Annotated in this window: 58 protein-coding genes (1 of these 58 only partly in view); 19 read left to right on the forward strand and 39 right to left on the reverse strand. The window is 71.3% G+C overall.

What is annotated here, in order from left to right:
• Positions 1-217 precede the first annotated feature (217 nt).
• The gene (locus ACNAVT_RS26790) at positions 218-535 is read right to left on the reverse strand and encodes a hypothetical protein (protein WP_200208933.1); all 318 of its coding nucleotides are present in this window, start codon (positions 533-535) and stop codon (positions 218-220) included.
• Positions 536-698: 163 nt separating this feature from the next.
• On the opposite strand from ACNAVT_RS26790, the gene ACNAVT_RS26795 reads away from it, so the two are divergent.
• Both ACNAVT_RS26795 and ACNAVT_RS26800 read left to right on the forward strand, forming a co-directional pair.
• On the forward strand, positions 699-1,442 hold the full coding sequence (locus ACNAVT_RS26795; RefSeq protein ID WP_416300166.1) for a DUF5919 domain-containing protein: 744 nt from the start codon (positions 699-701) through the stop codon (positions 1,440-1,442).
• Positions 1,443-1,445: 3 nt separating this feature from the next.
• A complete protein-coding gene (locus ACNAVT_RS26800) occupies positions 1,446-1,913 on the forward strand; it encodes an NUDIX hydrolase (RefSeq protein WP_416300167.1) in 468 nt (155 codons plus the stop codon).
• Here the strand turns inward: ACNAVT_RS26800 and ACNAVT_RS26805 are convergent.
• On the reverse strand, positions 1,910-2,458 hold the full coding sequence (locus ACNAVT_RS26805; protein WP_416300168.1) for an HD domain-containing protein: 549 nt from the start codon (positions 2,456-2,458) through the stop codon (positions 1,910-1,912). The two genes, ACNAVT_RS26800 and ACNAVT_RS26805, sit on opposite strands and share 4 nt — an antisense overlap.
• A 318-nt stretch (positions 2,459-2,776) precedes the next feature.
• On the opposite strand from ACNAVT_RS26805, the gene ACNAVT_RS26810 reads away from it, so the two are divergent.
• Positions 2,777-3,139: a hypothetical protein gene (locus ACNAVT_RS26810; RefSeq protein ID WP_416300169.1), complete on the forward strand. Its 363-nt coding sequence runs from the start codon at positions 2,777-2,779 to the stop codon at positions 3,137-3,139.
• 30 nt (positions 3,140-3,169) lie between these two features.
• Here the strand turns inward: ACNAVT_RS26810 and ACNAVT_RS26815 are convergent, their stop codons facing one another.
• From ACNAVT_RS26815 to ACNAVT_RS26860, 10 genes are all read right to left on the reverse strand, one after another.
• Positions 3,170-3,352 (reverse strand): hypothetical protein, encoded by a 183-nt coding sequence (locus ACNAVT_RS26815; protein ID WP_416300170.1) that lies wholly within the window; start codon positions 3,350-3,352, stop codon positions 3,170-3,172.
• Between the two features lie 286 nt (positions 3,353-3,638).
• Positions 3,639-3,854 carry a hypothetical protein gene (locus tag ACNAVT_RS26820; protein ID WP_416300172.1) on the reverse strand — a complete coding sequence of 72 codons (216 nt, stop codon included), beginning with the start codon at positions 3,852-3,854 and terminating at the stop codon, positions 3,639-3,641.
• Positions 3,855-4,524: 670 nt separating this feature from the next.
• Positions 4,525-4,878: an STAS domain-containing protein gene (locus ACNAVT_RS26825; protein WP_416300174.1), complete on the reverse strand. Its 354-nt coding sequence runs from the start codon at positions 4,876-4,878 to the stop codon at positions 4,525-4,527.
• A gap of 236 nt (positions 4,879-5,114) precedes the next feature.
• Positions 5,115-5,414: a DUF6313 family protein gene (locus tag ACNAVT_RS26830; RefSeq protein ID WP_416300175.1), complete on the reverse strand. Its 300-nt coding sequence runs from the start codon at positions 5,412-5,414 to the stop codon at positions 5,115-5,117.
• Positions 5,407-5,889, reverse strand: a complete 483-nt coding sequence (locus ACNAVT_RS26835; RefSeq protein ID WP_416300177.1) for a DUF6313 family protein — start codon at positions 5,887-5,889, stop codon at positions 5,407-5,409. Before ACNAVT_RS26835 ends, ACNAVT_RS26830 begins: the two co-directional genes overlap by 8 nt.
• A gap of 946 nt (positions 5,890-6,835) precedes the next feature.
• The gene (locus ACNAVT_RS26840) at positions 6,836-7,954 is read right to left on the reverse strand and encodes a DUF262 domain-containing protein (RefSeq protein ID WP_416300179.1); all 1,119 of its coding nucleotides are present in this window, start codon (positions 7,952-7,954) and stop codon (positions 6,836-6,838) included.
• 70 nt (positions 7,955-8,024) lie between these two features.
• Positions 8,025-8,753, reverse strand: a complete 729-nt coding sequence (locus tag ACNAVT_RS26845) for a hypothetical protein (RefSeq protein ID WP_416300272.1) — start codon at positions 8,751-8,753, stop codon at positions 8,025-8,027.
• A complete protein-coding gene (locus ACNAVT_RS26850) occupies positions 8,666-8,869 on the reverse strand; it encodes an LPXTG cell wall anchor domain-containing protein (RefSeq protein ID WP_416300180.1) in 204 nt (67 codons plus the stop codon). Before ACNAVT_RS26850 ends, ACNAVT_RS26845 begins: the two co-directional genes overlap by 88 nt.
• A 52-nt stretch (positions 8,870-8,921) precedes the next feature.
• Positions 8,922-10,115, reverse strand: coding sequence for a DNA cytosine methyltransferase (locus ACNAVT_RS26855; protein WP_416300182.1), 1,194 nt, complete (start codon positions 10,113-10,115; stop codon positions 8,922-8,924).
• A 490-nt stretch (positions 10,116-10,605) separates the two neighbouring features.
• A complete protein-coding gene (locus ACNAVT_RS26860; protein ID WP_416300184.1) occupies positions 10,606-10,938 on the reverse strand; it encodes a hypothetical protein in 333 nt (110 codons plus the stop codon).
• A 501-nt stretch (positions 10,939-11,439) separates the two neighbouring features.
• On the opposite strand from ACNAVT_RS26860, the gene ACNAVT_RS26865 reads away from it, so the two are divergent.
• Positions 11,440-11,811, forward strand: coding sequence for a hypothetical protein (locus ACNAVT_RS26865; RefSeq protein WP_416300186.1), 372 nt, complete (start codon positions 11,440-11,442; stop codon positions 11,809-11,811).
• A 230-nt stretch (positions 11,812-12,041) separates the two neighbouring features.
• On the opposite strand, the gene ACNAVT_RS26870 is transcribed toward ACNAVT_RS26865, so the two are convergent.
• The 3 genes from ACNAVT_RS26870 to ACNAVT_RS26880 form a co-directional block, all read right to left on the reverse strand.
• Complete coding sequence (locus ACNAVT_RS26870) at positions 12,042-12,296, reverse strand: Smr/MutS family protein (protein ID WP_013736060.1); 255 nt, start codon at positions 12,294-12,296, stop codon at positions 12,042-12,044.
• A gap of 91 nt (positions 12,297-12,387) precedes the next feature.
• On the reverse strand, positions 12,388-12,756 hold the full coding sequence (locus ACNAVT_RS26875; RefSeq protein WP_416300188.1) for a tetratricopeptide repeat protein: 369 nt from the start codon (positions 12,754-12,756) through the stop codon (positions 12,388-12,390).
• Between the two features lie 91 nt (positions 12,757-12,847).
• Positions 12,848-13,618 carry an ROK family protein gene (locus ACNAVT_RS26880; protein WP_416300190.1) on the reverse strand — a complete coding sequence of 257 codons (771 nt, stop codon included), beginning with the start codon at positions 13,616-13,618 and terminating at the stop codon, positions 12,848-12,850.
• Between the two features lie 72 nt (positions 13,619-13,690).
• Between ACNAVT_RS26880 and ACNAVT_RS26885 the strand changes: the two genes are divergently transcribed.
• From ACNAVT_RS26885 to ACNAVT_RS26895, 3 genes are all read left to right on the forward strand, one after another.
• Entirely contained in the window at positions 13,691-15,328 is a 1,638-nt protein-coding gene (locus tag ACNAVT_RS26885; RefSeq protein ID WP_416300191.1) for an ABC-F family ATP-binding cassette domain-containing protein, read from the forward strand.
• Between the two features lie 38 nt (positions 15,329-15,366).
• On the forward strand, positions 15,367-15,687 hold the full coding sequence (locus ACNAVT_RS26890) for a hypothetical protein (RefSeq protein ID WP_416300192.1): 321 nt from the start codon (positions 15,367-15,369) through the stop codon (positions 15,685-15,687).
• Positions 15,688-15,797: 110 nt separating this feature from the next.
• Positions 15,798-16,523 carry a methyltransferase domain-containing protein gene (locus ACNAVT_RS26895; protein WP_416300193.1) on the forward strand — a complete coding sequence of 242 codons (726 nt, stop codon included), beginning with the start codon at positions 15,798-15,800 and terminating at the stop codon, positions 16,521-16,523.
• 63 nt (positions 16,524-16,586) lie between these two features.
• Here the strand turns inward: ACNAVT_RS26895 and ACNAVT_RS26900 are convergent, their stop codons facing one another.
• A complete protein-coding gene (locus tag ACNAVT_RS26900) occupies positions 16,587-16,730 on the reverse strand; it encodes a LacI family DNA-binding transcriptional regulator (RefSeq protein ID WP_416300194.1) in 144 nt (47 codons plus the stop codon).
• A gap of 227 nt (positions 16,731-16,957) precedes the next feature.
• On the opposite strand from ACNAVT_RS26900, the gene ACNAVT_RS26905 reads away from it, so the two are divergent.
• Complete coding sequence (locus ACNAVT_RS26905) at positions 16,958-18,604, forward strand: glycoside hydrolase family 10 protein (protein WP_416300195.1); 1,647 nt, start codon at positions 16,958-16,960, stop codon at positions 18,602-18,604.
• A 174-nt stretch (positions 18,605-18,778) separates the two neighbouring features.
• Positions 18,779-19,321 (forward strand): phospholipase, encoded by a 543-nt coding sequence (locus tag ACNAVT_RS26910; RefSeq protein ID WP_416300196.1) that lies wholly within the window; start codon positions 18,779-18,781, stop codon positions 19,319-19,321.
• A gap of 63 nt (positions 19,322-19,384) precedes the next feature.
• Here the strand turns inward: ACNAVT_RS26910 and ACNAVT_RS26915 are convergent, their stop codons facing one another.
• Together ACNAVT_RS26915 and ACNAVT_RS26920 are read right to left on the reverse strand one after the other, a co-directional pair.
• Positions 19,385-22,180 carry an ATP-binding protein gene (locus ACNAVT_RS26915; protein ID WP_416300197.1) on the reverse strand — a complete coding sequence of 932 codons (2,796 nt, stop codon included), beginning with the start codon at positions 22,178-22,180 and terminating at the stop codon, positions 19,385-19,387.
• A gap of 154 nt (positions 22,181-22,334) precedes the next feature.
• Entirely contained in the window at positions 22,335-22,550 is a 216-nt protein-coding gene (locus ACNAVT_RS26920; RefSeq protein WP_416300198.1) for an FmdB family zinc ribbon protein, read from the reverse strand.
• A gap of 40 nt (positions 22,551-22,590) precedes the next feature.
• On the opposite strand from ACNAVT_RS26920, the gene ACNAVT_RS26925 reads away from it, so the two are divergent.
• The 3 genes from ACNAVT_RS26925 (at position 22,591) to ACNAVT_RS26935 (ending at position 28,264) form a co-directional block, all read left to right on the forward strand.
• Positions 22,591-23,811, forward strand: coding sequence for a lytic murein transglycosylase (locus ACNAVT_RS26925; RefSeq protein WP_416300199.1), 1,221 nt, complete (start codon positions 22,591-22,593; stop codon positions 23,809-23,811).
• A 73-nt stretch (positions 23,812-23,884) separates the two neighbouring features.
• The gene (locus ACNAVT_RS26930) at positions 23,885-24,901 is read left to right on the forward strand and encodes a GNAT family N-acetyltransferase (protein WP_416300263.1); all 1,017 of its coding nucleotides are present in this window, start codon (positions 23,885-23,887) and stop codon (positions 24,899-24,901) included.
• 93 nt (positions 24,902-24,994) lie between these two features.
• On the forward strand, positions 24,995-28,264 hold the full coding sequence (locus ACNAVT_RS26935) for a lamin tail domain-containing protein (protein WP_416300200.1): 3,270 nt from the start codon (positions 24,995-24,997) through the stop codon (positions 28,262-28,264).
• Positions 28,265-28,298: 34 nt separating this feature from the next.
• Here ACNAVT_RS26935 and ACNAVT_RS26940 read toward each other — a convergent pair whose 3' ends face one another.
• The 6 genes from ACNAVT_RS26940 to ACNAVT_RS26965 all read right to left on the reverse strand — a co-directional run bounded on the left by ACNAVT_RS26940 (position 28,299) and on the right by ACNAVT_RS26965 (position 35,054).
• Positions 28,299-28,850, reverse strand: coding sequence for a helix-turn-helix transcriptional regulator (locus ACNAVT_RS26940; protein ID WP_416300201.1), 552 nt, complete (start codon positions 28,848-28,850; stop codon positions 28,299-28,301).
• A gap of 499 nt (positions 28,851-29,349) precedes the next feature.
• Entirely contained in the window at positions 29,350-30,333 is a 984-nt protein-coding gene (gene hemB, locus ACNAVT_RS26945) for a porphobilinogen synthase (protein WP_416300202.1), read from the reverse strand.
• A 17-nt stretch (positions 30,334-30,350) separates the two neighbouring features.
• Positions 30,351-31,931, reverse strand: a complete 1,581-nt coding sequence (locus ACNAVT_RS26950; protein ID WP_416300203.1) for a uroporphyrinogen-III synthase — start codon at positions 31,929-31,931, stop codon at positions 30,351-30,353.
• Positions 31,928-32,896 (reverse strand): hydroxymethylbilane synthase, encoded by a 969-nt coding sequence (gene hemC / locus ACNAVT_RS26955; RefSeq protein WP_416300204.1) that lies wholly within the window; start codon positions 32,894-32,896, stop codon positions 31,928-31,930. The genes ACNAVT_RS26950 and hemC overlap by 4 nt, the downstream gene beginning before the upstream one ends.
• Positions 32,893-34,287: a glutamyl-tRNA reductase gene (locus tag ACNAVT_RS26960; RefSeq protein WP_416300205.1), complete on the reverse strand. Its 1,395-nt coding sequence runs from the start codon at positions 34,285-34,287 to the stop codon at positions 32,893-32,895. The genes hemC and ACNAVT_RS26960 overlap by 4 nt, the downstream gene beginning before the upstream one ends.
• Positions 34,284-35,054, reverse strand: a complete 771-nt coding sequence (locus ACNAVT_RS26965) for a redox-sensing transcriptional repressor Rex (protein ID WP_416300207.1) — start codon at positions 35,052-35,054, stop codon at positions 34,284-34,286. The genes ACNAVT_RS26960 and ACNAVT_RS26965 overlap by 4 nt, the downstream gene beginning before the upstream one ends.
• Positions 35,055-35,442: 388 nt before the next feature.
• Here ACNAVT_RS26965 and ACNAVT_RS26970 point away from each other — a divergent pair, with 388 nt between their 5' ends.
• Together ACNAVT_RS26970 and ACNAVT_RS26975 are read left to right on the forward strand one after the other, a co-directional pair.
• Positions 35,443-36,747, forward strand: coding sequence for a sensor histidine kinase (locus tag ACNAVT_RS26970; RefSeq protein WP_416300209.1), 1,305 nt, complete (start codon positions 35,443-35,445; stop codon positions 36,745-36,747).
• A 95-nt stretch (positions 36,748-36,842) separates the two neighbouring features.
• The gene (locus tag ACNAVT_RS26975) at positions 36,843-37,502 is read left to right on the forward strand and encodes a LuxR C-terminal-related transcriptional regulator (RefSeq protein ID WP_416300265.1); all 660 of its coding nucleotides are present in this window, start codon (positions 36,843-36,845) and stop codon (positions 37,500-37,502) included.
• A 13-nt stretch (positions 37,503-37,515) separates the two neighbouring features.
• Here the strand turns inward: ACNAVT_RS26975 and ACNAVT_RS26980 are convergent, their stop codons facing one another.
• The 3 genes from ACNAVT_RS26980 to ACNAVT_RS26990 are packed head-to-tail and all read right to left on the reverse strand — an operon-like array spanning position 37,516 to position 40,060.
• Positions 37,516-38,166, reverse strand: coding sequence for an HAD family hydrolase (locus ACNAVT_RS26980; protein WP_416300211.1), 651 nt, complete (start codon positions 38,164-38,166; stop codon positions 37,516-37,518).
• A 21-nt stretch (positions 38,167-38,187) separates the two neighbouring features.
• On the reverse strand, positions 38,188-38,442 hold the full coding sequence (locus ACNAVT_RS26985; RefSeq protein ID WP_416300213.1) for a glutaredoxin family protein: 255 nt from the start codon (positions 38,440-38,442) through the stop codon (positions 38,188-38,190).
• Positions 38,432-40,060, reverse strand: a complete 1,629-nt coding sequence (locus ACNAVT_RS26990) for an AMP-binding protein (RefSeq protein WP_416300215.1) — start codon at positions 40,058-40,060, stop codon at positions 38,432-38,434. The genes ACNAVT_RS26985 and ACNAVT_RS26990 overlap by 11 nt, the downstream gene beginning before the upstream one ends.
• Positions 40,061-40,549: 489 nt before the next feature.
• On the opposite strand from ACNAVT_RS26990, the gene ACNAVT_RS26995 reads away from it, so the two are divergent.
• The 3 genes from ACNAVT_RS26995 to ACNAVT_RS27005 all read left to right on the forward strand — a co-directional run bounded on the left by ACNAVT_RS26995 (position 40,550) and on the right by ACNAVT_RS27005 (position 43,685).
• Complete coding sequence (locus ACNAVT_RS26995; protein ID WP_416300216.1) at positions 40,550-41,530, forward strand: ECF subfamily RNA polymerase sigma factor, BldN family; 981 nt, start codon at positions 40,550-40,552, stop codon at positions 41,528-41,530.
• A 278-nt stretch (positions 41,531-41,808) separates the two neighbouring features.
• Positions 41,809-42,675: a DUF5667 domain-containing protein gene (locus ACNAVT_RS27000; protein ID WP_416300218.1), complete on the forward strand. Its 867-nt coding sequence runs from the start codon at positions 41,809-41,811 to the stop codon at positions 42,673-42,675.
• 92 nt (positions 42,676-42,767) lie between these two features.
• Positions 42,768-43,685 (forward strand): HAD family hydrolase, encoded by a 918-nt coding sequence (locus tag ACNAVT_RS27005; protein WP_416300220.1) that lies wholly within the window; start codon positions 42,768-42,770, stop codon positions 43,683-43,685.
• A gap of 25 nt (positions 43,686-43,710) precedes the next feature.
• Here ACNAVT_RS27005 and ACNAVT_RS27010 read toward each other — a convergent pair whose 3' ends face one another.
• The 12 genes from ACNAVT_RS27010 to ACNAVT_RS27065 form a co-directional block, all read right to left on the reverse strand.
• On the reverse strand, positions 43,711-44,592 hold the full coding sequence (locus tag ACNAVT_RS27010) for a lysophospholipid acyltransferase family protein (protein ID WP_416300267.1): 882 nt from the start codon (positions 44,590-44,592) through the stop codon (positions 43,711-43,713).
• Positions 44,593-44,777: 185 nt separating this feature from the next.
• A complete protein-coding gene (locus ACNAVT_RS27015; RefSeq protein ID WP_416300222.1) occupies positions 44,778-45,851 on the reverse strand; it encodes an NAD-dependent epimerase/dehydratase family protein in 1,074 nt (357 codons plus the stop codon).
• A gap of 120 nt (positions 45,852-45,971) precedes the next feature.
• Positions 45,972-46,073, reverse strand: a complete 102-nt coding sequence (locus ACNAVT_RS27020) for a 30S ribosomal protein bS22 (protein WP_007465623.1) — start codon at positions 46,071-46,073, stop codon at positions 45,972-45,974.
• A 220-nt stretch (positions 46,074-46,293) separates the two neighbouring features.
• Entirely contained in the window at positions 46,294-46,503 is a 210-nt protein-coding gene (locus tag ACNAVT_RS27025; RefSeq protein WP_416300223.1) for a helix-turn-helix domain-containing protein, read from the reverse strand.
• 239 nt (positions 46,504-46,742) lie between these two features.
• Positions 46,743-47,927: an ABC transporter permease gene (locus ACNAVT_RS27030; RefSeq protein WP_416300224.1), complete on the reverse strand. Its 1,185-nt coding sequence runs from the start codon at positions 47,925-47,927 to the stop codon at positions 46,743-46,745.
• Positions 47,924-48,769 carry an ABC transporter ATP-binding protein gene (locus ACNAVT_RS27035; RefSeq protein ID WP_416300268.1) on the reverse strand — a complete coding sequence of 282 codons (846 nt, stop codon included), beginning with the start codon at positions 48,767-48,769 and terminating at the stop codon, positions 47,924-47,926. The genes ACNAVT_RS27030 and ACNAVT_RS27035 overlap by 4 nt, the downstream gene beginning before the upstream one ends.
• 50 nt (positions 48,770-48,819) lie before the next feature.
• Positions 48,820-50,205, reverse strand: a complete 1,386-nt coding sequence (locus ACNAVT_RS27040; protein ID WP_416300228.1) for an efflux RND transporter periplasmic adaptor subunit — start codon at positions 50,203-50,205, stop codon at positions 48,820-48,822.
• Between the two features lie 52 nt (positions 50,206-50,257).
• Positions 50,258-51,676, reverse strand: coding sequence for a hypothetical protein (locus tag ACNAVT_RS27045; RefSeq protein ID WP_416300230.1), 1,419 nt, complete (start codon positions 51,674-51,676; stop codon positions 50,258-50,260).
• Positions 51,677-51,908: 232 nt separating this feature from the next.
• Positions 51,909-52,244 (reverse strand): YrdB family protein, encoded by a 336-nt coding sequence (locus ACNAVT_RS27050; protein ID WP_416300270.1) that lies wholly within the window; start codon positions 52,242-52,244, stop codon positions 51,909-51,911.
• Complete coding sequence (locus ACNAVT_RS27055) at positions 52,244-52,810, reverse strand: TetR/AcrR family transcriptional regulator (RefSeq protein WP_416300232.1); 567 nt, start codon at positions 52,808-52,810, stop codon at positions 52,244-52,246. Before ACNAVT_RS27055 ends, ACNAVT_RS27050 begins: the two co-directional genes overlap by 1 nt.
• The gene (locus tag ACNAVT_RS27060; protein ID WP_416300233.1) at positions 52,803-53,597 is read right to left on the reverse strand and encodes an alpha/beta fold hydrolase; all 795 of its coding nucleotides are present in this window, start codon (positions 53,595-53,597) and stop codon (positions 52,803-52,805) included. The genes ACNAVT_RS27055 and ACNAVT_RS27060 overlap by 8 nt, the downstream gene beginning before the upstream one ends.
• A 50-nt stretch (positions 53,598-53,647) precedes the next feature.
• Complete coding sequence (locus tag ACNAVT_RS27065; protein WP_416300235.1) at positions 53,648-54,568, reverse strand: proline dehydrogenase family protein; 921 nt, start codon at positions 54,566-54,568, stop codon at positions 53,648-53,650.
• Positions 54,569-54,675: 107 nt separating this feature from the next.
• Between ACNAVT_RS27065 and ACNAVT_RS27070 the strand changes: the two genes are divergently transcribed.
• Together ACNAVT_RS27070 and ACNAVT_RS27075 are read left to right on the forward strand one after the other, a co-directional pair.
• Positions 54,676-54,933 (forward strand): hypothetical protein, encoded by a 258-nt coding sequence (locus ACNAVT_RS27070; RefSeq protein ID WP_416300237.1) that lies wholly within the window; start codon positions 54,676-54,678, stop codon positions 54,931-54,933.
• Position 54,934: 1 nt separating this feature from the next.
• Positions 54,935-55,350, forward strand: the 5' end (the start) of a protein-coding gene (locus ACNAVT_RS27075) for a glutathionylspermidine synthase family protein (RefSeq protein WP_416300239.1). The gene runs 751 nt beyond the window's last position; the window shows 416 of its 1,167 coding nt (coding positions 1-416); its start codon is at positions 54,935-54,937; its stop codon lies beyond the right edge, outside the window.

Raw genomic sequence — 55,350 nt, forward strand, 5'->3', positions numbered from 1 at the left:
CGGATGAGTTGGAGGGCACGGGGTCGGCAGGTTTGGACGCCAGTACCGACCCCGCGCCAGCTCTTACGGGGTGTGACCACCGGTCGTGGTCACCAGGCCGAGAACGTTGGACGCCAGAGCCATCCTCGGACTGCTTCTTCACTTGGATCGATCAGCGGACCTCAGGCCGCTACAGGTGAGACACCACGAGGCTTCACACAGCACGCTGTGCGAAGGACTACTTAGCCGCCGAACCAGCCTTCGGCTTCAGCGAGATCGCACGGAACGCGACGCCGTTACGCCCGTTGGTCGCCCACGGAATGGCCTCCAACTGCTCGACCTCGATGAGCTGCCCCACCATCACGCCCGGCTTCTCACCCGCCGTGGTGATGGTGATGACCTCACCGCCCGTCTCGTCGAGAACGAAGACCTGAGTCGACCACATGAGCCGGCCCGTTCCCTTCTCCGACCGCTGATTGCCGTTCTGGTCGTTCTTCGGCTCCGGGTCCTTCGACACCGTCACCTGCTTCGCCTTGGTGTCCACGTACAGCTTCACAACAGACCTCCTGTGTCTGAGCGCGTCCCCTGTGGACGACTGCTCTTATGCGGCTTGTCGCTCGCACTTCAAGGAGACATCGGCACGGGTGACGTCGGAACGCCTTTGCACGGACGCTTGGGACGTTTATAGTGATAAAAACGTCCCCTCGGGAGGAGCGACGATGGCAAACGATCGCTTGCGAGATGCGCTTGAGCGGTCCCGGGTCTCGCCAGCTGAACTTGCGCTTCTTACGGAATGCGACGTCAAGACCGTGAGCCGTTGGCTAGCTGGCAGGGTTCCGCATCCCCGGACTCGCTTTAAGATCGCGAAGCGGCTAAAGGAGGATGAAGACTACCTGTGGCCCGGAGCCCATCGAGCTGTAGCTGAGGCATCAGACTCCGCCGGGATGGTGCACCTCTATCCGACGCGAGGAGCAGTGCCACCAAACCTCTGGGATCGCCTGCTCGACGGAGCGACAGCAGAAGTCGGCATCCTCGTGTACGTCGGGATGTTCCTTACTGAGAAGCCAGACCTCCTGGACCGCTTGCGCAGAAAGTCGGCCTCTGGTGCGAGGATTCGCATACTGCTCGGCGACCGTGAGAGCAGCGCGGTCAAGCAGCGGAGTGCCGAGGAGGGAATCGGTCGAGAGACGATCTCGGCGAAGATCGATCAGGCCAATGCCTTCTTCGGCCTGCTAAGCGGTGTGCCGAACATCGAGGTGCGCAGCCACTCGACGGTGCTCTACAACTCGATCTATCGCTTCGACAACGACATGATCGTGAACCCGCATGTCTATGGCAAGACAGCACCTATGGCGCCCGCCATGCATCTTCGCAAGACCGCGACGTACGGCCTCTTCGACACGTACTCGGACAGCTTTGAAGCAGTCTGGGGATCGACAACACCAGGTGAAAGTAGGAGCTAGTAGATGCCCAAGACTGACTACCTGAACGATCCATGTGCACCTCAGGCCAACTCTCTCGTCGTGGCTGTCACGGTCTTCGTCCAGGACGAAGGAGGGCGCGTCCTGCTCATCAGGCGATCCGACAACAGTCTGTGGGCCTTGCCCGGAGGTGCCCAGGATGTTGGGGAGTCCACCGTCCAAGCGGCCGTGCGAGAGGTCGAGGAGGAGACAGGGCTTCACGTCGAAGTAACCGGGATCTCTGGTATCTACTCGGATCCTGCTCACGTGATTGCCTACGACAACGGCGAGGTACGACAGGAGTTCTCGATCTGTCTGCGCGCCCGCGTGGTCGACGGCATGGTGCGAACTAGCAGCGAATCGTCAGAGGTGAAGTGGGTCGAACCAGAGAGCATCCAGGCCCTTCCGATCCACCCATCCATGCGTCTACGAATCAAGCACGGCTTCGAGCATGACGCGCCTTACCTGGGTTAGCCGGCGAGCTCACGAAGTCGGCTTGTGGTCCGGGCTATGGCATCGGCCAGATCCTGCTGAGCACTGTCAATGAAGATGGTAACCAAGTCATTCGGGCCGTACCGTTCCTTGATCTCGGCAACCCTGCTCGCAAATTCCGTAGGCTCTCCGTCAGGCGTTGTGGTGAGGTCACACATCCACAAGGCGTCTCTCACCGGCCCCTCTTCGTCGCGAAAGTCGGCCAGCTGCCCTTCTAGACCTCGGAGACGGGCCTCTCTGACCGCACATGAGTGATGCGCGACGAGATGGACGAGACGATCGGGTGCATCTACACCCTTCAGATAGAGAGCACCATCAAGCGGATGGAATCCTGTCTTGACCAGGTGAGGCGCGTAGCCGACATCATGGAGGATCGCGGCGGCTTCTAGCAGAGAAGCATCATCACCAACAGCCGTGGCGAGGGTGCGCGCTTTCGCGGCAACGCCCTGCACGTGAGCCCAGCGGCGAGGCAGGGTGCCCGACAGGTTTTGGCGGGAGACCTCGTAGGCCCACGAAACCAGCGACATGCATCGACCATAACGCTGCTACTCGCCTGCCAGTATTAACCGTCCGGACGGCTGACCGACACGGCTGCCAGCTGCTGGCGCTAGCTGGGAAAGCCATGTGAGGCATATGTTGCCCTGATGGGACCAGGGGAGGGACCAGCTCTGCCGGGCCGCCGGACCGCGCCCGGAAGGCCGCTGGTGCGGTCACCGCGCCACTGGCCGTGGGTTGTGCTCTCGGTTGTCGCTGTGCTGTGCGCCGGGGTTGTTGCTGTGCCCGTGTCGTGGGCTGTTCGGAAGCAGGCGGAGGCAGACCGAGGCGAGGCGACTCCAGACGCTGCGGTGAACGTGTACGTGCTCAAGATGAGCAGCGGCGAGGAGATCGGCCTGTCGCGGGTGCTGGCCGGCAGGCGTCATGATGAGCTGCGGCGGCAGTGGCGTGAGTACCGCGGCGAGATGGAACGCGGCAATGTTCCGTCGAAGCTTGAAGTGGTCGGACCGATCGAGGTCGAGGACCAGGCCGACGACCGGGCGACGGTGACCGCCCAGGTCCATGCGGTCTGGTGGAACGAACAGGTCAACCTCAGCGGCACAGCTCACCCGTGGCGGTTCGAGACTCGGCGAGACGCCGGCGGTTGGCGGGTGTGGGCAGCCGACCTGCCGCCGTGGTGCGGTGTGCACGTCCGGGCAGACGCCTGCCACTGAGCGCTGTCGGGCGCGTCCAGTGGCAGATCGCTAGAGAGGCTCGCCGCAACTCTGGCAGGTGTCCTCGCCGTCCTCGTACATCATTCCGCAGCAGTACGACGGCCCACCGCTGACCTCGAAGCAGGCTTCGTGCCAGTCCTCCCCATTGAAGTCGATGTGACTGCCGTCGTCCTCGATCGGGTCATCGCAACCCTCGCATGTGAGCGTTGTCATGTTCTCGCTCTCCCCTCACACCGGCTCCGCAGCGTCCCAGCCCCAACAATCGGGGTACGTGAACGGCGAGCAATAGTCGCTGTCGTGGCGCTCGGAGTAGTCGTTCATGTTGGCTGTGGGCCTGCCGCAGTTGGGACAAGTAGGGTGCTCGCCCGGACAGGTGCGGCTGTTGTGCCCGCCGAGCCCACAAACTGTGCATGCCACGCGGCGGATCCTAGCCCGAGTTTCCGGGATAAGTTGACCTTCAGGGTTGGGTGTCTTGGGCCGACGGGGGCAACCCATCCAGCTAGTGAGTCGGCCAGCGGTTGGACTCCTGCCGGATAGCCTCCGTGAGATCCCGCCAGGTGCCGGCCGAGGTCTTCATCATCCGTTCGACCATCGCGCAGGCGGATGCCTCGTCGGTGAAGTCGTACGACACCTCCTGCCCTCCGTCACCGCCGAGACGGCCACGAACCCGCCAGAGCTCGCCGTCGGAGACCAGCCAGATGTCGCGCCTGGCCATGCGGCCCCAGCTTCCGTTCCACCAGCGTCCGCGTACCTCCACCCGCAGCAGCCTAGTCGAACGTACGTACGAACCGGCCGGCTGCCGGGCGATGTTGTTCAAAGTTTCTGTACGTCTTCAAGGCGGCCCTGAACGGGCCGCACGCGCCGCCGCCTGGGCGCGCGCCGGCCGCTGCCGCTGTCGCTCTGCGGCCGTCACGCCGGATGCCCGGCGGCTGGCGCGGAGAGCGGGAAGCCCGGTGGGCCGCCGCAGAACGACAGGGGCTTTGACCGGGGTGTGGTGGGCCGTCAGCCGGCCGGGCCGCGCGGCCACGAGCCCGCGCGGCGTAGGGAGCGCACGCCGGGCCGCGTCGGCGAGCTGGCGTCGGTCGCGGGGTTGCGGCTACTGCGCCTCCGGCGGGGGCGCTCCGGCTCCAGGATGGCCGGGGCACCGTCGGCGGGTCACGGTCGTGGGTGGTTGCGGTAGGCCATCCCGCCTGCCACCGACCCGGGCGAGCCGAGCAGACCACCGCCCGACCCGCCAGCGTCCGTACGAGCCGTCAAGGACCGCTTGACATGGCGGGCCGGGCGGCGGCCCGCTCCCCAGGAGGGCGGGTCGACGGCGACGGGATGGCAGCTCGGCGTGACGTCTAGACGATGAAGCATGGCCCTCCACACCTCGCCGATGACGTCTACCCCGGCGGCGAGGGCTTGTTCAGCCGCGTTACCGGACCGAAATAGGGCTCAGGCGCCCCGAACAGGCCGAGCACTCCTGCATCCCACAGCTCGTGGTGCACGAAGCGACTCGGCTCGGTGACCACAAGACGGGTACCGACAGCCTCGGCAACCTGGAACGCAGCGACCAGTGCCGAGATGCCAGCGGCATCAACGAAACTGACAGCCCGCATATTCACCTCGATTCGCCTTGGCCTCCCCTTCGTCAGGATCTCCGCGATCCCTTCCCGTACTAGGTATGCGCCATCGCTGTCGAGTTCGCCGTGCAGCGCCAACTCCACGCTGCCGCCAGGCACCGCCTGAATCTTCATCTTCAGATTGGGGACGGAAGTAGCGCTCGAACCGCTGTCCGTGGTGTCCCGCCTACGCCCAGCGTCAGGCGGCTCCGACTTCCTTAGGTTGACGTTGAGTGCTGCGCTGACCTCGCTTACGGCGTGCAACGCTTGGGAGTTGATCCAATCTTCGTCGGCGTCGGGGTAGGCCGCAGCCAGCAGGCTCCGGCTCAGAGCATGGAAACTTATGCGCCCGCTCTGCCCGTCCGTCCGTGTCATACCTTTGCCCCCTTCCGCGCGCTCTTGATACACAACGGGCAGCGGTTCCTCAGGTCGGTTCGGTCCAACAGGAGTGCCGCCGCAGTCACCGCCTGCCGGATCGCGCGTGCTCCAGACGACTCCGGGTCTACGGCGTCGGTGTCAAGGACCAGCTCCACAATCTGCTCCCAGTGGCGCTGCGCGGCGCGCCAATCTTCTCCGTGAAGCTTCACAAACGCGTGTGCGAAGCCCTCGGGAACCTGGTGGCCGTTGCGGCTGAAGCACAAATCGCGCAGATGCGGGATCAACTCACCCATCGGCATGTTCCCGGAACAAGTTGTCGATCCGCTTCCTCCGTCGAGATCGGATCGAGGAGCTAACCACGTAGCCGGCGACCGCCCCGGCGATGCCCGGAGCGACAAGCCACCCGGCTATGGATAGTGGCCACGCGAGGGCTGGCGAGGCCGTTGCCGCCGGCGACGTGATGCCGATGTTGACGTCGTACGCAGACCGCCAGCCAATGATCAAGCCGTTCAGGACGAAGAGTAGGCCGTAAGCGACGAGTGCGGGAGCGCCGCGGAACAAAAGCCAGTAACGGAGCCCTTCACGCTGGCCCCGTGAGCGCCACCAACGCCGCAGCCGTTCAGAGGGTCGGTCCGGCGGAGCCGGAGGGAGATCGAGGCTCACACGCGAGAGGGAGGATTCGACGTCGGATCTGCTCACCAAGCGGCCTCCTAACCCCGCAACGTTGCCACCAGTATGGATCCTCGGCAGTAGACGGTCGAGGGCCACACGAACGATGCACCGCCAACTAGTCGCCGGTTACCAAGGCGCGCTTCGGGCCGCCGGCTACCACCGACCAGCAGCAACGCGCGTCGCGGCGGGATGGCCCTGCGGGCCGCCTGTACCCTGAGTCTCTGCTACCCCTCGGGCCGCGTTGCCGACCGGCCAGGGGCCTGCTCTGGGGTACACGCGCCGCATCCCCACCACGGCCTCGTCGCGCCTTCCCGCGTTTCTCATCGAGAGCCCGTCAAGCCGTTATTGACGGAGCAACGCCTAGTTGCAGGTGAGAGGGAGGACTATCTAGCCCCGACTCATGGAGACATATCTGCTGCCCAAGACATTAGAAGCTCGAATATGTGTTCCAGCCAAGTGCCGGTGCCCGAACTTGGCCTTGCAGCGAGGAATTCCCCTATCGTGTTGTAGACCCTGAGTGGCTCGTAGGAGAGCATGGCTGCCTTGGCCTGTAACGTGGCATGCTGTGTACCGTGAGCAACACCGTGCCGAAGGTGAAGCACCCGCTCAATATCTTGCGCATGCCCTGCAAAGACCCTAGCGACGGGGCTGTTCTCAAGCCAATAGTCAGCGACCGCTGCCACCATTAGTGGTCGATGAAGTAACAAGTAGTTGGCGGGCGAATTCTTAAGAGTGACCCTGGCTTGGGCAGCGTTGTAACTCGTCCTGAGTAGCTCTCGTCGAGCCGTTTGTCGATTGGCGATGGAGTTGCGGCAGATGACCCCTGAACCGTTTCTATGTGCGGTCTCAGCGCCTGCCATCAAGTCGACCAAGACTTCCTTGATGAACCACTCCCAGCGGCGCATTGCACCGGCAAATGCACCCTCAACCGCTATATGGCAGCCAAAGCAGTTCCTATCAATCCGCCCAGCGTGATGACAGACCGCCACCTCAAACGCATCAGCTAATGCCGGCCCGAAGGCGGCAGTCGCCGAAGTGGCCTTCACCGCTCAGACAAGGCCGCAAGGTTCCAGACGTTATGGAACCTTGTTAGGCGGGGACGAATGTTATCCGTCTGCTGGCTGCAGGCCGCAAAGAAGTCGGCGAGGGCTCCATCTGAGTCGGGGTTCTCAAGCAGAGACGACAGGATCTCAATCGTGTTCCGAAGATTGTCTGCCTTTCTCTCCGTCAAGGCGGTTCGAGGGGAGAGAGGGAGGGGTTCCACTCTTTCCGGCACGCGCTGGCTATCGATTCCGAACAGGCGGTGATAGACAACCGCATACAGCGTGTAGAAAAGAGGAACGCGGCGGAACTTCGTTTGCTTCAGAACCTCGCCAACGCATCCCCTGATGCTGTCCATCGTTGCTCGAAATCGCTCCTCATGCTCAAGGCGGTCCGACCAAGTCGTGTCAAACTTTGTGTAAAACGAGTCGATGGTCTTCTTCTTGTCCTGCATGCCCGCGAGCTGCAGGACCAATGCTTCCGATACGAACTGTGCGTCAAGCATGCGAGCGATCGCCTGCTCGGAGAACAAGCTCGTCGCCTTCCAGAATGCGGAGTACTCCCGTGACAGCAAATAGACCGACTGCTTGAACTCGCCAAAGAACTTGCCGTTGCGGAGCTCCTGGTCACTTAGGGGGATGCTGTGAATGTTGATCCTGGAAAAGATCTCATGCACCAGCGCGTCGGCGATGTTCCCCTTGTAGACCTCGCAGCGGAACGAGTAGTTGTGGATCCTCTGTTGGTAGGCCTCGTCCAAGTCCTCGAACTTCAGCCCCGCCCAGGGGGCGAGGGAGCCGAAAGCGGTTGGTCGAGCGGGTAAGGTGAAGTCACCGCGAACGTACTGCAAGACCGCATTGAGCCGCTGCTGGCCGTCAATTACTTCCCTGACCATCCCCTTCCCTGGCCGAGACACAAGGCGGATATGGAGCGGCGGAATTGGAAAGTTTCTCAAGATTGTATCGATAAGAAACGCCTTGGCTGGTGTCCGCCATACCTCGCCTCGTTGAAATGCAGGGCTAAGCTCCAGCTTGCCAGCTTCGTCCCACTCAACGAACTCGACCACCGCGTAGCTACTACGTTCGATGTCCAGATTCTCTGGCGCCCACTCGTCGTCAATCATGACCATACCTCTGTCAAGGGAAGTCCTGCGGAATCGAAGGCTGGCGGAGGTGCAAGTAAATGAGGAGTCATCATATGCGAGAGAAGACCGTGTCGTATTCGTTGGCCATGCGGACGATCATGTTCGAGTAGTGGAACTGCTCTCCTGGCTGAGGTGCCGGAGGTGCCTCGACGATCTCAACATATCCGCCGTCATTCTTGAAGTCCATAACCGTCACGCCAATGCCGTCAAATCCCACCTCAGACGATGCTGAGCGACGCGGAATCTCTGCCACTTTCTGGATGACCCGGAGCGTGTCCCGTGGTTGGTTGTGGGTACTCACGACCGGGCCCGACGGGGGGATTGGGCCATTATTTATCACGGGTGACACGAAGCTCTCGGAGGCATTCACTTGAACATAGCCAATTGCTAACGCCTGCTTCGATGCCCCGTGTACGCAGAGATGGGACGAGTTCAGCTCGTCGTAGAGTCTGGGTAACGCCTTGACGTGCGACGTCATCGCCGCCTTCGCCTCAAGCGCTACCAGCACTGCGCCAACCGGGGCAATTGGAAAGACAGGGAAGGCGTCCAGAACGCCCTGTTCCTCGTTTGTCAGGCCAATGTCGTACTTACGGGCCAGGCTTTCGAAGGTCTGAAGCTTTCCCATGGGCTGCCCCGCTGGACGGGCAATCACCAGGTCCAGCACCTTCTTGCGCCCAGTCGCAAAGTCCGTCATCTTGTGGTTGACGCCGAGGACGACCTTCCCTTGCGCCACATGCCCGCGCAGGAGCGACGACGTTGCAAGGAGATCAAGAGCCACGCCCCAGCAACCAACCTTGGAATGCCGATCAGAGCGAGAGTGGTACTGCCATGGGTTCCCGTACTTGTCGAGCTCGGAGGAGCCCTGCAGGTACCTGACGAGGATGTGGGGTCCATACATAATGCCGCTGACCCTAGCTGTCTAGAGCGATCGTCGCGGTGTCGTAGATCAGACAGCGACGAGTGCGGGGGGTGCTGTCAGCTCAACGTGCTCCGCGATGTCCGCCCGAAAGCCGGGGTGCCTACCGAGGTTGCCTTCCTGGAGGCGACGCCAGAAGCCACTTGCTGCGCGGTGTGATAGAGGGACTGCCTGTTGAATGGTCAGCAGCTCCCGTAGGTGCGTGTACGGCTTGAGCTGCGGGAACTCCGATGCCTCTACCTTCCACACCTTGTCACCCTCGCCCCACGCAGCGAGGGGCCAGGCTCCCTTGCCAGACCACTCCGCGAACGGTGCGACGATCTCGCCCGGGGACAGGATCCGCTCCCCGGCCCATTGAGCCACTCCAACAGTCACGGCGTTGCCTACTAGCTTCCACCGCGGGCCGTTTCGGCGGCCGAGGTCTGCTGGTGCGGTCCAGCCCCTGTCAAAACCTTGTAGGGCTTCACCGTCCTCTACCGACGGTACGAGGATCTTCCGCCCCGGTTCCTCGGTCGGAAGCCACACTGCAGGCGGGGAGGGGATCCCGAGCGCCGAGCCTCCTTTGAAGGTAGGCGTGGCGTCCTGGGCCCAGCCTAGGCCACCCCTGCCCTCGGTCCAGTAGAAGCCAAACGCGTCATCGCGTAGCTCGCCCTCATCTAGAGAGCCTGCATCGTCGGCGAAGAGCACTGCTCGTGGATCCTCAGCTTGAGAAGCAAGGAGTAGGACTCGGCGTCTCCGCTGTGGCACTCCAGTGAATCGCGAATCAACTACCCTGTACGCCCACCGATAGCCCAGGTTGCCGAGCTCCTTGACCAAGTAGGCCATGGCAAGGCCTCGATCGAGCACGAGCATATTGGGGACGTTCTCGATGAGAAGCCAAGGCAGTCGGCGGCCACGTTCGGACGCGAGTCGAAGGACCTCGAAGACGTGGGCAACGAGACCTGACTCTCTTCCCCGAATCCCGGCAGTCCTGCCGGCCTGTGACAAGTCAGTGCACGGGAAGCCTGCTGCAACGAGATCAAGTCTCGCTGGCAGTGACCTCAAGGTCGCGACATCGTCGTGTAGATCGACATCGGGGAAGTGGGCAGCCAACACCTGCTGGGCAGGCGACCATGACTCGCACAGGAGCGACGTCTCTAGCTTCTCGCCGGCGGCACGCTTGAGCCCGAGCTCGATACCACCAATTCCGGCAAACAGGCCAGCCACCCTGAACGAGCCCTGCACTTGCCCTCCTCCCGCCAAAGATCTACTCGACACTACAAGGGTTGGCCGCAAAACTCGAGCACCGCCCGCACGCGATCGTCTCCCTTGACAGCCTGCTGGGGCTGATGGGTCGGGCAGGACCGCCAGCAGCCCGTGCCGAGGCGATGGCCACGGGCAACGGGGTCGCCGGCCGGAGCTATCGACAGCAGCGCTGACAGCAACCGCGCCGGACGGTGGCACCTTGGCGAGAGCCGGCACGGACGAGGCTCCGAGCGTGCAGCCGTTCACGGACGTTTGCGGACAGGCTGCACAGAGCTTGTAAGCGAGACATCACGGGGCGGTCCGGGGTTGCCTGTTGCGGCTCCGGCCGGAGAGCGTCAGCGGCGTCAAGACTGAGGTCGGGGCTAGCAACAGGGCACGGGTAGTGCCCCAGGCGACGGAGTAGCGGGGGCCACGACGGAAAAGCCGGCGTCCATCGTGCGATGAACGCCGGCCGTCGCGCGGTGCCCCCTCAGAAGAGGTGAATCTCCCGCTCTTTGCCGTCGGGACCAACCAGCTTGAGGACATGTCCGCTTTGGACCGATTTTTGGAAAAATGCGTAGAGCTGGAGCGCGCGGTTGACTGCGTCCGTCTTACTCTCGCCAGTAAGCCGACAAGAATCCTCCAGGGCAGCCCAGGCGCGGGCGATCAAGTTGACCGTAAGCTTGATCGGCTTGCCGCGACCACCGCGACCGCCTGATTCAGGCAGTGTCGGCGAATCATCCGCAACACCAGTTGACACATCTTGCTGGGACAGTTCCTCGTCGGCTGACCCAGCCCTCGGAATTGTCGCTGCGCGTGTCACACCTGCTCCTTCCACCAGAGGACCCTGCCCGCCTCCCCTACGGACAAGAGCTGGTCATCGCACGGTCAGTCTCCAAAATGATCATGCTGCAACCAGGCCCTTACTATGTCTCTTGCTGTCCACACTGACAACCCCACGTACTAACAGAGTCCGGTCTTTGGGCCTAGATCACAACCCAGCGTGAGCTAAAAATAGCCGAAAGTGGCCGCTTTGCCGCCCTGGAATCGGCCTGACGCCGCATCTGGTTACGGGTGTCGGACATTTTGTGATGTGCGTCACACTCGGCCCGTATGGCGGGAAGCTGGCGCTGGTACGGGGATAGACCGGCGCTTGGATGGGTCGGACGGGCACGGGGTATGCTACGCCGACTGGTACTTCCTCCGGGCACGAGCGGCAAAACCGCGATTGTCCGCAACCTCCTGGGAGGTCACCCCTCCGCCGGATCATCCGGTACCAGCCCTGGGCCTTGGTGCCCAACGGATGGATCTAGAAAGGCGCACGATGGAAGCACCGGACCGCAACGATCCGGCGTCAACCGAGATCGACCTGACCAAGACAGAGGGGTACCCCACGGGCAAGGCCGAGCTCCAGATCACCCTCCCGGTGGTCGGGCTCAAGCTGTCGGGGAACGCCCGGCTGTCGAACCCGGTCATGGCGTTGGCGATCGGAGTTGTTGCAGCGGTGGTGATCACGCTGGTGGCGGTTATCGTCGCCAGCTCCTCCCCTTACGCGCTGGGGATGGTCATCGTCGCGGGGGTGATGGCGGTCATCTGCCTGGGGATCTCCGGCTGGCTGGCGTTCCAGCTGAACAAGTCGGGAGCCCGCTCGGCGGGCACCAGCGCCGGGGGGGCGCCCCCGGAGGACCGCAACTAGGGCGGGCTGCCGGACACGCGACAAGTGTGCGGCAGCCCCCGGTCCCTGGTCGCTGTTCCTCGACATCGACGGCTGCGGGTAGCTGGGTAGTTCGTCATGAGCATGGGGGGCACAGATCCGGCACAACGGAGCGCGAGTAACGGCGGAAGGTGCCGGAAATCGCCGGAAGGCGTTTCGGCAGGTCAGGAGCCACGACGGAGGTCGCGTGCGAGGCCGGGGGGCCGGGGCTCTTACTTCCAGCGGAAGTGGACGAAGAGGCGGCCGAAGTTCTTCGAGTCCTTCTCGACCCGGTGGTAGAGCTGCTTGACGTCCTTCTGGTCGAGGAAGCGCAGCACCCGCTTCTTGAGCTGGCCGGAGCCCTTGCCAGGGATGATCTCCACCAGGGTGGCCTTCTTCGCGACCGCCTCGTCCATGATCCCGCGCAGCGCGCGGTCGATGTCGTGGCCCTTGTTGAAGATGTCGTGGAGATCGAGCTTGAGCTTCACCAGTCCATGGTAGGCGGGCCGGGTTGCCGGATCCGGAGACGGCGGAGGGCAGCCCGCTGGGCTGCCCTCCGCGTTTCCTGCTGTTAGCCGGTCACCGACCGCCGCTGACCCGGCTCTCCACCCGGCGCAGCGCCGCGGCGTAGTCGGCGTTGGTCGAGTGCATGGCCGCCGCGATGCGCAGGTGCCGCAGCGCGTCGGCGGGCCGGTTCAGCCGCTCCAGGGTCCGACCCAGCACGTGGTGCGCGTAGTGGTCGCTCGGGTCCCGGTCGACCAGCTCCCGGAGCTGCTCCTCGGCCCGGGCGAGCTGGGCCGACTGGAAGTACGCCCGGGCCAGCAGCTGCCGTACCGAGGAGTTGCCGGGCTCCGCCTCGACGATCGGCTCGAGCAGTCGGGCCGCTCCGGTCGGGTCACCCGCTTCGAAGAACATGGTCGCCCGCCGGTACTCCGCCAGAAGATCCATTCGACCCACCTCCTCGTCTCGCCCCGCCCTTTGTTCGACGCTGGCACAACAACAGTCGTGCCGCGAGTGTTCCTGAGGCGGAAGTTGCGCCTCAGGTGGTCGGGTCGTACCGGTCGCCCACCAGGTCCCAGGCCCGGACACCGCCCACGATCCCGGCCGTGTTCGGGACGACCACGACGTCGTCACCCATCCGGGCCAGTTGTTCCGGCCGGATCAGCCGAGAGTTGCCCCCGCCCAGATAGAGCCGGTCCCAGCGGAAGACCGGGCGCAGCCCGTCCACCACCTGCCGGATCCGCCGGGACCAGAACGCGTCGCCGAGGCGCCGCCGCTCCGGCTCGCCGACATAGGTGTCGTAGGTGGTGCTCCAGCGCAACGGCGCGTGCGACAGCTCCAGGTGCGGGGCCAGCACCCCGCCGTCGAAGAGCGCGCTGCCCAGCCCGGTGCCGAGGGTCAGCACCAGCTCGCAGCCGGTCCCGGCGACCACGCCCGCGCCGTGCACCTCGGCGTCGTTGAGCACCAGCGCCGGGATCCCGAACGCCTCGCCCAGCGCGCTGCGCGCGTCGTACCCGGACCATTCGGCCACCAGCGCGGGATCGACCTTGCTGCGTGGGCCGGAGCGGGTGACGTAGTGCGGGGTGGCCACCACCACGCCGTGCCGGATCATGCCGGGCATCCCGACCGTGAGCCGGTCCGCCGCCGGCAGCCGCGCCCCCAACTCCAGCAGCGTCTTGACGAAGAGCGCGGGCGACAACGGGTACGGCGTGGGGACGCGCAGCGGGCGGGCCCGCATCGTCCCCGCGGCATCCAGCACGGAGGCCTTGATCCCGCCGCCGCCACAGTCGATCGCCAGAGTGGTCACCACGGCAGTGAGTCTCCCTCAGTTCGATCACGCCCGCGCACCGGTTCAGCCGCCCGACGGTAGGCTCGGTCCCTCATGAGCGCCACGTTGATCGCCAAGGACCTCGCCACCGGGCACGCCGATCGGCTGCTCTTCGCCGATCTCGACCTGGTCGTCGCCCCCGGCGACGTGGTCGGGCTGGTCGGAGTCAACGGCGCCGGCAAGTCGACGCTGCTGCGTACGCTCGCCGGGCTCCAGCCGCTGGAGCAGGGCTCGGTGGCGCTGAACCCGCCCACCGCCACCGTCGGCTACCTGCCCCAGGAGCCGGAGCGCCGACCGGGCGAGACGGTCCGCGACTTCCTGGCCCGGCGCACCGGGGTGGCGGGGGCGCAGACGGCGCTGGACGCGGCCACCGAGGCGCTCACCGCCGGGGCCGCAGGCGCCGACGACGCGTACGCGGTGGCGCTGGAACGCTGGCTCGACCTCGGTGGCGCGGACCTGGACGAGCGCGCCGAGCAGGTGGCCGCCGAGCTGGGGCTGACCGTCGACCTGGACCACCCGATGACCGGTCTGTCCGGCGGTCAGGCGGCCCGGGCCGGGCTGGCCTCGCTGCTGCTCAGCCGGTACGACATCTTCCTGCTCGACGAGCCCACCAACGACCTGGACCTGGCCGGGCTGGACCGGCTGGAACGGTTCGTCACCGGGCTGCGCGCCGGGACCGTGCTGGTCAGCCACGACCGGGAGTTCCTGACCCGGACGGTGACCCGGGTGCTGGAGCTGGACCTGCACCAGCGGCAGGTCCGGCACTACGGCGGCGGCTACGCGGCGTACCTGGAGGAGCGGGAGGTGGCCCGCCGGCACGCCCGCGAGGAGTACGAGGAGTACGCCGACACCCGGGGCGAGCTGGAGGCACGGGCCCGGATGCAACGGGCCTGGATGGAGAAGGGCGTGAAGAACGCCCGACGCAAGGCCACCGACAACGACAAGATCGGCCGCAAGTTCCGTACCGAGGCCACCGAGAAGCAGGCGGCGAAGGCCAAGCAGACCGCGCGGCTGATCGAGCGGCTGGAGGTGGTCGAGGAGCCGCGCAAGGAGTGGGAACTGCGGATGGAGATCGCCGCCGCGCCCCGCGCCGGCGCCGTGGTGGCCTCGCTCCGGGGTGCCGTCGTACGCCGGGGCGGCTTCACCCTCGGCCCGGTGGATCTTCAGATCGACTGGGCCGACCGGGTGGCGATCACCGGGGCGAACGGCTCCGGCAAGAGCACCCTGCTAGCGGCGCTGCTGGGCCGGCTGCCGCTGGACGAGGGCCACGCGGCGCTCGGCCCGGGCGTGGTGGTGGGCGAGGTCGACCAGGCCCGGGGACTCTTCCTCGGCGACCAGCCCCTGGTGGACGCCTTCGGCGCCGCCGTACCGGAGCTGAACCCGGCGGACGTGCGGACGCTGCTGGCCAAGTTCGGCCTGCGCGCGGACCACGTCCTGCGGCCGGCGGCGACCCTCTCCCCCGGCGAACGGACCCGGGCCGCGCTGGCGCTGCTCCAGGGGCGCGGGGTGAACCTGCTGGTGCTGGACGAACCGACCAACCACCTGGACCTGCCGGCGATCGAGCAGCTGGAGTCGGCCCTGGCCACGTACCCGGGAACGCTGCTGTTGGTCACCCACGACCGGCGGATGCTGGACGCGGTGAGCGTCAGCCGGCGGCTGCGGGTGGAGGCCGGACAGATCGCCGAGAACTGACCCGTGCCGACCTGGTCGCACCGGGTGACAATGACCCCATGCTCAAGTGGGAGTACGCGCTGCTGGTCCGCCGCCGCCAGGCCGCCGCCACCGACATCGGGTGGGAGGTGGTCTTCATCTGGTACGGCCCGGACGGCTCGATGATCGATGTCACGCCGTACGGCGACACCGCGCTGGCCCACCTGAACCGGGCCGGCGACCAGGGTTGGGAGCTGGTCGCGATGAGCGAGGACCCATCCCTGCCCGGCAACAACGAGCTGCACCGCTACCACCTCAAGCGGCCCAAGCCGGCCGCCCCGCAGCCCCGGCAACGGATGCGCGGCGCCGGCCGGACCACCCGCCGCACGATCGCCGGCTGAGCCCTGGGCCAGCGAAACGGCCGCGCCCGGTGACCGCGCGGCGCACGACCACCCCCGGGATCAGGCATACCGGGCGGCGATGCGGGTAACGGGCCGCCCGGAGGTGGCGCATGGTGGCGATGGCGCAGTCCGCACCCTCGGCCGAGCGGCTGAGGATGATCGACGGGTTCCTCGTCGAGGCGTGGGCCGACCTGTCCCGGCACGACGAGCGGCTGCGCGGGCTGACCGTGGAAGTCCGCTTCGACCGGGGTGTGGCCCACCTGGACGGCACGGTCACCGACCCGGCCGAACTCCGGCTGGTCCGGGACCTGGTCGGTCGCCTCGACGGGGTGCTCGGCGTCTGGTGCCGGGTGGCCGTCGGCGGCCGGGCGCCGGTGGTGGTCGACCTGGGGTGTGGGGCGACCAAGCAGTGGCCGGGCAACCTGGGGCTGGACATCTATCCGGCGCCGGGGGTGAACGCGGTGGCCGACCTCTCCGGCTCGCTGCCGCTCGCCGACGACTCGGTGGACGTGTTCTTCGCGGTGCACATCATGGAGCACCTGATCGACTTCCTGCCACTGCTGGACGAATGCCACCGGGCGCTGCGGCCGGGGGGCGTCCTGCACGTGATGAGCCCCTGGTGGCGGCACGTGAACGCGGTGGCCGACCCGACCCACGTACGGTTGCTGGACGTGCAGACCTTCAAGGGCATCTGCGGTCAGCGCCCACCCGGCACCCCGCGCTGGTACCCGCTGCACGTCGCCTGCGACGGCGCCTCCATCTTCGCCGACCTCACTCCCCTCGCCCCCGACGCCCCACCCCCACCCCCCACCCACCTCGCCCGCTTCTTCGACTGACCCCCCGCCCCACCCACCCCACTCCCACCCGCCCACCAAGATCCGCGCAATTCACGGGGCCGGTCAGGGGCGGGCGATGATGCTTTCGCGCAGGGCCAGGCGGTGGGGGCAACCAGGCGCTCGTCGTAGCTGGTAGCCGTTGACCACGTTGGACATCGTCGTCACCGACACGCCGGCCCGTTCCGCGACCTCCTTGAGCCTGTGCACCCTTCACCCGGGCTGCCCCGAGGGTCACGAACCGGTGGTTGCGCCGGCTCGTCCTCGACGATTCGCCGCCCACCTGCGCATCGATCCGTCCTGAGGTCTTGCGCCGCATGAGGATAGATGAAAGTTTTCTACCGGCGGCAGATGCCCTACGGCGAATCTTGCCGGACACGCCGGGTGTCCGCCGCCACCCGACACTGCCCGGGAGCCCAACGAAGGGACCGCACCGTATGAAGGCAACTCGGCTCAGAGCCGCCGGGCTGGCCGTGGCGCTGCTCGGCGCGCTCGTCGCCGGCACGCCCGCGAGCGCCGCGGCGGCCGACCCCACCTCCACCACCTGCACCACCAACCCGGCCACGCCGAAGCGACAGTTCCGGGCCATGTGGATCGCCTCGGTGACGAACATCGACTGGCCCAGCAAGGCCTCCCAGACCGCGCCGGACCAGGTCGCCAAGCAGAAGGCGGAATACCTGGGCTGGCTCGACCTGGCTCAGCAGCTCAACCACAACGCCGTCGTGGTCCAGGTCCGCCCGACCGCCGACGCGTTCTGGCCGTCGCCGTACGAGCCGTGGTCGGAGTATCTGACCGGGGTGCGCGGCCAGGACCCGGGCTGGGACCCGCTGGCCTTCCTCGTCGAGGAGTCGCACAAGCGGAACCTGGAGTTCCACGCCTGGCTGAACCCGTACCGGGTCTCGATGCCGGCCCCGGGCGCCGGCGCGGACCTGTCGAAGCTGGCGCCCAACCACCCCGCCCGGCAGCACCCGGACTGGGTGTTCGCGTACCCGCCGGCCGGGGTCGCCGGCAGCCGGCTCTACTACAACCCCGGCATTCCAGAGGTACGCGAGTTCGTCGAGACCGCGATGATGGACGCGGTCAACCGGTACGACATCGACGGCGTGCACTTCGACGACTACTTCTACCCGTACCCGAGCGGCACGTACCAGTACCCGGACGACGCCACGTTCGCCCAGTACAACCGGGGCTTCACCGACCGGACCGACTGGCGGCGGGACAACATCAACCTGCTGATCCAGGAGATGAACGCCAAGATCAAGGCGGTCAAGCCCTGGGTCAAGTTCGGGGTCAGCCCGTTCGGCATCTGGCGCAACAAGTCGGCCGACCCGGCCGGCTCGGACACCACCGGCTCGCAGTCGTACGACATCATCTCCGCCGACACCCGTAAGTGGATCAAGGAGGAGTGGATCGACTACGTGGTGCCGCAGCTCTACTGGTACATCGGCCAGTACCCGGCCGCCGACTACGCCCGGCTGGTGCCGTGGTGGGCCGAGCAGGTGCGCGGCACCAGGGTCCAGCTCTACATCGGCCAAGCCGACTACAAGAGCGGTGACCCGGCGTACGGGTCGTTCTGGATGAACCCGCGCGAGCTGTCGGACCACCTGACGCTCAACCGGTCGTACCCGGAGGTGCTCGGCAACGTGCACTTCTCCGCCGTGCAGGTGCGGGCGAACCGGCTCGGCGCCACCGACATCTACGCCGCCGACCACTACTCCCGCCCGGCGCTGGTGCCGGCCATGGCGCAACTGCCGGCCAAGCCGCTGCAGCACCCCGTGATCACGAAGGTCGACCGGCAGACCGACGGGGTACACCTGAGCTGGCGGCAGCCGGCGAACGGCAAGGATGAGTTCGGCACCGCCACCTCGTACGCGATCTACCGGTTCGACGGCACGGGCCACGCCGACGCGTGCGGCCTGGCCGACGCCTCCCAACTGGTCGCCACCGTGCGCAGCACGGACGGCGACGTCCAGTCCTGGCTGGACGCCGACACGGAGGCCGGGAAGGCGTACACCTACCAGGTGACCGCCCTCGACCGGGTCTGGAACGAGAGCCCGGCCAGCCCCGCGCGCTCCGTGCGCTGACCCCACCCCGGATGCCCCCGGTCGCCCCGGCGATCGGGGGCATTCGTCTGTTTCGACGTATGTCATCAACTCGTCGCCGACATGATCGCTTTCCGCCGCCACACCAATCGATACTGGTCAACGTCGATGATCATCGGCAGCCCAGTCCCGATGCCCACCCCCGCGGAGGTTCCCGTGTCCCGACGCCTCGCCACCGTTCTCACCGCCGGCACGTTCGCGCTGCTCACCGCCCTCGGCGTCGCCGCGCCCGCACAGGCCGCGGTGAGCCGAGACCAGAAGCTCAGCGTGCTCTCCAGCTGGACCCAGACCAGCGCCGCGAGCTACAACGCCTGGAACGCCGGCCGGCTGAACAAGGCCGCCTGGTCCGCGTACGCGTTCGACTGGTCGACCGACTACTGCTCGTCCAGCCCGGACAACCCGCTCGGCTTCAACTTCAGCCTGTCCTGCCACCGGCACGACTTCGGCTACCGGAACCACAAGGCGATGGGCATCTTCCCCGCCAACAAGTCCCGGCTGGACAGCGCCTTCTACGAGGACCTGAAGCGGGTCTGCGCCACGTACAACGTGGTGGTGCGCCCCGCCTGCTACAGCCTGGCCTGGACGTACTACGAGGCGGTCAGCATCTTCGGCTCGGTGGCCGCAGTGAAGCAGACCGACATCGACCGCGCGGCCCGCATCAAGGCCGACGCCGAACGCCGCGCCGCCGCCCGGTCCTGACCCCAGCCCGGCCGATCGGCCGAGGAGGTTTGCGCCGGTGCCCGCCGGCGCAAACCTCCCGGGTCAGCCCCCGCCTGCCGGGCGGGGGACGGGACTGGTGAAGCGGGGAGAATCGGCGGCGAGATCGGGGTGCTCGACGCCGAGGGCCAGCGCCGCCGCGTCCTCCAGGGCCAGCTCGCCGCCCTCGCCGTACGCGGCGTCGAACGCCGCGTCGCCGAGCTCCTGGCGCAGCTCCGCCTGCTGCTTCAGCCAGTACGGCTCGTAGATGCCGGGGATCGCGCGCAGGTGGGACCGGGTGGCCTGGGCCGCGCCGAAGAGTCGGGCCGCGGTCGCCGCCTCCCCGCCGAGCGCGCAGCGCACCGCGATCGCGTTCACCGTGTCGCAGGCCCCGCCCAGGTAGCCGTGGCTCATCCGGGAGCGCAGCGCGACCAGCAGGTGCTCGTGCGCGGCGACCAGGTCTCCCCGGCCCAGCGCGACCATGCCGAGCAACATGTCCACCGAGCGGCGGCCCCGTTCGACGGGGCGGCCCGCCTCGACCGGGCGCGCCGTGCCGAGCAGCTCGGCCGCCTCGTCCAGCGCGCCCCGCCGCCAGAGCAGCTCGGCCAGGTTGTAGACGGCGAGCAACGCGTCGGAGACCACGTCCTGCGCGTGCGCCCAGTCGATCACCTCGCGGCAGACCCGTTCCGCCTCGGCGAACTGTCCCATGTCGACCAGCGGCGCGGCCCGGCCCGCCAGCACCCGGGCGAGCAACCCCAGGTCGCCGGCCTGCCGGGCGGCCGCCTCGGCGCGCTGCGAGTAGCGCAGCTCCTCGGCGAACTCGCCGTCCGCGCCGGCGTGCAACGAGTGCATGTGGTACGCCGCCGCCAGCTCCGCCTCGGGGATCGACTCGCCGGTCTCGGCGATCCTGCCGTACAGCCGGAACAGCCAGAGCCGCCCCTCCCGGGCCCGCCCCCGCTCCCGCCACCACTGGTCCAACCCGCCGGCCAGCCGCAGCCCGGAGCGGGCGCAGCCGCCGGTCGCGCACCAGCGCAGGGCGGCCCGCAACTCCCCGGCGAGCGGGTCGAGCGCGTACAGGGAGAGGGTGACCGGGCGACCGTCCGGGCCCAGATGGGCGCGTTCCAGGGCGTGCCGGGACCAGGCGACGTGCCGGTCCCGGGCGGTCCGCTCCTCGCCGGTCTCGATCAGCCGGCGCGCCGCGTACGCCCGGATCGGGTCGAGCATCCGGTAGGTGCTGCCCGAGGCGTGCGGCTCGGCCAGCACCATGGACTTGTCGATCAGCACGGAGAGCGGGTCGAGCGGGTCGTCGTCGAGCAGCCACTGCACGGTCGGCAGGTCCACCGGGCCGGCGAAGACCGCCAGCCAGCGCAGCAGCCGGGCCGAGCGCGGCCCGAGCGTCCGGTACGACCAGGTGACCGTGGCCTGCATGGTCAGGTGCCGTTCATTGGCCGACCGCTGCACCGCCCGGGTCGCCGGGGTACGCGGGCTGGCCCCGGTCGCGGCGGCCACCAGGTCGACGGTGTCCTGCTGGTTGCCGCTCCACCCGGCGTCCGCCGGGAGCGGCTCGGGCTCCGCCCGCCCGGCGTCCAGCGTGCCGAGCATGTCGTCGAGGCGCTCGGCCAACTGCCCGGCCGAGAGCACCCGCAACCGGGCCGCGGCCAGCTCGATGGCGAGCGGCAGCCCGTCCAGCCGGCGGACCACCCGGCGCAGGTCGGCCTGCTCGGCGGGGTCCGGCGCCCGGCCGCCCCGCGCCGCCGCCGTCCGGTCCAGCAGCAGCGCCACCGCGTCGCTCTCCCCGCCGTCCGGGCGGGGGTCGACCGAGAGCGGCGGGATCCGCCACACCACCTCACCGGGAAGGCCGAACGACTCCCGGCTGGTGGCGAGCACCCGGAGGCCCCGGCCGCCGGCCAGCAGGCGAGAGATCACCTCGGCCGAGGCCGCCGGCTGGGCGTCGCAGGTGTCCAGCACGACCAGCATGCGGCGGGCCGCCGCGTACTCGACCAGGGTGTCCACCATCGGGCGGCCGGGCTCCGGACGGAGCCCGAGCACCGCGGCGATCTCGAACGCGACCAGGCCCGGGTCGGTCACCGCGGCGATGTCGACGAACCACACCCCGTCCGGATACGCCTCGACGATCCCGCAGGCCAGCTCCACCGCCAGCCGCGTCTTGCCGGCGCCGCCCGCGCCCAGCACGGTCACCAGGCGGTACGCCTCGACCAGCCGCCGCAGCTCGGCCCGTTCCGCCTCCCGCCCGACGAACGAGGTGACCTGGGTGGGCAGGTTGTGCGGCACCGCGTCGGCGGTACGTGGTCGCGGAAAGCGCCGCTCCAGGCCGGGCGCCACCAGCTGGAACAGCCGTTCCCGGTCGTCGAAGCCGCGCAGCCGGTGCAGCCCGAGGTCCAACAGGGACGCCCCGTCCGGCAGCGACTCGGCGTGCCGGGCGGTCGCCGCCGAACAGATCACCTGTCCACCGTGGGCGGCGGCGGCCACCCGGGCCGCGCGGTGCACCTCGGGGCTGGCGTACTCGCCGTCACGGGGTTCGGCGTAGCCGGTGTGCAGGCCCATCCGGACCCGGGGCGTGGCCTCGGGAGTGGGCCAGTCGTGGCTGGCCAGCGCGCGTTGGGCGGTCAGGCAGGCGTCGAGTGCCGCGGCCGCGTCCGGGAAGGCGAGGAAGAAGGAGTCGCCCTCGGTCAGCAGCTCTGCCCCGTCGGTGCCGGCCAGCGTGCGGCGCAGCAGCCGACGGTGTTCCCGCAGCACCGGGGGGTAACCGGAACCGAGCAGCTGGGCCAGCCGCGTGGAGCCTTCGATGTCGGTGAACACGAAGGTCACCCATCCGCTCGGGAGGTGGATCCGTGGCGACATGCGTGGAACCTCCGCCCCTGACGTCGGCTTCATGCTGCCCTATGGTCACGCCGTCACGCATCGTGAGAACGGCCGGGCAGCTTACGACTCAAGGTGTCAAAGATCACACCTGCGGCATGCGCGGATGACCGGGGAGACGAGGCCGCTGGGAATGTCAGCAGCCGCAGCCACCCCCGCAGCAGCCGCCGGCCGGGGCGGTCCCACCGGCCGGGCCGGCGCCGCCCCGGCCGGTGACCGCGACGGTGGAGAGCAGCTTCACGGTGTCGGTGTGCCCCTGCGGGCAGGACGCGGGCTGGCCGGCCTCGGCCATCGGCCGGTTGACCTCAAAGGTGTCGCCGCAGGCGCGGCAGCGGAACTCGTACCGGGGCATGCCCCCAAGCGTACGGCCGGGGCCGGACACCTCGGCGGGCATGGGTGATACTCGACGGGTGGTGGACGGCGAGGAGCGATCAACGATTCGGCCCCTGCGACCGGCCGTGCCACCCGACGGCGCCGCCCGACCGGCGCCGGTACCCCGTCCCCGTCCGGCCCCGGCGCCCACCGCGGCCGGCCGCGCCGCGACCACTTCGGAGTCGGCGACGACCACCGCCCCGACGCCGACGGAGGCCGCCGGCGCGGGGCCGGAGGAAAGCGGGCCGGAAGGCAGCGGGCCGGCGGAGGCGGGTCGGCGGCGGCGGGTGCCGTTCGCGCACGCGGTCCGGGGGCCAGCGCACCGGCGGCTCGCCGGCGGCGCGGCCCGCGCCGTCCGGGACTGGTCACGCCGTCCCAGCGGGCGGACCACCCTGCCCGGCCTCTTCCTGCTCGCTCTCGTCGCGGTGACCGCGGTGGCCGGCGCGCTGCTGGTACCGGCGGTCGTCCGCAAGCCGCAGCCGGTGGCCGCCGAGGCCACCGCGACCAGCTCGGTGAACGGGGTGCCCGAGGGCGGCGTGGTGCCCGGGGCCACCGGCGCGCCGTCGGGAGTGCCCGGCGCGACCGACCTGGCGACCGCAACGGCGCCGCCCGGTGCCGGGCAGCCCACCGGGCCGATCGTGGGGCTGACGCCGGCCAGCCGACCGGCCGACGCGCTGGCCGGGTGGGCGCAGCAGGTCAGCCAGAAGACCGACATCCCGGTGATCGCCATGCAGGCGTACGGCTACGCCGAACTGGTGCTCGGCCAGACGCACCGGAGCTGCCAGCTCAGCTGGACCACGCTCGCCGCGATCGGATACGTCGAGTCCCGGCACGGGTCGGCCAACGGCGCCAGCCTGGGCCCGGACGGCGTCGCCCGACCGGAGATCGTCGGCGACCCGCTGGACGGGCAGGGCGGTCGCGCCCGCATCCTCGACACCGACCAGGGCCGGCTCGACCACGACACCGTCTACGACCGCGCGCTCGGCCCGATGCAGTTCATCCCGAGCACCTGGCAGGAGATCGGCGCGGACGCCGACAACGACGGCGTCAAGAACCCCCACGACATCGACGACGCCGCCCTGGCCGCCGGGCAATACCTCTGCAAGGGCGGCCGGAACATGACCATCCCGAACGACTGGTGGACGGCCATCCTCTCCTACAACGACGTACGGCGATACGCCCAGGACGTCTTCAACAAGGCGGACGAGTACGGGCGCCTGAGCCGGACGAACCGTACGTGACGTGACCGCTCGCGCACATTTCGAGACCTGAACCCTTCCCCCGGGCAATCCTTGCCGGCAAGCTAGACGGGTGATGGTGCGCGAGTGGGACCCTCGGAACGCGTCGTCCGCCGAGATCGCGTCGCTGCTGGACACGCTCAACGCGGTGCTGGCGGCCGACCTGCCGCAGGATCCGCCCTGGCGGGAGAGCTCGCTGCGTGAATACCTCTCCGAGGTGATGCCCGGTGAGCGGCGGATCTCCTGGGTCGCCCAGGCCGAGCCGGCCCCGGACGACGCTCCGGACGCGCTCCTGGGGCACGTCAACGTGCTGCTCCTCGGCGGCATCGGGGTGCTGGAGGTGCTGGTGCATCCCACGGTCCGGCGCACCGGGCTCGGCCGCGAACTGATCCGGGTGGCCGCCCGCCGGGTCTGGGAGGAGGGCTTCCAGTCGATCGGCGTGGAGGTGGTCGGCAACACGCCGGCCGTCGCTTTCTACGAGTCCCTCGGCTTCACCCGCGAGTACGTCGAGACCCGCAGCGTGCTCGACCTCAACGCGGTGGACTGGCCGGCGCTGGCCGAGATGGCCACCGGCGTCGGCGCCGGCTACCACCTGGAGTTCTGCCCGGGTGGCCCACCGGACGACCTGATCGAGGCGTACGCGCGGACCAAGGCCGAGGTACGCGACGTCGACGACGGCGAGCTGCGGCCCAGCTCCTACGACCCGCAACGGCTGCGGGACAGCCTGGACACGCTGCACCGGCGGGGCATGAAGCCGTACATCGTGCTGGCCCTGCACGAACAGACCGGCGAGGTGGCCGGGCTGACCGAGGTGGTGGTGCCGGCGCAGCACCCGACCCGGGCCGACCAGTACGACACCATCGTCGTCCGCGACCACCGCGGCTACGGCATCGACCGGGCCATCAAGGCGCGGATGCTGCTGGAGCTTCGCTCGGCCGAGCCGGAGCTGGCCGAGGTGCAGACCTGGAACGCGCAGGCCAACGAGGCGATGTTGAAGGTCAACGCGGAGCTGGGCTATCGCCCCGACCGGGACTGGTGCGAATACAGCGTGGACGTGGCCGAGCTGGTGCACCGCCTCGATCCCCATCGCTGAGGGATATTCATCAAACGGCTGCCCCGGGGCTGGACGCCGGACCGGTGCGGCCCTTAGCGTGCGTTTGTTCCACCCACCCATCGTGGAGGCTCCATGCCGCGCCGCACGTTCGCCGCGTTCGCGATCACCGCCGCCGTCTCCGTCGCGGCCGTCGGTGTGGCACCCCCCGCGGCCAGCGCCGCCCCCACCGACCTGTTCATCTCCGAGTACGTCGAGGGCCTGTCCAACAACAAGGCCATCGAGCTCTACAACGGCACCGGAGCCCCGGTCGACCTGGCCGCCGGCGGCTACCAGCTCCAGCTCTACTTCAACGGCGCGACCACGTCGACGAACATCGCCCTGAGCGGCACCGTCGCCGCCGGTGCCGTCTTCGTCTTCGCCGCCGCCTCGGCCGGGCCCGCGATCCTCGCCGAGGCCGACCAGACGTACAGCGGTTCGCTCTTCAACGGCGACGACGCGATCGTGCTGCGCAAGGGCGGGACCGTGGTCGACTCGATCGGGCAGGTCGGCGTCGACCCGGGCACCGAGTGGGGCACCGGGCTCACCAGCACCGCCGACAACACCCTGCGCCGGCTCCCGTCGGTGACCGCCGGCGACACCGACCCGTCGGACCCGTTCGATCCGGCCGCGCAGTGGGCCGGCTACCCCACCGACACCTTCGACGGGCTGGGCAGCCACACGATCGACGGCGGCGGCCCGGTCGACCAGCCGGCCACGCTGAACTGCGGCGGCACGCTCACCGTCGAGGCGGGCGGCACCGCGACCCGCCAGGTCACCGCCACCGACGCCGACGACAGGATCGCCGACCTCGCGGTCAGCGCGGTCAGACCGGCGCCGGCGAGCGGCTCGATCAGCCGCACCGCGTTCACCCCGTCCGCCGGGGTCGGTGGCACGGCCACCGCGACGCTCACCGCGACCGGCCTCCCGGCCGGCTCGTACGCGGTCACCGTGACCGCGAGGGACGCCGACGGCGGCACCGCGGCCTGCACGCTCACCGTGCAGGCCAACGCCCTGCTGTCCGTCGGCGAGGTGCAGGGCCGCACCGGCGACGACGAGGACGGCCGCACCGGCCGGTCGCCCCTCGCCCCGGCCAGCGGCAACGGCACCAGCGCCGCGCTGTACGACGTACGCGGCGTGATCACCCAGCTGTCGCTCACCCGCAGCAGCGCCGGCGCCGACCAGTACGGCTTCTACCTGCAGAGCCGCAAAGGCACCGAGGACGGTGATCCGCTCACCTCGGACGGCATCTTCGTCTTCATGGGCTCGTTCACCACGCTTATCGGTGGCTACGCCCCGACGGTCGGCGACGAGGTGGTGCTGCGCGCCCGGGTGTCGGAATACTTCAACCAGACCCAGCTCTCCAGCGCCTCGCTGGTGCGCAGGATCGACTCCGGGCTCGACGTCGACGCCGCCGTGCAGGTCGACGACGCCGTGCCGCCGGCCGACGCGGCCGCCGCCGACCGCTTCTGGGAGCGGCACGAGGGCGCGCGGATGCGGGTCCGCTCGGGCAGCGGTGTCTCCGCCCCGCGGCACGTCTACGCCTCCACTGCGGACTCGGAGATCTACGTGGTGGACCGCGAGGACCCGATCATGAAGCGGGCCGACCCGTACGCCCGCCGGGTGTTCCGGGACGCGCACCCGCTGGACGACGTCCCGGGCACCCTGTTCGACAACGACAACAACCAGCGGATCCTGCTGGCTGCCGGTGGCGTGAAGGCCACCGCCGGGGACTCCGCCGCGCTGTTGCCGGAGGCCCGCACCTACGACACGCTCACCGAGGACGCCTACGGCGCCGTCTCCTACGCCTTCAGCAAGTACAGCGTGCAGCCGGAGCAGCTCACGCTGACCGGCGGCGCCGACCCGGCGGGGAACAACCCGCCGCAGCCCGCGGACCGGAACTCCGAGGTCGCGGTCGCCACCTTCAACCTCGAGAACCTGTACGACTACCGGGACGACCCGTTCGACGGCTGCGACTTCGCCGACAACTCGGGCTGCACCGGGGTCGACCCGCCGTTCGACTACGTGCCGGCCAGCGAGGAGGCGTACACCGCCCGGCTGAACGTGGAGGCCCGGCAGATCGTCAACAACCTGCACAGCCCGGACCTGCTGCTGGTGCAGGAGGCCGAGGACCAGGACATCTGCTCGGTGGTCTACGGCCAACTGGTCTGCGGCACCACGAACAACGCCGACGGCGCGCCGGACACCGTCCAGGAGCTGGCGCTGGCCATCGCGGCCAACGGCGGCCCGGCCTACGCCACGTCGTACGACCGCAGCGGCGCGGACGCCCGGGGCATCACCTCGGCGTTCCTCTACCGCACCGACCGGCTCACGCTGGCCGAGGCGACCGCCGCCGACCCGCTGCTGGGCACCGCCCCGACCGTGGACTACCGCTCAGCCGGGCTGCCGGCCAACGCGGACGTGCAGAACCCCAAGGCGTTCAACGCGGTGCTGCCGGCCGACGTGGACCGGTCGACCGGTGTGGACGGTGCCAACGTCTACACAAGGGCGGCGCAGCTGGCCAAGTTCACCGTGGCGGCGGCACCCGGCTCGTCCGAGCGCTACCCGCTCTGGGCGGTCAGCAACCACTACTCGTCCGGACCGGACACCCGGGTCGGACAGCGCCGGGAGCAGGCCACGTACGGGGCCGCGCTGGTGCGGGCCATCGAGGCGGCCGACCCCGACGCCCGGGTCGTCTACGGCGGTGACCTGAACGTCTTCCCGCGCCCGGACGACCCGATCGCCACCGCGGAGAACCCGACCCCCTCGGACCAGCTCGGGCCGCTGTACCAGGCCGGGATGCACAACCTCTGGGACGACCTGGCGGCGGAGGTGCCGGCGGCGGCCTACTCGTACACCTACAGCGGACAGGCGCAGACGCTGGACAACCTCTTCGTCAACGACAACCTGCACGGCGACCTCGTGCAGATCCGCTCGGCGCACGTCAACGCCGACTACCCGGCCGACGCCGAGGGCCTCGGTGACCGGGGTGCCAGCGACCACGACCCGCAGGTGGCCCGATTCCGCTCCCGCCCGTCGCTGAGCGTGGCCGACACCTCGGTGCTGGAGGGCAACAAGGGCGACACCACCATGACGTTCACGGTGACCGTCTCCCGGCCGCTCTCCGGGTCGGCCCTGATCTGCGCCAGCACCTACGGCACCACCGCACAGGCCGGGTCGGATTACGACCCGTACGTCGGCTGCCGGACGCTGGCCGCGGGCCGGACGTCGCTGGTCTTCCCGGTGACCGTCCACGGTGACCGGAAACGCGAGGCGGACGAGCAGCTCAGGCTCTACGTGGCGGGCGTGCCGGGGATCCGGCTCGCCGACCCGATGGCGGTCGGCACCATCCTGAACGACGACTGACAGGCGTACACACGGAACAGACCCGCCGTTGGGCTCACCGGCCGGACGACGGGCCGTTCCGGTATCCGCACCGCTGCGGGTCGGCGGGGGGCGGAACGCCACGGTACTTCGCCACCCGCACCTCCCACTGGCTGCGTCGACGCAGGGCGTCCCGGAGCCCCCGATCGCGGTAGAAGGTCTCCGGTGGACGGGCCAGGCCGTACAGGTCGGCCCACCACTCCCCTGGCTCGGGGTCGGCGATGACGTCGAGGTGGGACGGGTAGCGGCGTTCGGCGCCGTCACGCAGGTCGTCCCGGTCGCGCATGGGCTGGAGCACCCGACCGAACTCGTCGACCACGGCGAGGCGGAAGCCGGCCACGCCGATGACGCGACGCAGCATGGCGATGCTCGGGGTCAGGGTGCCCGCCTCGATCCGGCCGATGGTGGTCGGATGCACCTGGGCGAACCGGGCCAGCTCACGCTGGCTGGCGTCGGCCCGGCGGCGGACCGCCCGGACGATCCCGGCGGCGGGCCACGGGATGTCGAAGGGATCGGTCAGCATTGCGGGTGGCTCCGGAGCGTCCTCGGGCCTTGCGGAGACGGTCACAGAGGAACGGTCGCGCGTCGGGCGGCGCCGCGACAACCCCGACCGGTCCGGCTGTGGACAACCGGGCCTCGTGTGGAAGACCCGTCGGCGTCGCGGACCCGCCCTCCCTGGCCCGACACTGCTCCGAGCGGGGCACAGTTCGTGACGGAGCGCATCCTTCACGCCGAGTCACCGATGCCAAGGCCAACAATCGGCAAGTCCGGCCGACCTCGCTAGAAGTCCCCCGAAAACGGGCTATTCACCCCGTCGAGAGGGTGCGGTGCTGGCACCCCCCGCCCACCTTTGCTCTGCAGCCGCATACGCATCGAGCACGGAGCGTAGGCGCTGCGTATGTGGCTGCAGAGCAAAGCGAATGCGGGAGAGAGGTGCTGGGATCGTCGCAGCCACGCAGAGTGACGGTTGGCCGGCACTGCCGGCCCTCGTCGAAGCGGCTGCCGGCCCTCGACGCAGCGGCAGGCGCCAGCCCGGGGCGGGAAAGACGCCCCGGGACGACGACAGCTCAGTAGCGCTCGCGGAGCAGGTGGGCGGCCTCGACCGCCCAGTAGGTGAGGATGATCTGCGCGCCGGCCCGGCGGATCGAGGTGAGCGTCTCCAACATCACCCGCTCCCGGTCGATCCAGCCGTTCGCGGCGGCCGCCTCGACCATCGCGTACTCGCCGGAGACCTGGTAGGCGGCGACCGGGACGTCCACCGCGGCCCGGACCGCCGAGACCACGTCGAGGTACGGCAGGGCCGGCTTGACCATCACCAGGTCGGCGCCCTCGGCGACGTCCAGCTCGACCTCGCGCAGCGACTCCCGCAGGTTCGCCGGGTCCTGCTGGTAGGTGCGCCGGTCGCCCTCCAGCGCCGACTCGACGGCGTCCCGGAACGGGCCGTAGAAGGCCGAGGCGTACTTGGCCGCGTACGCGAGCACCGCCACGTCCTGGTGTCCGGCGGCGTCCAGGGCCCGGCGGACCACGCCGACCTGGCCGTCCATCATCCCGGACGCGCCGACCATGTGGACCCCGGCGTCGGCCTGGGCGACCGCCATCCGGGCGTACGCCGCCAGCGTGGCGTCGTTGTCCACGGCACCGTCCGGGTTGAGCAGGCCGCAGTGCCCGTGCGAGGTGAACTCGTCCAGGCAGAGGTCGCTCATCACCACGGTGGCGTCGCCCACCTCGGCGACGACGTCGCGGATGGCGACGTTGAGGATGCCGTCCGGGTCGAGGCCGCCCGACCCGGACTCGTCCCGCGTCGCCGGCACCCCGAAGAGCATGATCCCGCCCACCCCGGCCTGGACCGCCTCGACGGCGGCCTTGCGCAGCGAGTCCCGGGAGTGCTGGAGCACTCCCGGGAGCGACGCGACGGCCCGTGGCTCGGTCAGCCCCTCCTTGACGAACATCGGCACGACCAGCTCGGCCGGGTCGAGGCGGGTCTCGGACACCAGCCGCCGCACGGCCGCGTTACGACGCAGCCGGCGGGGCCGGATCTCGGGGTACGGCATGGGAATCTCCCTAGCGACTACCGGAACCTGAGGGCGGTGGGCCCCTGCACCTTCGAACCGCGGCGCTGCTTGGCCGGCATGGCGGCCAGCTTCTCGCGCAGCTCGACGGCGTAGGCGGCGAGCGCCTCCACCAGGTCGGGCACCGAGGCGTGCTGGGGCTGCACGTCGACCCGCAGGCCGAACTCCGTCGCGGTCTCGGCCGTCTTGGGCCCGATGACAGCGACAACGGTACGCGCGTGTGGCTTACCGGCGATGCCGACCAGGTTCCGGACGGTGGAGGACGAGGTGAAGAGCACCGCGTCGAACCCGCCCGACTTGATCGCGTCGCGGATCTCGGCCGGCGGCGGCGCCGCCCGGACGGTCCGGTACGCGGTCACGTCGTCGACCTCCCAGCCCCGCTCGGTGAGCCCGGCGGCCAGGGTCTCGGTGGCGATGTCGGCGCGCGGCAGCAGCACCCGGCCGACCGGGTCGAGGATCTCGTCGTGCGGCGAGAACTCGGCCAGCAGGCCCTCCGAGGTCTGCTCGCCCGAGGGCACCAGCTCCGGCTGGATGCCGAACGCCCGGACCGCGTCCGCGGTGGCCTCACCGATGCAGGCGATCTTCACGCCGCCGAAGTGGCGGGCATCCAGGCCGTGCTCGGCGAACTTCTCCCAGACCGCCCGCACCGCGTTCACCGAGGTGAAGATCACCCAGGCGTACCGGCCGTCGACCAGGCCCTTGATCGCCCGCTCCATCTGGGCGGGGGTACGCGGCGGCTCGACCGCGATGGTCGGCACCTCGCACGGGATCGCGCCGTACGCGCGCAGCCGGGCGCTCATCGCGCCGGCCTGCTCCTTGGTCCGGGGGACGAGCACCTTCCAGCCGTACAGCGGTCGGTTCTCCCACCAGCTCAGCTTGTCGCGCTGGCCGACGCCCTCACCGAGGGTGAGCACGACCCGGCCGGTGAAGCCGAGCGCCGCCGCGACGAAGGAGTCCACGGTCGACGTGGTGGTGTACTGCGTCTCGCCGGTGCCGTCGCCGGTCACCCCGACGCCGGTGGTGCCGTCCACCCCGGCGGCCAGCAGGCCGTCCCGGATGGCGGCCAGGTCGCCGGCGTCCACAGCCAGTGCCAGCGAGCCCCGGTTGACGGCCGCGGCCAGCGCGTCGAAGTCGAGAGCGGTGACGTCCTCGACGTCGGCGGCGGTCCGCACCCCCGGCAGCGGCACACCCGCGTAGGTGGCCACCCCCTCGGCCTGGCCGACGCCCGGGACCACCTCGAAGTGCGCGGCGGTACGCGCCACCGCCTGCACCTCCTTGACCACCGACTCGTGGCCGAACGGGTCACCGGCGACCAGGTGCACCGCGTTCTGCCCGGAGCGGGCCGCGGAGATCAGCACCTTCGCCACGTCCCCCGGTACGCCCTCGGCGGGGCTGAACTGGGCGTCGGCTCGGGCGTGGGCACGGACGTGCTCGAGCAGCGACTCGGGGATTCCCCGGTCGTACACCACCTGATCGGCGTCGACCAGGGCGTCGTGCGCCCGGCGGGTCAGCAGGCCCGGGTCGCCGGGACCGGCCCCGACGAACGCGATACGGCCTACGGGCTTACGGGTGCGGGTCATTCTGTGCTCCCAAATTGCTGGGTCCCCGGGCCGGCGTGTCCTTCTTGGCCGAGGATCGAGTCGGCGCCGAGTTCGAGGAGTTCGGCGGCGAGTGCCTTGCCGATCTCCGCCGCGTCGGCGGGCGTTCCGGTGCGGGACAGCCGGAGGTCACGGGTACCGTCCGGGCTGATCACCGCCCCGCGCAGGTAGATCTCCTCGCCGGTGTCACCCTCGGCGAGTTCGCCGTAGGCGGCGACGGGCGCGCTGCACCCGGCCTCCAGGGTGGCCAGCAGTGCCCGCTCCGCGGTGACCGCGGCGCGGGACGGTGCGTGGTCGAGCACCGCGAGGAGCTCGACCAGGTCCTGGTCGTCGACCCGGCACTCCACCGCCAGCGCGCCCTGTGCGGGCGCCGGCAGCATCAGCATCGGGTCGAGCGTCTCGGTGATCACGCCGGCCCGGCCGAGGCGGGCGAGCCCGGCCCGGGCCAGCACGACGGCGTCGAGGTCGGCGTCCGGGCCGAGCACCCGGCCGAGACGGGTGTCCACGTTGCCCCGGATCGGGGTGACCTCCAGCTGCATCCCGAGCGCGTGCAGCTGGGCGATGCGGCGCAGCGCGCCGGTGCCGACCCGGGCGCCGGGTGGCAGCTCGGCGAGCGTACGGCCGTCCCGGGCGACCAGCGCGTCGCGCGGATCCTGCCGGGGCGGTACGGCCGCGAGGTGCAGGCCGGGGGCGTCCGCCGTGGGCAGGTCCTTGTACGAGTGGACGGCGAAGTCGATGGTGCCGGCGGTCAGCGCGTCCCGCAGCGCGGAGACGAAGACGCCGACACCGAGCCGGTGCACCGGGGCCGACGAGCGGTCCCCGGCGGTCACCACCTCGACCAGCTCGACCGCGCGGCCGGTGGCCGCGGTGAGGGCCTCGGCGACGTGGCCGGACTGGGCCATCGCCAGGGCGCTGCCCCGGGTGCCGAGGCGCAGGGGGGCGGTCATCGCGCACCTCCGGTGGACGGGATGTCGAAATCACTCACCGGCACGCCCATTACCTCGAACGACGGCCGGACGGTCGGGTCGGCCTCCACCACGTCGGGAACGGTGTCGACCGGGGAGGTCTGCGGCACCTCCAGGTCGAACAGCTCGCGCAGCAGGGCGGCGTACTGGTCGCCGCCGGGCTCGGCGGCGAGCTGGCGGACCCGTACGGTCGGCTGGTGCAGCAGCCGCTGCACCACGCGGTGCACGGTGCGGGCGACCTCGGCGCGCTGGTCGTCGGTGAGGTCGGGGCGGCGTTGGGCGAGCCGGCGCAGCTCGGCGGTGACCACCTCGTCGGCGCGTCCCCGCAGGGCGGCCACGGTGGGCGCCACGTCGGCGCCGCGCAGCCAGCTGAGGAACGCCTCGACCTCACCGGTGACGATCCGGGCCACCTCGGCGGCATCGGCGGCGGCCGAGCCGTCGGCGAGGATCGCCGCCATCCGGTCGATGTCGATCACCTCGACGCCGGGCAGCTCGGCGACCCCCGCCTCGACGTCGCGCGGGACGGCGAGGTCGAGCAGGACCAGCGGGCCGCGGCCGGCGACCCGCCGGGCCAGTGCCCGGGTCACCACGTCGCGGGTGAGGACCGGTTCGGTGGCCGCGGTGGCGGCCACTACGATGTCCACTGTGGAAAGCGCGTCGACCAGCCCGGCCAGCGGCACGGCTTTCGCGCCGTACGATTCGGCCAGCCGGACGGCCCGGTCGGCGCCGCGGTTGGTGACGGTGAGCGGGCCGGCGCCCAGCCGGGAGAGGGTGGCCACGCCGAGCGAACCCATCGCGCCGGCGCCCACCACCATGGCGGGCCGGCCGGCCAGCTCGCCGTCGAGCAGGCCGGCAGCCAGGTCGAGGGCGGCGGTGACCACGCTCTGACCGGCCCGGTCGATGTTGGTCTCGGCGTGCGCGCGCTTGCCCACCCGCAGCGCCTGCTGCATCAGCTCGTGCAGCAGCCGACCGGCGGAATCGGCGCCGCTGGCCGAGTGGTACGCGTCCCGGAGCTGGCCGAGGATCTGCGCCTCGCCGACCACCATCGAGTCCAGCCCGGCGGCGACCCGGAAGGCGTGGTCGACGGCGGCGGCGTCGTAGTGCACGTAGAGGTGGTTGGCGAGCGCGGCCGGCGGGCAGCCGGCCTGGTCGGCCAGGACCGCGCAGATGTCACCGAGGCCGCCGTGGAAGCCGGAGACGGCCGCGTACACCTCCACCCGGTTGCAGGTGGAGACGAGCACGGCCTCGGCGACGTACGGCTGCGCGACCAGCCGGTCCAGGGTGCGGGTGAGGTCGGCGGGGGCGACCGCCAACTGCTCCAGCGTGGCGACCGGGGCGGTGCGGTAGGACGCGCCGACAACGAGCAGTTTCACGTGCCGATCGCCTCCTGGGTGTCGGTCGCCGCGAGCCCGCCGGGCAGGGCGGTGAGGGCGGACCCGCCGGTGGCGGGGAGCGCGGTCAGCGACGCCTTGCGGTGCTCGTGGAAGGACAGGATCTGCAGCTCGATCGCGAGGTCGACCTTGCGCACGTCGACCCCCTCCGGAACCGAGAGTACGCACGGAGCGAAGTTGAGGATGCTCGTCACGCCGACGGCGACGAGCTGATCGGCCACCCGCTGGGCGGCCGGCGCCGGGGTGGCGATCACGCCGATCGAGATCGACTCCTCGGCGGCCACCCCGGGCAGCTCGTCGATGTGCCGGACGACCAGCCCGTTGATCTCCTCGCCGATCCGGGACGGGTTGGCGTCGAAGAGCGCGGCGATGCGGAAGCCGCGGCTGGCGAAGCCGTCGTAGCCGGCCAGAGCGTGACCGAGATTACCCACGCCGACCAGGGCGACCGAGCGGCACTGGGTGAGCCCGAGCACCGACTCGATCTGGTCGATCAGCAGGGTGACGTCGTAGCCGACGCCCCGGGTCCCGTACGAGCCGAGGTGGGAGAGGTCCTTGCGGAGCTTCGCCGAGTTGACCCCGGCGGCGTTGGCCAGCCCCTCGCTGGAGACGGTCTCGTGGCCGGCCTCGGCGAGGGCGTGCAGGGCACGGAGGTATTCCGGGAGCCGCGCGACGGTCGCCTCGGGCAGGTCCGGGAGCGCCGGTACGGCACCGGCGCGGCCGGGCGCGCCTGGGTGACGGTGCTGACTCATGAGACTCCGTGCGGTGCGATCCTCGACCAGCGTCGACGGCCGGTCGTTTCGGGACTCCCGCTGGCGACCGATGTTGCCGGCTGTGCTAGCAGGGCGCGTCGGAACTACAGAGTAGGCGCTTGTGAAGGGGTGCACAAATCGCGATCTTGCTGGCCCGCGACGCGCGTCCACCTGCCCCTCCATCCCACAAGATCGATAAACCGCACGCCATCGGCGCCAGTCGCAGATTATTGCTCAATCCCGACTTCTCTGACCAATCGCACGCGCCCGATCGCGGTGTGTCACCGGATACTGCGAGGCAGGTCTCACCCAGGGTAGGGAGAACCCCACCCCGGAGAGGCCGGTTCACGGGATGGGCCGAGCGGGCGACGGCCCATAGCCTCAGGACATGACCGGCGTACCACTGGCCACCGCGCCCACCCCCACCGCACCCGCCCCCGGCCTGGGCCGGCAGCTCCTGCGCGACTCCGGCTACGTGCTGGCCGGCCTGCCGCTGGCGGTGGTCGGCTTCACGCTGGCCGTGACGGGAATCGCGCTCACCGCCGGGCTGCTGGTCACCACCCTCGGCCTGCCCGTCCTCGCCGGCACCGTGTACGCGGCCCGCCTGCTGGCCGATCTCGAACGGTTCCGGCTGCCGGCCGTGCTCCGCCAACCCCGGGTCCGCCCCGTCTACCTGGCGCCCGAGCCGGGGTCGGGCTACTGGCGCCGGATCCTGGTGCCGATGCGCGACCCGCAGTCCTGGCTCGACCTGCTGCACGCCTTCATCAAGCTGCTGGTGACGGTGCCCACCTTCGCGGTGCTGCTGTCCTGGTGGGTGGTGGCCGCCGTCGGCACCCTCTACGTCACGTACGACTGGGCGCTCCCGCACGGCCCGGGCCAGCAGGACCTCAGCGAACTGCTCGGGATGGGCGTGGGACCCCTCCCACGAATCGCGTTGAACACCTCGTTCGGGCTGTTCTGCCTGTTCACCCTTCCGCTGGTGGCCCGGGGCTGCGCCCGACTCCAGGCCGGCCTGGCCCGCACCCTGCTGACCGGGGTGGCCGAGATGCGCCACCGGATCAGCACGCTGGAGGAGCAGAAGCAGGCCGCCGCCTCCGCCGAGGCGTCCGCCCTGCGCCGGCTGGAGCGGGACATCCACGACGGCCCTCAGCAGCGCCTGGTCCGCCTCGCCATGGACCTCAGCCGGGCCCGCCAACAGCTCGCCGCCGACCCGGAGGCGGCCCGGCGGACCCTGGACGAGGCGGTCGCCCAGACCCGGGAGACCCTTGACGAGCTGCGGGCCCTGTCCCGGGGCATCGCCCCGCCGATCCTGGTCGACCGGGGCCTGCCGAGCGCCCTGGCCGCCCTCGCCGCCCGCGCCCTGGTCCCCACCGAGCTGGCGATCGACGACGACCTGGGTACGCCCGGGGGCCGGCTGGACGCGGCGCTGGAGAGCACCGCGTACTTCGTGGTGGCCGAGGCGCTGACCAACGTCGCCAAGCACAGCCGGGCCACCGCCTGCCGGGTCGAGGTGACCCGCCGGGTCGGCCGGCTGGAGATCGGCGTACGGGACAACGGGGTCGGCGGCGCCCACCTGGCCAAGGGGCACGGCTTGAGCGGAATCGCCGACCGGGTACGCGCCGCCGGGGGTGTCCTCGACGTGGTCAGCCCGGCCGGCGGCCCGACCCGGATCCACGCCGAGCTGCCCCGATGAGCGGGTCGTCCGGCCCGGACGACCGGGAAACCGCCCGATCCGTTCCCGGCGCACGGTCGGACGGCGAGGACGGCGACGTGGTAGACACCGGACCCATGCGGGTGGTGATCGCGGATGACGCCGTACTGCTCCGGGAGGGGCTGGTCCGGCTGCTCACCGAGTCGGGGCACGAGGTGGTGGCGGCCGTCGGGGACGGGGACGCCCTGGTCGAGGCGGTGGTGACCCACCGGCCGGACGTGTCGGTGGTGGACGTGCGCATGCCGCCGTCGCACACCGACGAGGGGCTGCGGGCGGCGGTGGAGGCCCGCCGGCTGGTCCCGCGTACGCCGGTCCTGGTGCTCTCCCAGTACGTCGAGGTGTCGTACGCGGACGATTTGCTCGCCACCACCGGCGGGGCCGGCGGGGGCGGGATCGGCTACCTGCTGAAGGACCGGGTGGCCGCGATCGACGAGTTCCTGGAGGCGCTGAGCCGGGTGGCCGCCGGCGGGACGGTGCTCGATCCGGAGGTGATCGGCCAGCTACTGGTCCGGCGCCGGCGCGACGACCCGCTGGCCGAGCTGACCCCGCGCGAGCGGGAGGTGCTGGCCCTGATGGCCGAGGGCCGCTCGAACACCGCCATCGCACGGGCGCTGGTGGTGAGCGACGGCGCGGTCGAGAAGCACGTCCGCAACATCTTCACCAAGCTCAACCTCCCCGCCGACGCGACCAACCACCACCGCCGCGTCCTGGCCGTCCTCACCCATCTCCGCGCCTGACCCTCGCCGTGCGTCAGGGGAGGTTGCGGGCGACGGCGACCGCGGCGCTGAGCGTGTCGGCGACGGGGTGGCCGGAGGCGCGGAGGACGGTGGGGTCGGAGAGGCCGCCGGTGTAGAGGACGCAGCGGGCGCCGACCGAGAGCGCGGCGTCGGCGTCGTCGAGCGAGTCACCGATCAGCACCACCTCGTGGCCGCCCAGCCCCAGCTCGGCCAGGTGCTTCGCCAGCCACTCGGCCTTGTGCCCCCCACCCACCGCACCCGGCAGCCCGTCAACCCGGGTGAAGTGCGGGGTCAGCCCGTACGTGCGGACCGTCGGCACCAGCTCGTTGTGGAACCACATGGACAACAGCGACTGGCTGCCCGGCCAGGCGGCGATCGCCGCGGTCGCGTCGGCGGCCAGGGCGCAGTTGGTCAACCCGGCCCGGTAGGCGTCGTGGAAGATCCGGTCGAGCCGGCCGAACGCCTCCTCGTCGATCGCCCGGCCGAGCATCTCGGCGTAGTAGTCGGCGATCGGCCGGCGGAACCGCACCCGGTGCTCCTCGGCGGTGACCGCTGGGCCGCCGGCGCTGGCGAAGGCGACGTTGGTGGCCCGCACCACCAGGTCGAGGTCGTCGAGGAGCGTTCCGTTCCAGTCCCACACCAGGTGGCGGCGAGCAGTGGTCATCGCTGCACCATAAGGGGCGGGTCAGAGCTGCGGGGTGGTCAGGTCCCGCAGCAGCCGGTCCTCCTCGACCCGCCAGTAGCCGTGCTCCTTGCCGTCCAGCAGCACCACCGGCAGCCGGTCGCCGTAATCGCGCTCCAGCTCGATGTCTTCGGTGACGTCCTTCTCGATCCAGCGGTCGCCGGTGACCGCCACCACCCGGTCGAGCGCCGCCTTCGCGTCCTCGCACAGGTGGCAGCCGGGCCGGGTGATCAGGGTGAGCCGGGGATCAGTGGACATCGGGTACCTCCGTGCGGATCTCGTTCGGCGCCTCCGGTGCCGGCACCGGCGGTGCCCCCGGGCGGAGCTCGGTCTTGCGTACCTTGCCGATCGCCGAGTGCGGCAGGCTGTCGACGAACTCGACGGCGGTGGGGCACTTGAACCGGGCCAGGTTACGCGCGCAGTGCCCGAGCAGCTCCTCCGCCGTCACCGGCGAGTCGGCCGCCCGCACCACGTACGCCCGCACAGTCTCGCCGGTCCGCGGGTGCGGCACCCCCAGGACGGCCGACTCGGCCACCCCGGGGTGCGCCTGGAGCACCAGCTCCACCTCGTGCGGGTAGACGTTGAAGCCGTTGACCAGGATCAGCTCGCCGAGCCGGTCGACCAGGAAGAGATCACCGTCGTCGTCGGCGTACGCCACGTCGCCGGTGGCCCACCAGCCGTCCGCGTCCGGCCCGCCCCGCCCGGCCGGCCAGTAGCCGGCGAAGAGGTTGTCGCCCCGTACCACGATCTGCCCCGGGTCGGTGCCCGGCGGGTCGTCGGAGAGGTCCAGCTCGTCGGCGTCCTCCTCGACCACGGGCCCGCCGTCCCGCCACAGGTCGGCGCCGTCCGCCCCGACCAGGCGCAGCTCGACCCCGGGCAGCGGGCGGCCGATCGAGCCGGGTTTCGGCTCCCCGCCGACCAGGGTGGAGGTGAGCACCGGGGCGGTCTCGGTGAGCCCGTACCCGACGTGCACCGCGAGCCCGGTGGCCGCGGTGAAACGCGTCGCGACCACGGGCGGCAGCGGCGCCGCGCCGCATACCGCCAGCCGTACCGAGGCCAGCGCCGCCGGGACGTCGCCGTCCGCGTCGGCCCAGATCAGGAACATCGACGGTACGCCGACCAGCACGCTGACCCGGTGCCGGGCGAGTTCGGCGAGCGCCCCGGTCGGGCCCGGCTCGTCGACGAGCACTCCGGTCGCGCCGTGGTGCACCACGGCCCCCAGCCCGGAGTTCAACCCGTACGCGTGGAAGAGCGGCAGGGCGAGCAGCACGGTGTCGTCGGGGCCGACGACCGGCGGGCTGATCCGGCCGATCTGCTCGTGGTTGGCGGCCAGGGCGCGGTGCGACAGCATGGCGCCCTTGGGCCGGCCCTCGGTGCCCGAGGTGTAGAGCAGGACGGCGAGGTCGTCCCCGCCCCTGATGGCGAAGCCGGTCGGGATGTCGCCGTCGGCGACCGGCGGGGTGGTGTGCACGGCGGCCAGGGCGGGCAGCTCGTCGGTCGCGACCCGGTGGCACACCTCCTCGGCGCCGACCAGGACGGCGGCCCCGGAGTCGGCCAGCACGTGCCGCAGTTCCCGGGCGGTGAAGCCCGGGTTGACCGGCACCGCCACCAGCCCGGCGCGCAGCACGGCGAGGTACGTGACCACGAAGTCCGGGGTGTTGCCGAAGGCGATCGCGACCCGGGGCGGGTGGGCGTCCCCGGCCGACGACGCCGCGCCGGCCAGCGCGCGGGCCGTGGCGGTGACCGCGGCGTCCAGTTCGGACCAGGTCAGGACCTGGTCGCGCCAGTGCAGCGCGGGGCGGTCACCGTGGGCGACGGCCGCCCGGCGGAGCCGGTCGGCGAGGTTCGGCGCGGAGCTGTCGGCTGCGTCCTGCACGGTGGCTGAGTCTGGCACAGCCGCGACCGCCCGGCCACGCCCGAGCGTGGTCACCCGGGCCGGGGCACTCGGAACCGACCCTCCGGACCGCCACCGCGACACGCCGAGGGCGGTACGGAATCGCTCCGACCAGGAGTTTCACAACGGACCAGGATCCGACGTGAAAGTCAACCGCACACGACGGACAACGGGTCCGCCATCGGTGCGACCGAACGGGAAATACTTCCGCCCTGTGTAACGGACTTGCCACGCGAGGGTGACGTTGGCCCCTATCATCACTCGGGTCGGCTCACCCCATTTGCCGTGAGTCGACACCCCTCAGCCCGAGGAGGCCCCCGTGCCTGTGAGCGCATTGGACCAGCACCTCAAGGGGATCTGCCGCCGGTCGGCACCTCCCGGAGCGGCGCTGCCCGATCGAGGCGTACCCGGTCCCGCCGCGACGCCGCGGCGGCCGGTGCGGCCGTGCCCCGCGTGGATCGGGGAGGCGCGGTGACCACCTTCGGATACGCGGAACGACCGGCCGGAGTGACCGGCCCGACCCAGCGGACGCCGGTCAACGAACGGCTGGAGCCCCGCACCTCCACCGAGGGCATGTGGAGCCTCGCGGTGCGGGGCGAGGGGGCTCGGCGGGTCCGCAACCGCTCGCACCACAACGAGGCGCCGCCGCGTCCCGTGGCGCCCGGCGGCAACGCGAAGCCTGCCGCCAGCCGGCTCGGCGCCCCGTCCCGGCCGGCCATGCCGGCACAGGGTCGGCGCGCCGGCGAGAGTCTGGCCGCCGCCGACCCGTCGGCCACCGAGACCGCCGTGTTGCCGGCGGTGCCGGCCGCCGACACCGCCGTCCTGCCGGTGGTGCCCGCCGCCGCGACCCCGGCCACCGGCTACCCGAGCCGCCCCGACCCGTCCGACCCGGCCACCGAGGTCTGGGCGCTGGTCGAGCGGGCGCAGGCCGGCGAGGCCGAGGCGTTCGGCCTGATCTACGACCGGTACGTCGACACGGTCTTCCGCTTCGTCTACTTCCGGGTCGGCAACCGCCAGCTCGCCGAGGACCTCACCTCCGACACCTTCCTCCGCGCGCTCAAGCGGATCGGCAGCTTCACCTGGCAGGGGCGGGACCTGGGTGCCTGGCTGGTCACCATCGCCCGCAACCTGGTCGCCGACCACTTCAAGTCCGGCCGGTACCGGCTGGAGGTCACCACCGGGGACGTGCTCGACGCCGACCGGGAGGACCGCGGGCCGGAGGGCAGCCCGGAGGCGGCGGTGGTCGAGCACATCACCAACGTCGCGCTGCTCACCGCGGTCAAGCAGCTCAACCCGGAGCAGCAGGAGTGCATCGTGCTCCGCTTCCTCCAGGGCTTCTCGGTAGCCGAGACGGCCCGCGCGATGGGCAAGAACGAGGGAGCGATCAAGGCCCTGCAATACCGGGCGGTCCGCGCCCTGGCCCGGTTGCTGCCCGACGGCTTCCAAGCCTGATTCCCACCTCCCGCACCGGCTCGGCATGGAACACATGTGCGGGGCGGCAGCAGTGACGGTCATCACTCATCGTGATTTCACCGCCGCCGGCCCCGTAACCGGCGACCGGCGCGGGCCGTTTTTCCGGGTGCGACCATTGGTAGTCCCGGCATCCGCCGGACAATCGTCCGGCGGGCGATGGTCGGCCGTTGCGGTCGACCATCGGCGTCACGCTGCCACCGGTCGCTGGTGACGATGACGGCCGAGGAGGCCGTGACCAGCGAGAGGGGGTGCTTGCGGTGGAGAGCAACCTCTTCTCCCGTCGGCGTTCCGAGCGCTTCGCACAGCTCCTCGAAGAGGCCAACGGCGGCCGGCGGCACCACGCCCGGTCCCCGGCCGACGACGAACTCGCCGCGCTCGTCGCGGTCGGTCAGCGGCTCGCCGCCGACCGGCCGGCCGTCGAGGTCGACGCGGAGTTCCGCACCGGGCTGCGCGCGATGCTGGTCGCCACCGCGGAGCGGGAGGGCATCGGCGCGCCGGCCAAGCCGAAGATCACCGCGGCGGGCGCCGGCGCACGCGGATCGCTGCTGCCGGCGGTCACCGGCCGGCGGGTCCGGGCCCGGGGCGCGATCCTGGTCGGGGTGGCCGCCGGGGCGATCGCCCTCTCCGGCATCTCCGCCGCCAGCGAGAACGCCCTGCCCGGCGACGCCCTCTACGGGATGAAGCGGTCCACCGAGCGCGCCCAGCTGGCACTGACCAGTTCGGACATCAGCCGGGGCCAGCTCTTCCTCGACTTCGCCCGGACCCGGCTCGACGAGGCGGCCACGGTCCGCGCCGACCGGATGGGATTCAGCGCCGTCCTGGACGACATGGACGCCGACGTCCGGCAGGGCGTGCGCCTGCTGACCACCGTGGCCGCGCAGCGCTCCGACCCGGCCGGGCTGGACACGATCGACGCGTTCCTCACCGGCCAGCGGCAGGCGGTCGGCAGGCTGCTCGACCGGTCGGACCACGCCGAGCGGGACCGTACACACCGGTCACTGAGCCTGCTCGATGCCGTCGGCACGCGCGCCGACGGGCTCCGCGCCGCGATCGCCTGCGGGCTGCCGGCACCGGTGGCCAGCGACGCGCTCGGCCCGACCCCGGGCACCTGCACCGACCGCTGACCGCCGATCCGGCCCGGTCGGCGGGACAGCCGACCACGCCACACTTCTCTCCACGGTCATCCGTCCACCACCCACCGCCGGATAGGCTCGCGGTGGCGAAGGTAGGCGGTCGTCGAGGGGAGGAGGTCGCCTTGACCCGGACCCGGAAGGTGACGGTCAGCACCGATATCGACGGCCACACCACCGGTTGGTCGGAGACCTCGGAAGCGTCGTCGGTGGCCCCGGCACCCGACCCCACCGCCGCCGCGCTCTTCGATGTGGACAACACGATGATGCAGGGCGCGTCGATCTACTGGTTCGCCCGCGGGCTGGCCGCCCGGAACTACTTCACCACCGGCGACCTGGTCCGGTTCGCCTGGCAGCAGGCGAAGTTCCGGCTGCTCGCCACCGAGCATGCCGGGGACATGTCGCAGGCCAAGGAGGCCGCGCTCGCCTTCATCCACGGCTGGCGGGTGGAGGACGTGGAACGGCTCACCGAGGAGATCTTCGACGAGCTGATGGCCCCGCGGATCTGGGCCGGCACCCGCAACCTGGCGCAGCGGCACCTGGACGCGGGCCAGCGGGTGTGGCTGGTCAGCGCCGCTCTGGTGGAGATCGGGCGGGTGATCGCGGCCCGGCTCGGGCTGACCGGGGCGATCGGCACCGTCGCCGAGGTGGTTGACGGGGCGTACACCGGCCGGCTGGTCGGCGACCTGATGCACGGACGGGCCAAGGCCGGGGCGGTGACCCACCTCGCCGCAGTCGAGGGGCTGGACCTGAGCCGCTGCGCCGCCTACAGCGACTCCGCCAACGACCTGCCGATGCTCTCCACCGTGGGCCACCCGGTGGCGGTCAACCCCGACCCGGCGCTGCTGCGGCAGGCCCGCGAGCGCGGTTGGGACGTCCGCGACTTCCGCACCGGCCGCCGGGCGGTGAAGATCGCCGTGCCGTCGACGGCCGCCGTCGGGCTGCTCGCCGGCGCGGTCACCGCCGGCCTGGCGCTGCACCGCCGCCGCCACCGCGCCGGCTGACACCGGCGTGCGACCCCGCCGCGACTCAGGGGCCGAACGGGTCGGGGCGACGCTCGAGCAGCTGGTGCAGGGTCTGCTGGATGGTCTCCCGCACCTGGTCGGCGAGGTTGAACACGACCAGCGGGTCGTCCGCCGAGTCGCGCAGGTGCGCCGTGGGGATGGGCGGGCAGAACTCGATCAGCCACTTGCTGGGCAGCGGCAGCATGCCCAACGGCCCGAGCCAGGGGAAGGTCGGCGTGATCGGGAAGTATGGCAGCTTGAGCAGCCGGGCGAGCGGCTTGATGTCGGCGAGGATCGGATAGATCTCCTCGCCGCCGACGATCGCCACCGGCACGATCGGCGTGCCGGTACGCAGTGCCGCCGAGACGAAACCGCCCCGACCGAACCGTTGGAGCTTGTAGCGGTCGGCGTAGAGCTTGCCGACGCCCTTGAACCCCTCCGGGAAGACACCGACCAGCTCACCGTTGCCGAGCAACCGCTCCGCGTCCGGGTTGCAGGCCACCGTCCCGCCGGTCTTGCGGGCGAGCTCGGAGACCACCGGCATCCGGAAGACCAGGTCGGCGCCGAGCAGCCGCAGGTAGCGGTGCGCCGGGTGCTGGTCGTGCAGCACGGCGGAGAGAACCAGGGCATCCAGCGCCACCGTGCCGGAGTGGTTGCCGACCACCAGCCCGGGCCCGAACTCCGGCACGTGCTCCACGCCGCTGACCTCGGTGCGGAACCAGTCCCGGTAGAGCAGCCGGACCAGCGGGTGGAAGACGGCGTCGGTCAGCTCCGGGTCGAAGCCGAACTCGTCCACCTCGTAGTCGCCGGAGAGCCGCCGACGCAGGAACGCGAGCCCCTTGGCGACCTTGCGGTCCCAGGGATCCCCGGGCCGGTCCGCCACTGCAGCCCCGGCCGGGGCCGGCACGGTGCCGCCGCCGGGCTCGCCCGCCGCCGGCTCGTCCACGGACGTGTCCGGCTCGTCGACCGGCAGCGGGTCCGCGGCGGCCGTCGTCGTGCGCCGGTGTCCGTTGCGCCGCGCCGGCTCCGCCTCCGGTCCGGGCACGATCAGCGGTACGTCGTAACGGGCCTCGCCCCGCTCCTCGGCGCCGCTCACGGCCGCTCCCGTACGGCGGACCGCACCTGCCGGATGCCCTCCAGCACCAACTGCTCGGCCACGGCGAGGTGGTCCCGGGTCACCACGACGCCACCGTGGTGGGCGTGGATGAAGTCGTCGAAGGCCGCGGCGGTCGAGCGGGGCGTGAAGTCGTACTCCTGCTCCAGTCTGCTGGTGTCCACCACCCGACCGTGCACGAAGAGGTCGACCTGGTCCAATCCGTACCGCCCGAAGCCGAGGCTGCGGGCGATCGCGGCGGCCCCGGAGAGCCCCGGCTCCAGCACCGGTACGGCCACCCGGCCGGCCCGGCGGATCGCCTGCGACAGGGAGAGCACCCCCGGCCCGGCGACGTTGTAGGTCCCCGGGTGCTCCTCGGCGACCGACCGGTGCAGCACCTCCAGGGCGTCGTCGATGTGGACGAACTGGAGCCGTGGGTCCCGGCCGAAGACGGTGGGCACGACCGGCTGAGAGAAGTAGCGGGTGAGCGTGGTGTCCGCGGTGGAGCCGATGAACGGAGCGAAGCGCAGCACGGTCGCGGTGACGTCCGGGCGCCGGCGGCGGAACCCGCGAACGTACCCCTCGATGTCGAGGATGTCCCGGCCGAAACCGCCGCGCGGCACCTCGCGCGGCTCGGTCTCCTCGGTGAAGACGGCGGGGTCGCGGAACGAGACCCCGTACGCGGCGGTCGACGAGCGGACCACGAGCTTGCGCAGCCGGGGCACCCGCTGACAGGCGGCGAGCAGCTGCATGGTGCCGATGATGTTCTGTTCCTTCATCGCCGCCCGGCCGCCGTGCTGGGGATCGGGGGCGGTGACCAGCGCCAGGTGCACCACCGCGTCGACGTCGAGGTCGACGAGCAGGCCGCCGATCGAGTCGAGGTCGAGGCGGACCCGCTCGACCCCGTCGAGCAGGTCGGCGAACTCGGGGACCGGCGCGCCCGGGTCGACCCCGATGACGCGGTCGATGCGGGGGTCGGCGGCGAGGCGGGCGGCGACGTGGGCACCGAGGTAGCGGCCGACCCCGGTCACGACGACGACCCCCGGAGCACCGGAGGTGCCACCGGGGGTCATGTCGTGCGCCTTGCGCGGCAGGCGGGATCGAGCCGGGACATCCACGGCCTGATCACCTGAGCCTCCGAGGGTCGACAGTTGGCAAGCGCTGTCGAGTGCCGGGCCGGGGCCCGGCCCCGGTCACTTGCCGAGACGGCGACGCTGGACGCGGGTCTTGCGCAGCAGCTTGCGGTGCTTCTTCTTAGCCATGCGCTTGCGGCGCTTCTTGACCACCGAGCCCATACGACAGCCTTTCGATGCAACGTGCGGGGCGGACCGGGTGACACCACCGCGGGTGGCGTCGGTGACCGCTTGCGGACAATGGACCGGACCAGCGTGGTGGGCAGGGCGCACCGGGGTGCGGTCACGATCGGGATCCAGGGTAGCCGGAGTGCATCAGCAGGACCAACGCGCCCCCGTCGATGCCCGTTACGTCGCACTCGACGGCCTGGCCGGACGCGCGTCAGGCGGTCTCCTGGAACGCACCCCGGAGATATTCGTGCACGGCGTGCTCGGGCACCCGGAACGACCGGCCGACCCGCACAGCGGTCAGCTCACCGCTGTGCACGAGACGATAGACCGTCATCTTGGATACCCGCATGACCGCCGCCACCTCGGCGACGGTCAGGAACCTGACATCCGACAGTCGAGCGTCGGACTGCGACCCGGCCATGGCTCACCGACCCATTCCCATGCCCGGCGCGTGCCGCCGGGCAGGTTGGCCCGGCCACGACGAGCAACGCGCGTGTTACCAGTACGGTAGCGGGGCGGCTGTGACCGGCGCGATCCCTTCCTGCGATTGATCATGGAATGCCCGCCGTTTTCCCGCCTCTGACCTGCCGTTTTCCGCCCGGAAGTCCGGCGCATCCCGTTCCCGGGAGCGCGCCCAGGGGTCCTGCGGTGCTCGGAGCGTCACTCGGCCCGCAGCGCCACCACCGGATCGAGCCGGCCGGCCCGCTGCGCCGGGACCACCCCGAAGACGATGCCGACCGCGGCCGAGACGCCGAAGGAGAGCGCCAGCGACCACCAGGTGATCGCGGCCGGAATCGGCGAGACCGCGTCGACCAGCAGCGCGGTGCCTACGCCGAGCGCCATCCCGGTCAGCCCACCGATCGACGTGAGCAGCACCGCCTCCAGCAGAAACTGCACCCCGATGTCCCGAGGCCGGGCACCGACCGCCTTGCGCAGGCCGATCTCGCGGGTCCGCTCGCGTACCGAGACGAGCATGATGTTGGAGACCCCGACCCCGCCGACCAGCAGCGAGATACCGGCGATGGCGGCCAGTACGCCGGTCAGCACGCCGAGGATGTCACCGAGCACGCCGAGGATCTGCTGCTGGGTCACGGCGCTGAACTCGGTGTCCGGATGCCGGCGGGACAGTTCCGCGACGATCCGCTCGCCGAGTTGGTCGATCCGCTCCCGGTCGGGGGCCTTGACCGCGATGCCGTCGATCCGCTGGGTGCCCCAGAGCCGCTGCGCGGCGGTCACCGGGACGTGCACCTCGTCGTCCCGGTCCACGCCGAGGCTCTGGCCGAGCGGGGCGAACACGCCGATCACCCGGAACCGGACCCCGGCCAGGGCGATCTGCTGGCCGAGCGGATCCCGGTCCGGGAAGAGCGCCCGCGCCACGGACGCCCCGAGCACCGCGACCCGCCGGCTGGTGTCCACGTCGGTGCCGGTGAGGTAGCGGCCCCGGGCGAGCGATCGGGTGAAGACCGCCGGGGTGGTTTCCAGCACGCCCTGCACGGTGGTGAAGTCGGAGCGGGTGCCGGCCCGGGCGGTCGCGCCGGAGGCGATGGTGACGGCCACCCGCCCCGGGTCGCCCACCACCCGGGAGACCGCGTCCGCGTCCCTGAGATCCAGCGGCGAGACCACCGGGGCGTTGCCCACGTCGATCTTGCCGGGGACCACCAGGAGCAGATTCGAGCCGAGCCCCTCCACCTGCTGCTCGACCTTCTGTTTGGTGCCGGTGCCGATGGCCACCAGCACCACCACCGAGGCGACCCCGATGATCACCCCGAGCATGGTCAGCGCGCTGCGCATCCGGTTGGCCCGCAGCGCGTCCAGCGCCACCCGCCAGGCCTCGACGAGCCTCACGACCCACCCCCGGTGTGCGGAGAACGTCCGGTGGCTCCGGTGGCGCCACCGGAGCCACCGGACGGGCGCCCCGGGCCGCTTCCGGAAACGGACCGGGGCTCCGCGCTGGGAGCGTCGTCCAGTGTCTCAGGTCGCTCGGAAACGCCGGACAGCGGTCGATCATGAGCCGTGTCGGACCGGATCAGGCCATCGCGTACGGCGATCCGACGGCGGGCCCGGGCGGCCACCTCCTGGTCGTGGGTCACCATCACCAGGGCCACCCCGGACTCGACGTTCAACCGTTCCAGCAACGTCAGCACCGCCTCGCCGGTGGCGCTGTCCAGGTTGCCGGTGGGCTCGTCGGCGAGCAGCACCGCCGGATCGGTGACCAGGGCGCGGGCGATGGCGACCCGCTGCTGCTCGCCGCCGGAGAGCTGGTTGGGCCGGTGGTCCAGCCGGTGCCCGAGCCCGACCCGGCCGAGCATCGCCGCCGCCCGTTCCCGCCGCTGGCGCGCCCCGACCCCCCGGTAGACCAGGGGCAGCGCCACGTTGTCCACCGCAGACGTCCGGGGCAGCAGGTGGAAGGCCTGGAAGACGAAGCCGATGGTCTCGTTGCGCAGCGTCGCCAGCTCCGGCGCGGAGAGGGTGGCCACATCCCGGCCACCGATCACCAGCCGGCCGCCGGTCGGCCGGTCCAGGCCGCCGAGCAGGTGCATCAGCGTGGACTTGCCCGAGCCGGACGGCCCGATCACCGCCACGTACTCACCGGGAGCGATGGTGAGCGACACCCCACGCAGGGCCGGCACCGACACCCCGTCCAACTCGTACGTCCGGGACACGTCGACCGCCTCGATCGCCGGCACTCCGGCGGGCAGGGCGCTCCCCGGCCGGCCCCGCGTCGGGACCGCGGCGCTCACTTCAGTTCCTGGCCGTCGTGGACCTGGTCGGTGCCGCGCACCACGATCCGGTCGCCGGCCCGCACCCCGCTGACGATCTCCACCAGGTCCTGCCCCTGCACCCCGACGGTGACCGGCACCCGGCCGGCCCTCCCGTCCCGGAGCACCCAGACCGCGTCCCGCCCGTCGTCGGAGAAGACCGCCGAGGCGGGTACGGCCACCGCGTCGGAAGCCTCGCGCACCCGGAGGTGGACCACGGCGTTCATGCCCGGGCGCGGGGTCGGGGCGGCCTCGCCCTCGCCGATCCGCCCGGTGCCGAGACTGAGGCGGACCCGGTAGGTGACGCCGCCACGGGCGGAGCTGGTGGGAAGGACGTCCACCGAGCGGACCGCGGCGTCGTACGTCGCACCGGTCACCGCGTCCAGCTCCACCGAGGCGGTGACGCCGGCCTGGACCAGCAGCACGTCGGTCTCGTCGACCTCGGCGAGCAGGCCGAGCTGACCGGTGTCCACGATGGTGAGCACGGGGGTGCCGGCGGTGACCCGGCCGCCCGGCGGCACCGCGTCGTCCACCCCCGGCGGCGGCCCGCCCTGGCCACCGGCCCCGAGGACGGACGGGTCGATCCCCGGCACACCGCCGCCGGCCGAGCCCAGCAACCCCGCCAGATCCGTCGACCCGGCGGTACGCGTGCCCCCGGGCTGCACCACCCCGCCGATCGGGGCGCGCAGGGTCAGCGCGTCGACGGTCGCCTTCGCCAGGTCGTACGCCTGCTGGGCCTGGAGGCGCTGCGCGGCCGACATCGCGCCGACGGCGCTGTTCAGCCCGGCCACCCCGCGCTGCACCGCGGCGACCGCGCGGTCGGCGGCGCGGGCGGCCGACTCGTACTGTTTCTGCGCGGACTCGACCTGGAGCAGCAGCGCGGACCGCAGCTGCGGGTCGCCGACCTTCGCGGCGGCCTGACGCGCGGCGTCGAACGCCTCGGCGGCGGCCTTGTCGGTGCCGCGCCGGTGCCCGCCCAGGTCACCGACGCCGACGCCCCGCCCGGCCCGCTTCGCCGCGCGCAACGCCTCGCGGGCCTGCCGGAGCCGGTCCTGCGCGGACGGCGAGTCGATCACCGCGAGCACCTGGCCGCGGGCGACCCGCTGCCCGGGTTGGACGCGCAGGCTGGCCAGGGTGCCGTCGGCGGGCGCGGTGAGGGTGGCGGCGGCCCGGGCGGTCACCGTGGCCGGGGCGTCGATCACCTCGGCGACCGCCGACCGACCCACCTGGGCCACGCTGATCGGGGACGTGTCGTCGCCGCACGAGGCGGCGGTGGTGCCGGTCAGGGCGACGACGGCGAGGAGGGCGGTGAGCAGGCGGGGGCGGGTGGCCGCGGGCAGCCGCGGCGGGTGGGGGCGGCGCACCCGCCGATCGTACGAGCACGCCGCACCCGCCTCGGAACGGCCGTGCCCGGGGTCACCCCGCCACGGCTCGGAGGTAGCTCACGCAGTCGTCGTGCAGGCTGGACCACTGCTCGTCGAACACCTGATCGGCGGCGGTGTCCATGGACCTGTGCTCGTGCACCACCGCGCGGAAGAAGTCGAGCACCCGCTGCTCGCCGTACCGGTCGACCAGGTGGCGTACGGCCAGGTAGCCGACGCCGTAGCTGCCGCCGACCCGGTCGTCGGTCGCGTCGTCGCCGGGTGCCAGCGAGTCGAGCCGGCCGTTCCAGCCGCCGTGGACGAGCTTGCGCACCTCGGCCCGGCCCTCGTAGCGCGCCACCGGCTGGCCGTCCGCCCCCGCGTACTCGGCCAGCCCCTCCACCAGCCACCAGCTGGACCGGTCGGAGTAGCCCCGGTCGGGCAGCGACGCGGCGTGGGTCAGCTCGTGCCGGAGCAGGTCGTCGACGCCGGTCGGCGAGAGGCTCTGCGCGTTCAGCACGACGTCGTGGTGGCCGCCGCCGACGCCGACTGCGTACCCGGCGGTCCACTTCGGGCGGCCGCCGCCGTACCACCGTTGCCACTCGGCGCGGCCGGCGTAGAAGACCAGGTAGCGGTCCGGCGGGGCGCCGGCGACGGCGTAGCGGTCGGCGACCTTGGCGGCGGCGTCGGCCTGGGCGAGCAGGCCGGGCAGCTTGGCCCGCAGCGCGGGTGTGGTGGCCACGACGACCCGCTTCCCCACCGTCACGACCAGGTCGCTCACCTCCCAGGGCCGGGCACCGGCGGGCTTCGCCCGGGACTCCTCGACGGCGATCAGGCGGGGCTCCTCCCCCACCAGCCGCCACCGGGTGCCGATCTCCGCCGTGCTCGGCGTGCAGCCCGGGACGACGAAGCAGTAGCCCACGGTCACCGCCAGCCGCCACTCGCCCGGCTGCCCGTCGACCTTCGTCGGCACGCCGCCCGCCTCCGGTCGCCACACGGTGACCCGCAGCGCCCGCAGCGCGGCGTAGCGGCGGGTGAGGGCGGGGCGGGCGGCCGGCTCGGCGACGGCGAGGAAGCCGGCCCGGTCGCCACCGAGCAGCGCGGCTGCCTGGCGGTCGAGCTGGGCGGTCATCCGCTGGCCGAGGCGGCGCGCGACCGGGTCGTCGGCCGGCCCCTCGGCCGGGCGGCCCGCCGCGTCCCGGACCAGGCCGGGCAGGAGTACGCCGGACACACCGCACGCCACCAGGGCGAGTACCAGCGCGGCTGCGGTCCAGAGCGGCCAGCACCGGAGGGCTCGTGGGCGCGCCGGCAGCGTCACCGACTGTGCGCCGGCCTCCGCTGCCGGCCCACCGGGCTGTTCAGCGATGCTCGACGTCGGGTGGGTGGCCGGGTCGATGCCGCCCACGGTCGCGGTGGCGGGCTGTTCGCCGCCGCTCCCCGCCGGGCCCGGGGGCTGCTCGTCACCGTCGGTCACCGGCGAAGGGTACGACCAACCGGGCGATCCGGCCAGAGCCCCAGCGCGCCGGCGAGGTCCCGCCCCGATCCGTCCGCCCCGCATGAAGTTTTCCCGCTCGACCGCTTCCTCCCCGCTCCACCGGCGGCGGGCGAGCAGCACCCGGACCGCCAGACGCGAGGCCAACCACCCCGGACGCGGAGCGCGTAACGCGAGGCGCGAAGAGCAGACGCACAGCGCGGTGTGCGCGGGCTCAGACCGGGTCGCCGGAATGCGTGAGCAGGGCCTTGTCCAGCGCCCAGAGGGCCACCAGCAGGGCCCCGGGAACGGGCTTCCCGGCCAGCGCGAGCAACAGCCCACCGGTGACGAAGCAGGCGGCCTGCGCGGTGAGCTTGGCGGGCGCGGGCAGCGGCACGCTGGCCCTCGGCGAGCAGAACAGGCCCCACCCGACGGCGATCAGCAACGGCGCGCCGAGCCCGGCGAGCAGGCGCACCGGCAGACCGGCCTGGAGGGTGAACCCCCACCAGCCGACGGCGACGAGCAGCGCCAATTCCAGCAGGAAGGCGAGCGCCAGCAGTACGGGCTTCATCACGACCGCCAGTTGCGGAAGGCGATGTCCAGCGCCGCCACCATCTGGTCGAAGGAGCGGTCGATGTCGCGGGGCAGCCCGAACCCGCCGGCCGCCTCGAGGGAGATGAAGCCGTGGACCGCGGCCCGGAACATCCTGGTGGCGTCGACGGCCGCGTCGCCGCCGAGGTCGTACCCGAGCAGGATCGCGTAGATCGCGCCGACGGCCCGCTCGGCGGCGGCGACATGCTCGGGGTCGGCGGGGTCGGGCGCCCGCTGGATGGCCGGATAGCGGCCGGGGTGCCGGCGGGCGTAGCCCCGGAACGCCACGGCGACCGAGCGCAGCGCGTCGCCGCCGGCGCGGCCCACGGCGGCCGTGGTCAGCTCGTTGGCGACCTCGGCGGTGGCCAGCACGGCCAGTTTCTGGTGCAGGTCCTCCACACCCCTGACGTGCTTGTAGAGGCTGGGCAGCGCGACCCCGAGCCGGCCGGCGAGCGCGGCCAGGGTGAGCCGGTCGTAGCCGACCTCGTCGGCGAGCACGGCGGCCTCGCGGACCACGGCCTGCGGAGTGAGGCCCGCCCTAGGCACGGGACGTCACCGCCAGGAACTCGACCAGATCGCCGGCGGTCGCCTCGGGCTGGTCCGCGTGCGGGTAGTGGCCGGAGTCGGCGAGCATGCGGGCCTCGGCGGTGGCGAAGAGCCGGCGGGCGGCCCGCGCCTCCGCGCCCGGGTCCGGGAAGTCCGGGTCCTTCGTGCCCATCAGCACGAGGACGGGCTGTCGCACGTCCCGGGCCCGCGCGGTCCAGTGCGGCTCGACCGGCTCGATCACGCCGCGCACCGCGGCCATCCGGCCGCGCAGCTTGGCGACCATCTCCGTCCGGTACGCGGCGTCGTCCGCCGGGCGCCCGCAGGGGAAGAGCGTGCGGTGGAACATCCCGAACAGTCGGGGGCTGCGCAGCACGATCGCCTGCGCCAGCCGCATTACCGGGTTCGGCCTGGGCTGGGCGACGAACGGACTGACCTGCACGATGCCGTTGACCAGGTCGGGCGCGTCGGCGGCGGCGAAGACCACGGCCGCGGCGCTGGACGAGCTGCCGACCAGGGTGGCCGGGCCGCCGCCGAGCGCCCGCACCACGGCGAGCAGGTCGCCGCCCACCTCCGCCGGGGCGTAGGTGGGCCAGTGGGCGCTGGAATCCCCGTGCCCCCGCACGTCGACCGAGGCCACCCGGTAGCCGGACGCCACCAACCGGGGCACCAGGTGCCGGAAGGCCGCCCGGTTCTCCCCCATGCCGTGGGAGAGGACCACGAGCGGCCCCTCCCCGTGCACCTCGTACGCGATCGTCCCGCCGTCCCGCGCCACCTGGCTAACCGTCATAGCCATAAAGCTAATGTTGTTAGCTTTCTCCGTCAAGGCGCCTCAACGAGTCACTTCTTGGAGATCAGCGCGCGGCCGAAGAACATCAGGTTGGCCGGGCGCTCGGCCAGGCGACGCATCAGGTAGCCGTACCACTGGTCGCCGTAGGGGACGTAGGTGCGCACGGTGTAGCCCTCGCCGACCAGCCGCTTCTGCTCCTCGGGGCGGATGCCGTACAGCATCTGGAACTCGAAGCGCTCCGGGCCGCGGTCGAACCAGCGGGCCCGGTCCTCGCCGATGGCGATCAGCCGCGGGTCGTGGGTGGCCAGCATCGGGTAGCCGTCCCCGGACATCAGCACGTTCATGCAGCGTACGTACGACTTGTCCACCTCGACGGCGGACTGGTACGCCACCGACTCGGGCTCCTTGTACGCGCCCTTGCAGAGCCGTACCCGGGACCCGGCGCCGGACAGCTCCCGGCAGTCCGACTCGGTACGCCGCAGGTACGCCTGGAGCACCGCACCGGTCGACGGGTAGTCCTTGCGCAGCTTGGCGAGGATGTCCAGCGTCGAGTCGGTGGTGGTGTGGTCCTCCATGTCCAGGGTGACCGTGGTGTTCGCCGCGTCGGCCGCCGCGCAGATCGCCCGTGCGTTGTCGTACGCGAGCTGCTCGTCGAACATCTGGCCGAGCGCGGAGAGCTTCACGCTGACCTCGGCGGCCGGGGTGAGCTCGGCGGCGGCGAGCAGCCGCAGCAGCTTCAGGTATTCGTCCCGGGTGGCGTTCGCCTGCTCCGGGGTGACAGTGTCCTCACCGAGGTTGTCGAGGGTGACCGCGAGGCCGTCGGCGACGAGTGCGCGGGTCGCGCGCAGCGCGTCGTCGGTGCCGGCGCCGGCGACGAACCGGCGGACGACGTCCCGGGTGAACGGGGCCGTCGCGACGAGCCGCTCGACCTGGGATGACCGGGAGGCGGCGAGGATGACGGAACGGAGCATGAGCCGAGCGTAACGCCCGTGGGCGGGGCCGCGCCGGGGGGCGGCGGCCAATGTGACGCTGCGTTCCGGACAGCAGAATCTGGCGCGGATCGGCTACAACCGATCATGTGGATCGACGCCCCCGACGCCGGCTCCGGTCGGCCACCGTGCAGCTCGGCGCGCTGACCGCGCTGGCGCTCGCCCTCTCCGGCTGCAACCTGACCGACGACGATGACGACTGCGCCCTCGGCCCCGCCGGCGGTGGCGGGGGCACCGTCACGCAGGCGCTGCGGGTCTCCGCACCCGCGGCCGCCCGGGACGCCCCCGCGCCGGCGCTGCCCGCGCGCGGCGGCTTCGGCACCCACCTCGCCTCCTGCGGCGGCTGAGGTGCGGCGCGAGGCGAGCACCCCCCGCCCCGACTGGGACGCCACCGTCCGGTCACAGGGCCTGGTGTACGTCGACACCGAGCTGCCCGACGGCGAGGTCATGTCGTACTGGGACGAGACCGCGGCGTACGCCTTCGAACTGGACGAGGTGCTCCGGCTGGAGGAGGCGACCGAGGAGCTGCACCGGATGTCGGTGGCCGCCGCCCAGCACGTGGTGGCCCGCCACCGGTACGCCGAGTTCGGCATCCCGCCCTGGGCCGCCGAGGCGGTCGCCCGGTCGCTGCGGGAGGCCCCGCCGACCCTCTACGGCCGCTTCGACCTCTGGTACGACGGCACCTGGCCGCCCAAGCTCCTGGAGTACAACGCCGACACCCCGACCGCGTTGGTCGAGGCGAGCATCGTCCAGTGGTACTGGCT

Source organism: Micromonospora sp. SL4-19 (assembly GCF_047921475.1).
Taxonomy (GTDB): domain Bacteria; phylum Actinomycetota; class Actinomycetes; order Mycobacteriales; family Micromonosporaceae; genus Micromonospora.

Excerpts from the sequence above, each read along its gene's own strand:
- ACNAVT_RS26895 (WP_416300193.1), top strand. The coding sequence starts at position 15,798 with ATGGTGGCGATGGCGCAGTCCGCACCCTCGGCCGAGCGGCTGAGGATG.
- ACNAVT_RS27050 (WP_416300270.1), bottom strand. The coding sequence starts at position 52,244 with ATGAAGCCCGTACTGCTGGCGCTCGCCTTCCTGCTGGAATTGGCGCTG.
- ACNAVT_RS26965 (WP_416300207.1), bottom strand. The coding sequence starts at position 35,054 with ATGAGTCAGCACCGTCACCCAGGCGCGCCCGGCCGCGCCGGTGCCGTA.
- ACNAVT_RS26830 (WP_416300175.1), bottom strand. The coding sequence starts at position 5,414 with ATGGGTGAGTTGATCCCGCATCTGCGCGATTTGTGCTTCAGCCGCAAC.
- ACNAVT_RS26850 (WP_416300180.1), bottom strand. The coding sequence starts at position 8,869 with ATGGACCCCACATCCTCGTCAGGTACCTGCAGGGCTCCTCCGAGCTCG.
- ACNAVT_RS26985 (WP_416300213.1), bottom strand. The coding sequence starts at position 38,442 with ATGTCCACTGATCCCCGGCTCACCCTGATCACCCGGCCCGGCTGCCAC.
- ACNAVT_RS26925 (WP_416300199.1), top strand. The coding sequence starts at position 22,591 with ATGGGTGATACTCGACGGGTGGTGGACGGCGAGGAGCGATCAACGATT.
- ACNAVT_RS26800 (WP_416300167.1), top strand. The coding sequence starts at position 1,446 with ATGCCCAAGACTGACTACCTGAACGATCCATGTGCACCTCAGGCCAAC.
- ACNAVT_RS26970 (WP_416300209.1), top strand. The coding sequence starts at position 35,443 with ATGACCGGCGTACCACTGGCCACCGCGCCCACCCCCACCGCACCCGCC.
- ACNAVT_RS26905 (WP_416300195.1), top strand. The coding sequence starts at position 16,958 with ATGAAGGCAACTCGGCTCAGAGCCGCCGGGCTGGCCGTGGCGCTGCTC.
- ACNAVT_RS26805 (WP_416300168.1), bottom strand. The coding sequence starts at position 2,458 with ATGTCGCTGGTTTCGTGGGCCTACGAGGTCTCCCGCCAAAACCTGTCG.
- ACNAVT_RS26795 (WP_416300166.1), top strand. The coding sequence starts at position 699 with ATGGCAAACGATCGCTTGCGAGATGCGCTTGAGCGGTCCCGGGTCTCG.
- ACNAVT_RS26930 (WP_416300263.1), top strand. The coding sequence starts at position 23,885 with ATGGTGCGCGAGTGGGACCCTCGGAACGCGTCGTCCGCCGAGATCGCG.
- ACNAVT_RS26815 (WP_416300170.1), bottom strand. The coding sequence starts at position 3,352 with ATGACAACGCTCACATGCGAGGGTTGCGATGACCCGATCGAGGACGAC.
- ACNAVT_RS27065 (WP_416300235.1), bottom strand. The coding sequence starts at position 54,568 with ATGCTCCGTTCCGTCATCCTCGCCGCCTCCCGGTCATCCCAGGTCGAG.
- ACNAVT_RS26975 (WP_416300265.1), top strand. The coding sequence starts at position 36,843 with ATGCGGGTGGTGATCGCGGATGACGCCGTACTGCTCCGGGAGGGGCTG.
- ACNAVT_RS26840 (WP_416300179.1), bottom strand. The coding sequence starts at position 7,954 with ATGATTGACGACGAGTGGGCGCCAGAGAATCTGGACATCGAACGTAGT.
- ACNAVT_RS26980 (WP_416300211.1), bottom strand. The coding sequence starts at position 38,166 with ATGACCACTGCTCGCCGCCACCTGGTGTGGGACTGGAACGGAACGCTC.
- ACNAVT_RS26935 (WP_416300200.1), top strand. The coding sequence starts at position 24,995 with ATGCCGCGCCGCACGTTCGCCGCGTTCGCGATCACCGCCGCCGTCTCC.
- ACNAVT_RS27025 (WP_416300223.1), bottom strand. The coding sequence starts at position 46,503 with ATGGCCGGGTCGCAGTCCGACGCTCGACTGTCGGATGTCAGGTTCCTG.
- ACNAVT_RS27060 (WP_416300233.1), bottom strand. The coding sequence starts at position 53,597 with ATGACGGTTAGCCAGGTGGCGCGGGACGGCGGGACGATCGCGTACGAG.
- ACNAVT_RS26875 (WP_416300188.1), bottom strand. The coding sequence starts at position 12,756 with ATGGATCTTCTGGCGGAGTACCGGCGGGCGACCATGTTCTTCGAAGCG.
- ACNAVT_RS26820 (WP_416300172.1), bottom strand. The coding sequence starts at position 3,854 with ATGGCCAGGCGCGACATCTGGCTGGTCTCCGACGGCGAGCTCTGGCGG.
- ACNAVT_RS27015 (WP_416300222.1), bottom strand. The coding sequence starts at position 45,851 with ATGACCCCCGGTGGCACCTCCGGTGCTCCGGGGGTCGTCGTCGTGACC.
- ACNAVT_RS26825 (WP_416300174.1), bottom strand. The coding sequence starts at position 4,878 with ATGAAGATTCAGGCGGTGCCTGGCGGCAGCGTGGAGTTGGCGCTGCAC.
- ACNAVT_RS26885 (WP_416300191.1), top strand. The coding sequence starts at position 13,691 with ATGAGCGCCACGTTGATCGCCAAGGACCTCGCCACCGGGCACGCCGAT.
- ACNAVT_RS27020 (WP_007465623.1), bottom strand. The coding sequence starts at position 46,073 with ATGGGCTCGGTGGTCAAGAAGCGCCGCAAGCGCATGGCTAAGAAGAAG.
- hemC (WP_416300204.1), bottom strand. The coding sequence starts at position 32,896 with ATGACCGCCCCCCTGCGCCTCGGCACCCGGGGCAGCGCCCTGGCGATG.
- ACNAVT_RS26865 (WP_416300186.1), top strand. The coding sequence starts at position 11,440 with ATGGAAGCACCGGACCGCAACGATCCGGCGTCAACCGAGATCGACCTG.
- ACNAVT_RS26890 (WP_416300192.1), top strand. The coding sequence starts at position 15,367 with ATGCTCAAGTGGGAGTACGCGCTGCTGGTCCGCCGCCGCCAGGCCGCC.
- ACNAVT_RS26950 (WP_416300203.1), bottom strand. The coding sequence starts at position 31,931 with ATGACCCGCACCCGTAAGCCCGTAGGCCGTATCGCGTTCGTCGGGGCC.
- ACNAVT_RS26920 (WP_416300198.1), bottom strand. The coding sequence starts at position 22,550 with ATGCCCCGGTACGAGTTCCGCTGCCGCGCCTGCGGCGACACCTTTGAG.
- hemB (WP_416300202.1), bottom strand. The coding sequence starts at position 30,333 with ATGCCGTACCCCGAGATCCGGCCCCGCCGGCTGCGTCGTAACGCGGCC.
- ACNAVT_RS26915 (WP_416300197.1), bottom strand. The coding sequence starts at position 22,180 with ATGTCGCCACGGATCCACCTCCCGAGCGGATGGGTGACCTTCGTGTTC.